At 69.4% G+C, this 57,671-nt stretch carries 45 protein-coding genes; 23 read left to right on the forward strand and 22 right to left on the reverse strand.

Going from position 1 to position 57,671, the window contains the following annotated elements:
* Nucleotides 1–254: 254 nt before the first annotated feature.
* A complete protein-coding gene (gene pstS, locus AC07O8_RS08595) occupies nt 255–1,343 on the reverse strand; it encodes a phosphate ABC transporter substrate-binding protein PstS (protein WP_495047625.1) in 1,089 nt (362 codons plus the stop codon).
* 251 nt (nt 1,344–1,594) lie between these two features.
* Here pstS and AC07O8_RS08600 point away from each other — a divergent pair, with 251 nt between their 5' ends.
* Nucleotides 1,595–3,913, forward strand: a complete 2,319-nt coding sequence (locus AC07O8_RS08600) for an NADP-dependent malic enzyme (protein WP_495047626.1) — start codon at nt 1,595–1,597, stop codon at nt 3,911–3,913.
* Nucleotides 3,914–4,041: 128 nt separating this feature from the next.
* Here the strand turns inward: AC07O8_RS08600 and AC07O8_RS08605 are convergent, their stop codons facing one another.
* Nucleotides 4,042–5,049 carry a PEP-CTERM sorting domain-containing protein gene (locus tag AC07O8_RS08605; protein WP_495047627.1) on the reverse strand — a complete coding sequence of 336 codons (1,008 nt, stop codon included), beginning with the start codon at nt 5,047–5,049 and terminating at the stop codon, nt 4,042–4,044.
* 365 nt (nt 5,050–5,414) lie between these two features.
* On the opposite strand from AC07O8_RS08605, the gene pyk reads away from it, so the two are divergent.
* Entirely contained in the window at nt 5,415–6,845 is a 1,431-nt protein-coding gene (gene pyk, locus AC07O8_RS08610; RefSeq protein ID WP_495047628.1) for a pyruvate kinase, read from the forward strand.
* A gap of 28 nt (nt 6,846–6,873) precedes the next feature.
* Entirely contained in the window at nt 6,874–7,650 is a 777-nt protein-coding gene (locus AC07O8_RS08615; RefSeq protein WP_495047629.1) for a substrate-binding periplasmic protein, read from the forward strand.
* A gap of 15 nt (nt 7,651–7,665) precedes the next feature.
* On the opposite strand, the gene AC07O8_RS08620 is transcribed toward AC07O8_RS08615, so the two are convergent.
* Nucleotides 7,666–8,685, reverse strand: coding sequence for an ATP-binding protein (locus AC07O8_RS08620; protein ID WP_495047630.1), 1,020 nt, complete (start codon nt 8,683–8,685; stop codon nt 7,666–7,668).
* A gap of 418 nt (nt 8,686–9,103) precedes the next feature.
* Here AC07O8_RS08620 and fba point away from each other — a divergent pair, with 418 nt between their 5' ends.
* The 4 genes from fba (at nt 9,104) to AC07O8_RS08640 (ending at nt 12,859) form a co-directional block, all read left to right on the forward strand.
* Nucleotides 9,104–10,168, forward strand: coding sequence for a class II fructose-bisphosphate aldolase (fba, locus tag AC07O8_RS08625; RefSeq protein WP_431049875.1), 1,065 nt, complete (start codon nt 9,104–9,106; stop codon nt 10,166–10,168).
* 99 nt (nt 10,169–10,267) lie between these two features.
* On the forward strand, nt 10,268–10,693 hold the full coding sequence (locus AC07O8_RS08630; RefSeq protein ID WP_495047631.1) for a gamma-glutamylcyclotransferase family protein: 426 nt from the start codon (nt 10,268–10,270) through the stop codon (nt 10,691–10,693).
* A 97-nt stretch (nt 10,694–10,790) separates the two neighbouring features.
* Nucleotides 10,791–11,687, forward strand: a complete 897-nt coding sequence (locus AC07O8_RS08635) for a phosphoribosylaminoimidazolesuccinocarboxamide synthase (RefSeq protein ID WP_495047632.1) — start codon at nt 10,791–10,793, stop codon at nt 11,685–11,687.
* Between the two features lie 68 nt (nt 11,688–11,755).
* Nucleotides 11,756–12,859: a hypothetical protein gene (locus AC07O8_RS08640; RefSeq protein ID WP_495047633.1), complete on the forward strand. Its 1,104-nt coding sequence runs from the start codon at nt 11,756–11,758 to the stop codon at nt 12,857–12,859.
* A gap of 197 nt (nt 12,860–13,056) precedes the next feature.
* Here the strand turns inward: AC07O8_RS08640 and AC07O8_RS08645 are convergent, their stop codons facing one another.
* Complete coding sequence (locus AC07O8_RS08645) at nt 13,057–14,070, reverse strand: extracellular catalytic domain type 1 short-chain-length polyhydroxyalkanoate depolymerase (protein WP_495047634.1); 1,014 nt, start codon at nt 14,068–14,070, stop codon at nt 13,057–13,059.
* Here AC07O8_RS08645 and AC07O8_RS08650 point away from each other — a divergent pair.
* Both AC07O8_RS08650 and AC07O8_RS08655 read left to right on the forward strand, forming a co-directional pair.
* Complete coding sequence (locus tag AC07O8_RS08650; protein ID WP_495047635.1) at nt 14,063–15,136, forward strand: hypothetical protein; 1,074 nt, start codon at nt 14,063–14,065, stop codon at nt 15,134–15,136. The two genes, AC07O8_RS08645 and AC07O8_RS08650, sit on opposite strands and share 8 nt — an antisense overlap.
* Before the next feature lie 110 nt (nt 15,137–15,246).
* Nucleotides 15,247–16,074, forward strand: a complete 828-nt coding sequence (locus tag AC07O8_RS08655; protein WP_495047636.1) for a ferritin-like domain-containing protein — start codon at nt 15,247–15,249, stop codon at nt 16,072–16,074.
* Nucleotides 16,075–16,188: 114 nt separating this feature from the next.
* On the opposite strand, the gene AC07O8_RS08660 is transcribed toward AC07O8_RS08655, so the two are convergent.
* On the reverse strand, nt 16,189–17,085 hold the full coding sequence (locus AC07O8_RS08660) for a LysR family transcriptional regulator (RefSeq protein ID WP_495047637.1): 897 nt from the start codon (nt 17,083–17,085) through the stop codon (nt 16,189–16,191).
* Between the two features lie 102 nt (nt 17,086–17,187).
* On the opposite strand from AC07O8_RS08660, the gene AC07O8_RS08665 reads away from it, so the two are divergent.
* The 3 genes from AC07O8_RS08665 to tehA all read left to right on the forward strand — a co-directional run bounded on the left by AC07O8_RS08665 (nt 17,188) and on the right by tehA (nt 20,484).
* Nucleotides 17,188–17,739 carry a carboxymuconolactone decarboxylase family protein gene (locus AC07O8_RS08665; protein ID WP_495047638.1) on the forward strand — a complete coding sequence of 184 codons (552 nt, stop codon included), beginning with the start codon at nt 17,188–17,190 and terminating at the stop codon, nt 17,737–17,739.
* A 34-nt stretch (nt 17,740–17,773) separates the two neighbouring features.
* Nucleotides 17,774–19,426, forward strand: coding sequence for a 2Fe-2S iron-sulfur cluster-binding protein (locus AC07O8_RS08670; protein WP_495047639.1), 1,653 nt, complete (start codon nt 17,774–17,776; stop codon nt 19,424–19,426).
* A 68-nt stretch (nt 19,427–19,494) separates the two neighbouring features.
* A complete protein-coding gene (gene tehA / locus AC07O8_RS08675; RefSeq protein ID WP_495047640.1) occupies nt 19,495–20,484 on the forward strand; it encodes a dicarboxylate transporter/tellurite-resistance protein TehA in 990 nt (329 codons plus the stop codon).
* A 1-nt stretch (nt 20,485) separates the two neighbouring features.
* Here the strand turns inward: tehA and AC07O8_RS08680 are convergent, their stop codons facing one another.
* Nucleotides 20,486–21,430, reverse strand: a complete 945-nt coding sequence (locus AC07O8_RS08680; protein WP_495047641.1) for a LysR substrate-binding domain-containing protein — start codon at nt 21,428–21,430, stop codon at nt 20,486–20,488.
* Nucleotides 21,431–21,588: 158 nt separating this feature from the next.
* On the opposite strand from AC07O8_RS08680, the gene AC07O8_RS08685 reads away from it, so the two are divergent.
* A complete protein-coding gene (locus AC07O8_RS08685) occupies nt 21,589–22,353 on the forward strand; it encodes an SDR family NAD(P)-dependent oxidoreductase (RefSeq protein WP_495047642.1) in 765 nt (254 codons plus the stop codon).
* A 66-nt stretch (nt 22,354–22,419) separates the two neighbouring features.
* On the opposite strand, the gene AC07O8_RS08690 is transcribed toward AC07O8_RS08685, so the two are convergent.
* From AC07O8_RS08690 to AC07O8_RS08715, 6 genes are all read right to left on the reverse strand, one after another.
* Nucleotides 22,420–24,213: a glycoside hydrolase family 15 protein gene (locus AC07O8_RS08690; protein ID WP_495047643.1), complete on the reverse strand. Its 1,794-nt coding sequence runs from the start codon at nt 24,211–24,213 to the stop codon at nt 22,420–22,422.
* Between the two features lie 135 nt (nt 24,214–24,348).
* The gene (locus AC07O8_RS08695; protein ID WP_495047644.1) at nt 24,349–25,899 is read right to left on the reverse strand and encodes a methyl-accepting chemotaxis protein; all 1,551 of its coding nucleotides are present in this window, start codon (nt 25,897–25,899) and stop codon (nt 24,349–24,351) included.
* 97 nt (nt 25,900–25,996) lie between these two features.
* On the reverse strand, nt 25,997–27,541 hold the full coding sequence (locus AC07O8_RS08700) for a methyl-accepting chemotaxis protein (protein WP_495047645.1): 1,545 nt from the start codon (nt 27,539–27,541) through the stop codon (nt 25,997–25,999).
* Between the two features lie 116 nt (nt 27,542–27,657).
* Nucleotides 27,658–29,049 (reverse strand): hypothetical protein, encoded by a 1,392-nt coding sequence (locus tag AC07O8_RS08705; protein WP_495047646.1) that lies wholly within the window; start codon nt 29,047–29,049, stop codon nt 27,658–27,660.
* A gap of 71 nt (nt 29,050–29,120) precedes the next feature.
* Nucleotides 29,121–32,432 (reverse strand): fused isobutyryl-CoA mutase/GTPase IcmF, encoded by a 3,312-nt coding sequence (gene icmF, locus AC07O8_RS08710; protein WP_495047647.1) that lies wholly within the window; start codon nt 32,430–32,432, stop codon nt 29,121–29,123.
* A 201-nt stretch (nt 32,433–32,633) separates the two neighbouring features.
* The gene (locus tag AC07O8_RS08715) at nt 32,634–35,732 is read right to left on the reverse strand and encodes a PEP-CTERM sorting domain-containing protein (RefSeq protein ID WP_495047648.1); all 3,099 of its coding nucleotides are present in this window, start codon (nt 35,730–35,732) and stop codon (nt 32,634–32,636) included.
* Between the two features lie 159 nt (nt 35,733–35,891).
* Between AC07O8_RS08715 and AC07O8_RS08720 the strand changes: the two genes are divergently transcribed.
* The 8 genes from AC07O8_RS08720 (at nt 35,892) to cobA (ending at nt 46,930) form a co-directional block, all read left to right on the forward strand.
* Entirely contained in the window at nt 35,892–36,560 is a 669-nt protein-coding gene (locus tag AC07O8_RS08720; RefSeq protein WP_495047649.1) for an ANTAR domain-containing response regulator, read from the forward strand.
* A gap of 278 nt (nt 36,561–36,838) precedes the next feature.
* Nucleotides 36,839–38,062, forward strand: coding sequence for a CmpA/NrtA family ABC transporter substrate-binding protein (locus AC07O8_RS08725; protein ID WP_495047650.1), 1,224 nt, complete (start codon nt 36,839–36,841; stop codon nt 38,060–38,062).
* A 72-nt stretch (nt 38,063–38,134) separates the two neighbouring features.
* Entirely contained in the window at nt 38,135–39,055 is a 921-nt protein-coding gene (gene ntrB / locus AC07O8_RS08730) for a nitrate ABC transporter permease (protein WP_495047651.1), read from the forward strand.
* A 127-nt stretch (nt 39,056–39,182) separates the two neighbouring features.
* Nucleotides 39,183–39,986, forward strand: coding sequence for an ABC transporter ATP-binding protein (locus AC07O8_RS08735; protein ID WP_495047652.1), 804 nt, complete (start codon nt 39,183–39,185; stop codon nt 39,984–39,986).
* A gap of 171 nt (nt 39,987–40,157) precedes the next feature.
* A complete protein-coding gene (gene nirB / locus AC07O8_RS08740; RefSeq protein ID WP_495047653.1) occupies nt 40,158–42,731 on the forward strand; it encodes a nitrite reductase large subunit NirB in 2,574 nt (857 codons plus the stop codon).
* A gap of 10 nt (nt 42,732–42,741) precedes the next feature.
* Nucleotides 42,742–43,122, forward strand: a complete 381-nt coding sequence (gene nirD / locus AC07O8_RS08745; protein WP_495047654.1) for a nitrite reductase small subunit NirD — start codon at nt 42,742–42,744, stop codon at nt 43,120–43,122.
* A gap of 47 nt (nt 43,123–43,169) precedes the next feature.
* Nucleotides 43,170–46,043, forward strand: coding sequence for a nitrate reductase (locus tag AC07O8_RS08750; protein WP_495048118.1), 2,874 nt, complete (start codon nt 43,170–43,172; stop codon nt 46,041–46,043).
* Entirely contained in the window at nt 46,040–46,930 is an 891-nt protein-coding gene (gene cobA / locus AC07O8_RS08755) for a uroporphyrinogen-III C-methyltransferase (protein ID WP_495048119.1), read from the forward strand. The genes AC07O8_RS08750 and cobA overlap by 4 nt, the downstream gene beginning before the upstream one ends.
* Here the strand turns inward: cobA and AC07O8_RS08760 are convergent.
* From AC07O8_RS08760 to AC07O8_RS08775, 4 genes are all read right to left on the reverse strand, one after another.
* Nucleotides 46,898–48,070: a YbfB/YjiJ family MFS transporter gene (locus AC07O8_RS08760; protein WP_495047655.1), complete on the reverse strand. Its 1,173-nt coding sequence runs from the start codon at nt 48,068–48,070 to the stop codon at nt 46,898–46,900. The genes cobA and AC07O8_RS08760 overlap by 33 nt on opposite strands.
* A gap of 7 nt (nt 48,071–48,077) precedes the next feature.
* Nucleotides 48,078–48,401, reverse strand: a complete 324-nt coding sequence (locus tag AC07O8_RS08765; protein ID WP_495047656.1) for a type II toxin-antitoxin system RelE/ParE family toxin — start codon at nt 48,399–48,401, stop codon at nt 48,078–48,080.
* Nucleotides 48,391–48,657 carry a hypothetical protein gene (locus tag AC07O8_RS08770; protein WP_495047657.1) on the reverse strand — a complete coding sequence of 89 codons (267 nt, stop codon included), beginning with the start codon at nt 48,655–48,657 and terminating at the stop codon, nt 48,391–48,393. The genes AC07O8_RS08765 and AC07O8_RS08770 overlap by 11 nt, the downstream gene beginning before the upstream one ends.
* 171 nt (nt 48,658–48,828) lie before the next feature.
* Nucleotides 48,829–50,706 (reverse strand): methyl-accepting chemotaxis protein, encoded by a 1,878-nt coding sequence (locus tag AC07O8_RS08775; RefSeq protein ID WP_495047658.1) that lies wholly within the window; start codon nt 50,704–50,706, stop codon nt 48,829–48,831.
* Between the two features lie 182 nt (nt 50,707–50,888).
* Between AC07O8_RS08775 and AC07O8_RS08780 the strand changes: the two genes are divergently transcribed.
* Entirely contained in the window at nt 50,889–51,671 is a 783-nt protein-coding gene (locus tag AC07O8_RS08780; RefSeq protein WP_297525316.1) for a type III pantothenate kinase, read from the forward strand.
* Nucleotides 51,672–51,781: 110 nt separating this feature from the next.
* On the opposite strand, the gene AC07O8_RS08785 is transcribed toward AC07O8_RS08780, so the two are convergent.
* From AC07O8_RS08785 to AC07O8_RS08795, 3 genes are all read right to left on the reverse strand, one after another.
* Nucleotides 51,782–52,201: a YybH family protein gene (locus AC07O8_RS08785; protein WP_495047659.1), complete on the reverse strand. Its 420-nt coding sequence runs from the start codon at nt 52,199–52,201 to the stop codon at nt 51,782–51,784.
* Between the two features lie 80 nt (nt 52,202–52,281).
* Nucleotides 52,282–52,536, reverse strand: coding sequence for a hypothetical protein (locus tag AC07O8_RS08790; protein ID WP_495047660.1), 255 nt, complete (start codon nt 52,534–52,536; stop codon nt 52,282–52,284).
* A 78-nt stretch (nt 52,537–52,614) separates the two neighbouring features.
* Complete coding sequence (locus tag AC07O8_RS08795) at nt 52,615–53,454, reverse strand: oxidoreductase (protein WP_495047661.1); 840 nt, start codon at nt 53,452–53,454, stop codon at nt 52,615–52,617.
* 176 nt (nt 53,455–53,630) lie between these two features.
* Here AC07O8_RS08795 and AC07O8_RS08800 point away from each other — a divergent pair, with 176 nt between their 5' ends.
* Nucleotides 53,631–54,635: a LysR family transcriptional regulator gene (locus AC07O8_RS08800; protein WP_495047662.1), complete on the forward strand. Its 1,005-nt coding sequence runs from the start codon at nt 53,631–53,633 to the stop codon at nt 54,633–54,635.
* Nucleotides 54,636–54,684: 49 nt separating this feature from the next.
* Here AC07O8_RS08800 and AC07O8_RS08805 read toward each other — a convergent pair whose 3' ends face one another.
* The 3 genes from AC07O8_RS08805 to hslV all read right to left on the reverse strand — a co-directional run bounded on the left by AC07O8_RS08805 (nt 54,685) and on the right by hslV (nt 57,527).
* The gene (locus tag AC07O8_RS08805; protein ID WP_495047663.1) at nt 54,685–55,509 is read right to left on the reverse strand and encodes a nucleotidyltransferase domain-containing protein; all 825 of its coding nucleotides are present in this window, start codon (nt 55,507–55,509) and stop codon (nt 54,685–54,687) included.
* 22 nt (nt 55,510–55,531) lie between these two features.
* Nucleotides 55,532–56,869 (reverse strand): ATP-dependent protease ATPase subunit HslU, encoded by a 1,338-nt coding sequence (hslU, locus tag AC07O8_RS08810; RefSeq protein ID WP_495047664.1) that lies wholly within the window; start codon nt 56,867–56,869, stop codon nt 55,532–55,534.
* A gap of 97 nt (nt 56,870–56,966) precedes the next feature.
* Complete coding sequence (gene hslV, locus AC07O8_RS08815; protein ID WP_495047665.1) at nt 56,967–57,527, reverse strand: ATP-dependent protease subunit HslV; 561 nt, start codon at nt 57,525–57,527, stop codon at nt 56,967–56,969.
* Nucleotides 57,528–57,671 lie beyond the last annotated feature (144 nt).

Below are 57,671 nucleotides of genomic sequence, written 5' to 3' on the forward strand. Positions count from 1 at the left end.
GTCATCCTCAACGCCATCTTCAAAACCGGCCAACCCTGGAGAAGTGCCGAGGGCGCTTGACACGGTTGCTCTCCCGCGGTGCGGGAGAGGGAGTCCGACCGGCTCACTTCTTACCGTTCTTCCGTTGCCTGGCGGCACCCTTCTTACTCCCTCTCCCGCTTGCGGGAGAGGGCAGGGGTGAGGGCCAGCGGCGGTGGAAGTACTGAAGCTTTCCTGCGTCCTCTCCTGCGCTGCCGGAGAGGGCTGGAACGACTTCAGATCCCCAGATAAGCCGGCAGCTTCCCATCCGCCGGCTTGACCGCAGCGAAGCGCGCGGCCAGCTTCGATTGCAGCGCGACGGGCAGCGGCGCGAACCCGGTGCCGCGCGTCAGGTCGTCGCCGTGCATGAAGCACCAGTACAGGAAGCTCATCACCGGCGCCGCGCCGACGCTGGTCGCGGGGGCCGCGTCGATCAGGATGAAGCTGGTCATCGTGATGGGCCAGCTCTCCGCGCCGTCGCGGTCCATCAGCGAGGCCAGGTCGTCGCCCTTGCGCGAGAGGTCGCTGTTGGCGATCGCGGACTTGAAGCCGGTCTCGCCGGCTGCCACCCACTGGCCGGCGGCGTTGCGCAGGCGCACGCCGTTGAGCCTGTCGCGCTGCACGCGGTCGTAGCTCACGTACGCGATCGTGCCGGGCGCCGCTTTCAACGCCTTGGCCATGCCGTCGTTGCCTTCGGCCGCCTCGACCTCGCCGGGCCACTTCGGCTGCGCGTTCACGCCGATGTCCTTGGCGAAGGCCGGCGACACCGCAGCCAGATAACGCGTGTAGCCCTCGGTGGTGCCGGACTTGTCGGCCCGCACGATGCGCTTGACCGGCAGCGCCGGCAGCGCGACGCCGGGATTCAACGCCGCGATGCGGCCGTCGTTCCACTTCGCGACGCGTCCCATCATCAGCTCGGCCAGCAGGTCGCCGGTGAGCTGCAGGCGGCCCTCCGGCACCCCCGGCAGGTTGACCACCGGCACGATCCCGCCGACCAGCATCGGGATCTGCACGAGCTTGCGCTTGGCCAGCTCGTCGGCCGCCAGCGGCGAGTCGCTGCCGCCGAAGGCCACGCCGCGCGCGGTGATCTGCTTGACGCCGTCGCCGGAGCCGGTCGGCTTGTAGCTCACGACCTGACCCTTGGTCTTCTCATAGGCCGAGGCCCAACGGCTGTAGACGAGCGAGGGGAACGAGGCCCCGGCCCCAGCCAGCGCGGCGGTCTGTGCGAACAGGGCGCGCGGGGCGCCGAAGGCGAGGGTGACGGGCAGGGCGGCGGTCAGGCGAAGCAGCGCACGACGCTGCGAAGCAGGGGAGGAGGCAGGCACGGCGGAACTCGGAAGAGGTAGTCGACAGCGGGGCGCATTCTAGTGAGCACGTTCTTCGCACGTCGTGATGGGCGCACGGCTGCCGGCACTTGCGCGCGGATCTAGGGAGCTTGCTCCAACTTGCGGGCAATTCCCGATGCGGGTGCCACCGCGTGCATCGGCCATTGCCATCTTTGCATGGGAGTTAAAGCTGAATTCATCGCGCCGCCGGAGCCGGAGGATTAAGCTTTGCGCCCCCGACGGAGATTTGCATGACCGACAAGAACGACGGCCTCGACCTCAGCCCGGCCGAGGCCGCATTGCGCGAAGCGGCGCGGGAGTACCACCGCTTCCCGACGCGCGGCAAGATCGCCGTCACGCCGACCAAGCCCCTGGCCAACCAGCGCGACCTGTCGCTGGCCTATTCGCCGGGCGTCGCCTATCCCTGCCTCGACATCGAGCAGGACCCGTCCCTGGCCGCCGAATACACCTCGCGCGGCAACCTGGTCGGCGTCATCACCAACGGCACCGCGGTGCTGGGCCTGGGCGACATCGGCCCGCTGGCCGCCAAGCCGGTGATGGAAGGCAAGGGCTGCCTGTTCAAGAAATTCGCCGGCATCGACGTCTTCGACATCGAGCTGGCCGAGCGCGATCCCGACAAGCTCGTCGAGATCATCGCGGCGATGGAGCCCACGCTGGGTGGCGTCAACCTCGAGGACATCAAGGCGCCCGAGTGCTTCTACATCGAGAAGCAGCTGAGCGCGCGCATGAACATCCCCGTCTTCCACGACGACCAGCACGGCACGGCGATCATCTCGAGCTCGGCGCTGCTGAACGGCCTGGAGCTCGTCGGCAAGGACATCGGCGCGGTGAAGGTGGCGGTGTCGGGCGCGGGCGCCGCGGCCATCGCCTGCCTGGACGTGATGGTCGGCCTGGGCGTGAAGCGCGAGAACGTCTTCGTCGTCGACTCCAAGGGCGTGATCCAGAGCGAGCGCGCCGACGCCGCCAAGCTCGACGAGTCCAAGCAGCGCTACTGCCAGATCACTCCGGCGCGCACGCTGGCCGACGTCGTCAAGGATGCGGACGTGTTCCTGGGCTGCTCGGCCGCCGGCGTGCTGACCGCCGAGATGGTCAAGACCATGGCGCGCCAGCCGATCATCCTGGCGCTGGCCAATCCGGAGCCGGAGATCCGCCCCGAGCTCGCCAAGGAAGCGCGCCCCGACTGCATCGTCGCGACGGGCCGGTCGGACTATCCGAACCAGGTCAACAACGTCCTGTGCTTCCCGTACATTTTCCGCGGCGCGCTGGACTGCGGCGCGACCAAGATCACCGAGGCGATGAAGCTCGCCTGCGTGCGCGAGATCGCCGAACTGGCCAAGGCCGAGACGCCCCCCGAAGTCGCCGCCGCCTATGCCGGGCAAGACCTGGCCTTCGGTCCCGACTACATCATCCCCAAGCCCTTCGACAGCCGGCTGATCCTGCGCATTGCGCCGGCGGTGGCCAAGGCGGCCGAGGAGTCCGGCGTCGCCACGCGTCCGATCAAGGACATGGCCGCCTACCGCGAGCAGCTCTCGCGCTTCGTCTATCAGACCGGCATGTTCATGCGCCCGGTCTTCGCCGAAGCGAAGGCCCATCCGGCCCGCGTCATCTACGCCGAAGGCGAGGATGAGCGCGTGCTGCGCGCGGTGCAGGTGGCGCTCGACGAAGGCCTGGCCAAGCCGACGCTGATCGGCCGTCCCGAAGTCATCGCGATGCGCCTGAAGCGCGCCGGGCTGCGGATCAAGCTGGGCGAGGACGCCCTTGTCATCGATCCCGAGAACGACCACCGCTTCCGCCAGTACTGGGAGGCCTACCACCAGGTCATGGGCCGCAACGGCTTCACGCCGGAGATGGCCAAGTCGGCGGTGCGCCGCTCCAACACGACGATCGGCGCGCTCGCGATCCAGCTCGGCGACGCCGACGCGATGATCTGCGGCACGGTCGGCCGCTTCGACTCGCACCTGGAACACATCCAGAACCTGATCGGCCTGAAGCCGGAAGTCTCCAACTTCGCGACAATGAACGCGCTGATGCTGGAGCAGCGCACGCTCTTCATCGCGGACACCTTCGTCAACGAAGACCCGACGGCCGAGCAGCTCGCCGACATCGCCTGGCAGGCCGCCGAGGAACTGCAGCGCTTCGGCCTGCCGCCGAAGGTGGCCTTCCTGTCGCACTCGATGTTCGGCAGCAGCAAGCGCGCGTCGGCGGTCAAGATGCGCCGCGCCCGCGACCTGTTCGCCGCCGCTTATCCGACCATCGAATGCGATGGGGAGATGCATGGCGACGCGGCGTTGTCGGAGGACGTGCGGAACAACTTCCTGCCCGAGTCGACGCTGTCCGGTTCCGCGAACCTGCTGGTGCTGCCGACACTGGACGCGGCGAACATCCTGTTCAACGTGCTCAAGGTCGTCGGGGGGCAGGGCGTCACCGTCGGGCCGATCCTGCTGGGCGCGAAGCGGCCGGTGCACATCCTGACGCCGTCGGCGACCGTGCGACGGATCGTCAACATGACGGCGCTGGCGGTCGCGGACGTGAAGGCCGCGAAGGACTGAGCGGGATCGGCCCGACCGGGGTCCCCTTCGCTCCATCTCCCTCCTTCACTTGCCTGCCGGCAAGTGAATTCCCTCCCTAAGTTGCGCGAAGGGGACCCCGGTCGGGCCGATCCGATTCAGCGAGGTCTTCAACGACGACGGCGGCGCCAGGCGACGAGGCCGGCCGCGCCGGCCAGCATCAGTGCCCAGCTGCCGGGCTCGGGAACCGCAGCGGCCAGCAGGCCGTCCGGTCCGTAGGCGGTGCCGGAGACTGAGGCCACGTTGAAGCTCGTGATCGTCTGTCCGCCGGCCGTCGTGTAGATGCCCTTCAGCAGCGCGGTGCCGAGGAAGTCCGACGACAGGCTCGCGTTGATGCAGCACGGCGAGAGCTGCGTGCGCAGCGCTACCTCGACATCGAAAGGCACACCCCACTGGAACGAGAAGTTGCCCGTGCTCGTCACCAGGCCGCTGCCCGAGAAGGCGCCCGGCGACGTGATGAAGCTGCCCGGCGACCAGGTGCCGCCGCCGCGCAGGTAAGGCTCGCCGTCGTTCACGATCGTCGCCATGAACGAGTCCCACGGTCCACCCTTGTTGCCGTTGAAGCGCATGCCCAGCGCCAGGTCGACCTGCTGCGTGGACGGCGCATGCGGACTGCTGCTCATCGCGCCTTCGACGAGGAAGCCCAGGTTCAAGGTGCCCGCCGTGCCAGTCGTGATGCCAGGTGCCGTGATCGTCCAGGTGTCCTGGAATCGCGCGAACGACGCGGCCTGGTGGTAGATGAAGGCAGAGGTCGTCCCCGTCATCGTGCCGCTGGCCGAGACACCCAACCTGCCGTACGAGGCGATCGCATCGGCCTGGCCGGTGAAGGTGCCCCCGCTGCCCACGGTCGCGGTGACGGCTTGCGTGGACACCAGCGTGCCGCCCGCGGCCACCTTGTTGTCGATGCCGCCGGACAGGCTGCAGCCGGCGAAGCCCTCCGTCGGCAGCGCGATGCCGGCAAACCAGCCGTCGCCGATGGTCGGTCCACTGGTGGCGCAGGCGAAGGGACTGCCCGATCCTTGCGCCTGGCCGCCCACGGCGCCGGCGTAGGCTTGGACCTCGGCGGACGCGCCCGTCGGCGCCACCCCGCTGAGCAAGGCGGCAAGGCATGCGGCCAAGCCGCCTGCAATCCGCGCGCGGCGCGGGCTTGGAAGATGAGTCGCCATCGTGATGCTCCAGCTGTCGGAAGGACCGGCGGATGGTGAGCGCGTCAGCCGCCGATCCGTCCCCCTAGGACCCGCGTGTTGGCGCCGGAAGCCGTGAATCAGCGACACGGCGCCGCGCGTTGGGCCCGGGAGTACGCGATGCGAAGTGGGAGGCGTCGGGATGGTGCATGCGGTGCGCTTCAGGTGCGCCATTCGCGCGGGCGATCATGACGTCATGCAGCGTTGGAAACTCAGCGGTAACCTGTCGAAACTGGCCTCGTCGAGGTTTGACGGCCCATAATTGCCCGCTGTAACTAAATTTCAGACAGAGACAAGACATGTCCCGTGCCACCAAGATCGTCGCCACCCTCGGTCCCGCGTCTTCTTCTCCGGAGGTGCTGGAACGGATGATCCAGGCCGGCGTCGATGTGGTGCGGCTGAACTTCTCGCACGGCAAGGCGCAGGACCACATCGACCGCGCCCGCATGGTGCGCGAGGTCGCCGCCCGCGCCGGTCGGCAGGTGGCCATCATGGCCGACCTGCAGGGACCGAAGATCCGCGTCGGCAAGTTCGAGAACGGCAAGATCGAGCTGGTGAACGGCACGCCCTTCGTGCTGGACGCCGACCGCACCGAGCCCGGCAACGAGATGGTCGTGGGCCTGGACTACAAGGAACTGCCGCGCGACGTGAAGCCCGGCGACACGCTGCTGCTCAACGACGGCCTGCTGGTGCTGACGGTGGAGGCGGTGCGCGGCTCGCAGGTGCACACGATCGTCAAGCAGGGCGGCGAGCTGTCCAACAACAAGGGCATCAACAAGCAGGGCGGCGGCCTGACCGCGCCCGCCCTGACCGGCAAGGACATGGAGGACATCAAGACCGCGATGTCCTTCCAGTGCGAGTACCTGGCGGTGAGCTTCCCCAAGAACGCGACCGACATGGAGATGGCCCGCCAGCTGGCCAACGTGGCCGGCGAGCCCTTCCGCCACAAGCCGGGCATGATCGCCAAGATCGAGCGCTACGAGGCGATCCCGCATCTGGAGGCGATCCTGAAGGCCTCCGACGGCATCATGGTCGCCCGCGGCGACCTGGCCGTGGAAGTCGGCAACGCCGCCGTGCCCGCGCTGCAGAAGCGCATGATCAAGATGGCGCTGGAACTCGACAAGGTCTGCATCACCGCGACGCAGATGATGGAGTCGATGATCGTGAACCCGGTGCCGACCCGCGCCGAGGTGTCCGACGTCGCCAACGCCGTGCTCGACGGCACCGACGCCGTGATGCTGAGCGCCGAGACCGCCGCCGGCCGCTTTCCGGTCGAGACCATCCAGCAGATGGCCGCGATCGCGCTGGAGGCGGAGAACGCCGAGTTCGTGACGCTGGACACCGACTTCGCCAACCGCCAGTTCGGCCGCATCGACCAGTCGATCGCGATGGGCGCGCTGTTCACCGCGCACCACCTGGGCTGCAAGGCGATCGTGGCGCTGACCGAGTCCGGCTCCACCGCGCTGTGGATGAGCCGCCACCGCATCCACGTGCCGATCTACGCGCTGACCTCGCAGGTGCTGACGCATCGCAAGATGGCGCTGTACCGCAACGTGACGCCGCTGATGATGCCCAACTTCAACGACCGCGACGAGGCGTTGAAGGCCGCCGAGGACCTGCTGATCGAACGCGGCGTGCTGATGCCGGGCGACACCTACGCGATCACCTGCGGCGAGCCGATGGGCTACCCGGGCGGCACCAACATGCTGAAGGTCTGCCGGGTCGGCTGACGAGTCAGCCGACACCCGGAGCCGCTCCGTGACACCACTGCGCCGCCGCGATCTGCTGATCGGGGGCCTGGGCGCGGGGCTGGCGGCCGGGACCGTGCTCGCACAAGGCGACGCGGGCATCGATGCCGCTCCGGGCGCCGCCGCGGACGGCCGGGAACCGGTCCGGCTCGCGATCGGCGAGCAGACGCACCAGCCCTTCGTCCTGCCGCTTCTGAAGCAGATCGCCGAGGCGGCCGACCTGCAATGGGAATTGCTGCTGCTGCCCTGGCCGCGCGCGCTGCTGGGGGCGGAACTGGGCCGGCATCTGGTCTTCGGGCTGTCGCGCAATCCGGCGCGGGACAAGGTCTTCGCGTACAGCCAGCCGGTCTTCGTGAGCCGCGGCTGGCTGGTCGTGCCGAAGGCGCGGCCCCTGCGCTTCGACAGGCTCGAGGACCTGCGCGGCCACGCGCTGTGCGTGGCGCGCGGCGCGACCTACGGCGCGGCGTTCGAGGAGGCCCGGCAGAAGCAGCTGTTCCACGTCGAGGGCGGCGGCACCGATCTCGGCGGCCGCGCGCGCATGCTGGCGGCGGGACGCTGCGACGCGTTGATCGCGACCCACCGCGGCAGCGCCGCCGCGCTGGAGCGGCGCTTGCGCGCGCTGCGCAACGGGGCGCAGTTCCAGGTGTTGCCCAAGCCGGTGGTGGAAGAGGGCATCGTGTTCGGCGCGGCCAAGGGCAGCGAGCCCGCCGCGCTGCTGCCGCGTCTGGACCAGGCGATCGCCCGCAGTCGCGCCGCGCTCCAGGCCTTGGTCGACAGCGATCTCTGACGCGCGGATCCGTCCTCAGGCGTTGCGCGCGGCCTGCACCAGCGCGGCGATGCGCGGCGTCATGTTCAGGGGCACGAGTTCCACTTCGTGGTGCGCCCGTGCGAAGACGCGGAACAGTTCATCCGCGAAGGCGTGACCGACATCGGTGACACCGTCGAAGTCCACTTCCGCCCGCTTGAACTGCGGCAGCCGCGCCGCCACGCGTCGCGCCTGCGCGCGGGAATCGAGCATCTGCCCCGCGACGACGACCAGGTTCAGCATCACCCGCGTCTGGTCGAAGGCGATGCCGGTGCCGTCGACGCTCCACTGCTCCAGCACCTGCTCCAGCGTGCGCGTGCTCTCCAGCGACATCGCCATGTAGATCGAGCTGCCCTGGCGCGGCAGGCCCTTGCCGTCCTTCCACGCGTTGCCCTCCCAGGCGCGGCGCTGGAACGCCTTGCCGTTGGCGTGGATGTCGAAGACGTCCGCCAGCTGCGAGCTGAAGAACAGCCCGCGCCCGGTGTGCGCCTGCGGCTGCGTCGTGAGCCGGCCCTTGCTCAGCTCCAGCATCGCGTGGCGCGCGTCGGTCAGCTCGTAGGTGTCGCGGATCTTCTCGAAGACGCCGCAGCCGTCGTCGGACACCAGCAGCTGCGCGTGGGTCGGCGTCTGGCGCAGCGACACGGTGACGCTGGTGCCGCCGCTGTGGTCGATGGCGTTGTTCACCAGCTCGGTGAAGCCGTGCTGGATCATCCGCGCGACGTTGCGCGGCAGGGTGAAGTGGGGCGCGTAGTCGCGCTGCCAGACCACGTCCTCCATCAGCCCGTGCAGCGTGTAGCTGCGCGCCACCTGCCGCAGCGCGCCCGGCCCGAAGACCGGCCGGCGAGCCGTGCCCGAGCGCGTCAGCCAGTGGGCGTCGACCAGGCGGCGCAGCGCGTTCAGCGTGGCGCGGTGGCTGGCGCCGGTGCGCTCCTCGACGAAGGCAGGGAGGTCGAGCGAGTGCTCGTTGGCGGCGGCGGTGATCCAGAGCGTGAGCTGATCGATCGCGAGGCGGGTCATGGAATTCCTGGAAGCGGCGGTCGCGTGGGCGGTCCTCGCCGCCGGCGGCGGGGCAAGGCACGGCGCTTGCTCCGACGGGCCGGGACGCCCGGGCGACAGCCTACCGGCCGCTTCCGCCGCCGCGCAAGCGCACAGACCCCTGTCCGGGGGGAGCGCGCTTGCGCGGATGCGGTCCTCGCCCGTCTTCGCCCGTGCACGTGCGCTGGCCCGGCGGCCGGCCAGGGGGCGCGGCCCTGACGGGTGGGCCATGCAGGCGACTGGTATGGCACCAGTTCAGGGGGAGCCCCAGGTTGGTTACAGGGCCGTCATGGGGGCTCGCTAGAATCCCGAACAGTTACGGCGCGGTTACGGCGAGGTCGACGACACGGTGCGTCGCCTGCCCGCGGCCCAGGATTTTTCACTATCTCGGAGAACTCTCATGGCACTCGTCTCGATGCGCCAGTTGCTGGACCACGCAGCTGAACAGGGCTACGGCATTCCGGCATTCAACGTCAACAACCTGGAGCAGGTGCAGGCCGTGATGGCCGCCGCCGACGAGGTCGGCGCCCCGGTGATCCTGCAGGCCAGCGCCGGCGCCCGCAAGTACGCCGGCGAGGCCTTCATCAAGCACCTGATCCAGGCCGCGGTCGAGGCCTACCCGCACATCCCGCTGGTGATGCACCAGGACCACGGCACCAGCCCGAAGGTCTGCGAGGGCGCGATCAACCTGGGCTTCGGCTCGGTGATGATGGACGGCTCGCTGATGGACGACGGCAAGACCCCGTCCAGCTTCGACTACAACGTGGACGTGACCCGCCGCGTCGTGCAGATGGCGCACAAGGTCGGCGTCACCGTCGAGGGCGAGCTGGGCTGCCTGGGCAACCTGGAGACCGGCGACGCGGGCGAGGAAGACGGCATCGGCGCCGACGTCAAGCTGGACCACAGCCAGATGCTGACCGATCCGGAAGAGGCGGCGACCTTCGTCAAGGCGACGCAGCTGGACGCGCTGGCCATCGCCATCGGCACCAGCCACGGCGCCTACAAGTTCTCCCGCAAGCCCACGGGCGACATCCTGGCGATCTCGCGGGTCAAGGAGATCCACAAGCGCATCCCCAATACCCACCTGGTGATGCACGGCTCGTCGAGCGTGCCGCAGGAGCTGCTGGCGATCATCAACCAGTACGGCGGCAAGATGAAGGAGACCTTCGGCGTGCCCGTCGAGGAGATCCAGGAAGCGATCAAGCACGGCGTGCGCAAGATCAACATCGACACCGACATCCGCCTGGCGATGACCGGCGCGGTGCGCAAGTTCCTGTTCGAGAACCCGGACAAGTTCGACGCCCGCGAATGGCTGAAGCCGGCCCGCGAAGCCGCCAAGCTGGTCTGCAAGGCGCGCTACCTGGAGTTCGGCTGCGAAGGCCAGGCCCCCAAGATCAAGCCGCGCAGCCTGGTCGACGTGGCCGCCGCCTATGAGCGCGGCGAGCTGGCGCAAGTCGTCCAGTAAGCTCCGGACGCGTCAGAACGTCCCCGAACGGACCGGCCTCGCGCCGGTCTTTTCATTTCTGCCCGCCTCATCTCCGTACTCGTCTTTGGGAATCCGCTCATGGCACATGCGTTCACCTACGGCACGCTGATGTGGCCGGACATCATGGCCCGCGTCTGCGGTACCGACGCCGAGCCCGCCGCGCCGCCAGTGGCGGCGACGCTGGCCGACCACGCGCGCCATCCGGTGCGGGGCCACGACTACCCGGGGATGGTCCCGGCGACCGGCCATCAGGTCGTCGGCCGGCTCTACCTCGACGTGCCCGACGCGGCGTGGGCGCGACTGGACCGCTTCGAGGGCGAGGACTACGAGCGCCACGAGGTGCTGGTGACGCTGGCCGACGGCAGCTGGCAGCGGGCCTGGACCTATCTCTTCAAGCCGGGCGCCGTGTCCCGGCTCGATGAGGGCGACTGGGACGAGGCGCGCTTCGAGCGGGAAGGCAAGACGCGCTTCGTCTCGCGATACGTCGGCTTCACGTCGATCTGAGGCGTCCTGAAGCGGATCGACGGGTCGCCCCGCGTCGGCGGGCAGTCTTGAGCCGCCTCTAGAATCCCGGCTTTGCCGTTCCGCCCGACCGCACACCATGACCGCCGCCCTGCACACCTCGTCGATCACCTCCCTTCCCCTCATCGCACGCGGCAAGGTGCGCGAGAACTACGCGGTCGGCGAGGACCGCATCCTCATGATCGCGTCGGACCGCATCTCGGCCTTCGACGTCATCATGAACGAGCCCATCCCGGGCAAGGGCGCGCTGCTGACGAAGATGGCGCTGTTCTGGTTCGACAAGCTCGACGGCATCGTGCCCAACCACCTGACCGGCGACGATCCGCTGTCGGTGGTGACCGAGGCGGAGAAGGCCCAGGTCCGCGACCGCGCGATGCTGGTCAAGCGCCTGAAGCCGTTGCCGATCGAGGCGGTCGTGCGCGGTTACCTGGCCGGCAGCGGCTGGTCCGAATACAAGGCCAGCGGCAAGGTCTGCGGCGTCGAGCTGCCCGCCGGCCTGCAGAACGCCAGCAAGCTGCCGCAGCCGATCTTCACCCCCGCGACCAAGGCGGAGATGGGCGACCACGACGAGAACATCGATTTCGAGCGCTGCGCGGCCATCATCGGCCGCGAGCTGGCCGAGCGCGTGCGCGACATCGCGATCCAGCTCTACCAGCGCGCCGCCGACATCGCGCTGACCAAGGGCATCATCATCGCGGACACCAAGTTCGAGTTCGGCCTGGACGCCGACGGCACGCTGACGCTGATGGACGAGGTGCTGACGCCCGATTCCTCGCGCTACTGGCCGGCGGAGAGCTATGCGGTCGGCAGCAACCCGCCGAGCTACGACAAGCAGTTCCTGCGCGACTGGCTGGAGCAGGCGACGGTGGACGGCCAGCCCTGGGGCAAGGTCGCGCCGCCGCCGGCCCTGCCCGAGGACGTGATCGTCAACACGTCCGCCAAGTACCAGGAAGCGCTCGACCGGCTCACCCGCTGAGGCCCGGCATGCCTGACGCCCCAGCCCCGCCCCCGGCCGCTTCCGCCGCTTCCGCTGCCCCGGGCCCCGTGGTCATCAAGTCCCGGCTCCTGAAGCAGCTGGACAAGGACATCGCCGCCGCGACCTCGCCGATGGCCGCGGCCGCGGCGCGGGCCAAGCGCGCAATGCTGCTGGCGCGTCACGGCGCGGTGGGCGAGGCGCGCGAGGCGCTGACGGCGCTGCACCAGCTCTCCTTCCAGCATCCGCATCCGGAGATCGGCGCCTGGCTGCACATGGCCGAAGGCCTGATGAGCTACTACAACGGCTTCGTCGCGCAGCAGGCCTGGGACCGCATCCAGCGCGCGCATGCGATCGCGGGCAGCTCGCCCGCGCTGATCGAGGTGCGCGTGCTCGCGTCGGCCTGGCTGTCGCAACTGGCCTTCATCCGCCACGATCCGGTGGCGCTGGTCGATTACGCCCAGCGATGCCTGGGCGAGGCGCTGCCCGAGCACAACGTGGCGCAGGCCCGCCTGGCGATCACGATGGGCCTGGCCTGGCACTACGCCGGCGACCTGGCGTCCGCGCAGCGCTGGTACATCCGCGCGCGCCGCCACGCGTCGGTGGAGGGCGACGATGCGTCGCTGTCGGCGCTGATGTTCAACATGGCCGGCATGCGGGCGTCGCAGCTGCGGCGCGAGAGCCTGTCGAGCCAGTCGTGGCGCGGGTCCGGGGTGATGCTGTCGGTGGACTCGGTGCACCACTTCGACGAGGCCGTCGGCGCGCAGATGATGACCGAGCTGACACCGGTGCTGCGCGCGCAGGTGCTGACGATGCAGGGCGGCTTCGACGAGGCCAGACGCCTCTACGAGGAGCATCTGCCGCAGGCCATGTCGCTGGGGCTGGAACGCCTGGGCAGCAGCCTGCTGTCGGACCTGGCGTGGTGCCGGGCCAACCTCGGCCAGCGCGAGCACGCGCTGCATCAGGCGCGCGAGGCCGAGATCGAGCTCGATCCCGAGTGCGAGCTCGACGATCGGGCGATCACGCACAGTCGGCTGGCGCAGACCTTCCGCATGCTCGACGAGACGGCCGACGCGGATCGCCACCAGGCGCTGGCCGACGAGGCCTGGCGGCAGTTCTTCGAACAGCAGCAGCAATGGCGCGACCTGCTCGCGGGCAGCGCGCTCGAAGCCTGAAGCCACCCCTTGGCGAAAGGGCATGAAGGCTTCAGCACTTCCACCGCCGCTGGCCCTCACCCCCACCCTCTCCCGCAAGCGGGAGAGGGAGCCACCCCAGTGCTCCTGCTCCGAATGGCTCGGTGCATTCTCACTCCCTCTCCCGCTTGCGGGAGAGGGCGGGGGTGAGGGCCAGCAGCCTGGGCAGTCAGAGGACGTCAGCCCTTCGGTGCGAAGCGCTTCGCGACGAAGCGCCAGATCATCGCCGTCGCATCCGGCCCGGTCGGATCGCTGAACGGCTCCTTCGCGGCACCGCCGCTCCACGCATGGCCGAGGCCGTCGATCTCGACGAGCGTCGCCGCGATCGTGCCGCCGCGCTTGAAGTCGACGATCTGCATCGGCAGCCGCTTGCCGCGCTGCACGCGACGATCGTGCACCGTGGCGGCGCCCGCGGCGAGCGCCCATTGCCGCGCCGCCTCGAACGCATTCGCGGCGGCAACGACGCGGTCCTGATTGCCTTGGATGACGAGGAGCGGAGGCCACGCCGTACCGCCTTCCACGCCCGCTGCTTGCGCTCGCCCGCGCATCGCGCGCAAGGCGTTCGTCGCGGAGCTCGCCAGACCCGGCGGCACGCCCGAATGCATCGCGACGGCCTGGAAGCGTTCCGGATGCAGCGTCGCCAGCAGCGCGGCCATGCCCGCGCCGGCGGACAGTCCCACGAGCGCCACCCGCTCGCGATCGGCCCCGTGGAGCAGGCAGACCTGATCGATGGCGGCGAGGATCAGCGCGGCTTCGCCCTGCGCGCGACCGGACTCCGTGTCGAACCAGTTCCAGCAGCGTTGCGGATTGGCGAGGCGGCTCTGCTCGGGATAGAGCACCAGGAAGCGCTCGCGCGCCGCGAGCCGGTTCATCCGCGTGCTGCGCGCGAAGCCGGCCGGATCCTGTCCGCAGCCGTGCAGCATCACGATCAGCGGCGGGCGGTCGCCCGCGCTCATCCCCGTAGGCCGGAAGAGCCGGAAGCGCCGCATGCCCGCGCGGCCGCTCGCCAGCCCGGAGAGCCAGTCGCCGAGCCCCGGCGACGGATGCGGCGGCGTCTTCTCCAATCCGGGCACGGCGTCCTTGGTGGCGTCACGGGCGACCTTCGTCGCCGCGCGCATGACCTGACCCGTGACGGCGCGCAGGCCCTTGTTCCAGGCCTTGCGCAGGGCGGCAGTGGAGGAGCGTTTGGGCATCGGCGATCCATCAAGGGGCTGCGCTATTCTCCGGCCGCGGCGAATCGACCGTGAACTCAAAAATCAACACGTGAGCGCGACGACTCTCGACTTCCTCACCGCGCTGGGCATCGACGCGCAGGCCACCGACCGTGACGTGCGCCGGGCTTACGCGCGGCGGCTGAAGGCGATAGATCACGAGACCGAGGTCGATGCCTTCCACGCGTTGCGCGAGCACTACCAATCCGCGTTGCAATGGGTCGCCGAACGCGATCGGCAAGGCGTGCGGCAAGGCCCGGCACCGGAAGCGGCACCGGCGCAGGAAGCGGACTTCGGCCCGAGCAGCGAACAGGACGTCTCGGTCGGCCACATCGCGAACACAGTCGCGGTGCCCGCGCACCTCGATGCAATCGAGGCAAGCGACGATCCGGACCTTGCCGTGTTCGACGAATTCAACGCGAAGCTGTCCGCCGAGGTCGACAGCGAGGCCTCCGCCGAAGCGGCGTTGACCGCCGCGCTGGGGGATCCGCGGCTGGCGAGCCTCGATGCGCCGGCGCGCTTCGAGGCGCGGGTGGCGATCCTGCTCGCCAACGGCTGGCAGCCCGGACACCAGTTCCTGTTGCTGCCCGCCATCAAGGTCTTCGGCTGGCAGCAGGACTTCCGTCGGCTGGAGACGCTGGGACAGGTCGGCGAGTTCCTGCACGCGGCGATCATGCAGCGGGACTACTTCTTCGCGCTGTCGCGCGACGTCTTCGAGGTCTACGCGGAAATCGTCCGGCGGCTGCGCGACGGCAAGGATCCGAGCCGTCGCCTGCTGATGGAGGACATGTCCAAACTGCGGATCCTCACGGCGCAGTTTCCCGAATGGTTGCATGTCGTCACATCGATGGAGAACGTGCGACGCTGGTACGCGCTGTTCGACGCGTCGCCGGAAGCGAAGCGCTGGGAGAAGGAGGGGCGGCCGGTTGGCGTGCTTTACGCGGCCCCTGCGGAGGTCCCTCGACGCCGGTTCGCCGCGGGCGGCTGGTTGATCGCGCTGCTCGTGCTGGCGCTGCCGTCGCTGAAGAGCTGCATCGACGGGCTCTGACGCGTCCACTGAGGCTTCATCGCGTTCATCGGCGCTTTCATCGGAGCGAGCTCTGCCGCGTTAACGGGGTCCGCACACCGATTGCCGCATCCGCTGGCATGATCGCCCCCATGTCTTCGACACGCTGGTCCCTGGCGGACCTCCCGTTGTCCCGCATCGAGCCGGAGCGCGTGCGCGAGCACGACGCGCTCTTCCTGCTGGTCTGCAGCGCCTCGTTCATCGAGAGCGGCAGCGACATGTACACCCGCAACCTGATCGAACATTTCGCCGACGATGCCGAGGTCGGCGCGTGGCTGCGCGACCACTGGGAGCCGGAGGAGTTGCAGCACGGCGCCGCGCTGAAGGCCTATGTGCGGCATGTGTGGCCGGGCTTCGACTGGGAGTCGGCCTACGCGGGTTTCTTCGACGAGTACGCGCGGCTGTGCACCATGGACGAACTGGAGCCGACGCGGGGCCAGGAGATGGTGGCGCGCTGCATCGTCGAGATGGGCACGACGACGTACTACCAGGCCCTGCACGAGGCCACGGACGAGCCGGTGCTGCGCGACCTGTTCTGGCGCATCCGCTGCGACGAGGTGCAGCACTACAAGAACTTCTTCGCCTTCTTCCGCAAGTACCGCGAGATCGAGGGTCTCCATCGCGGACAGGTGCTCGCAGCGCTGGTGCGTCGCGCGTTGGAACTGCGCAAGGAAGACGCATCGATCGCGTTGAGGCACGCGGTCAACGGGCGCCTGCGCACCGGCGGCAGGGACGGCGGGCCCGCGCCCATCGCCAACGCGGAGCAACTGACGAAGGAGGCGATCCAACTTGTCCGATCGAATCTGCCGATGGGTCTGGCGGTGCGCATGACGCTGAAGCCGCTGCTGCTGCGCCCTGGCGTGCAGCGTGTCGTCGAACGTCCGCTCGCCGCGATCGGCCGGCGTGTACTGCTCACCTGATCAACGCAAACCAAGGCCCGCGGGCCTGAGCCTCACTGGGGCCGGAATGGGGCTTGGGGTTCGCGGACGCGAGGCCCCATGCCCCGTGGAGAGCCCGCGCCTGGCGTCCCGCAGTCAGCGCCGCAGGCGCTCCACCGCCAGATCGATGAACGCCCGCACCTTGCGCGACGCGCGTGGCCCTTGATGCTGCAGCGCCTGCACCGGCACGGGCGGCGGCGCGTGTTTCGCGAGCACCTCCACCAACTCTCCCGACGCGAACTGCGTCTCGACCATGTACGACAGCACCCGCGTGATCCCGAGCCCTTCGCTCGCGGCGGCGATCGCATGGTCGTTGCTGTTGGTGGCGAGCCGCGCGCGCACCGGCACGGCGACCGTCGCGGCATCAACCCCTGACCCCTCGCGGAACTTCCATTCGGCCCCGAATTCCACCCCCAGCGCCGCGATCAACGTGTGTTTCTCCAGATCTTTCAGCTGCTTCGGCGTCCCGTTCCGCTTGAGGTAAGTGGGCGACGCGACCGCCACGCGCCGCACCGTGGCCAGCGGCGTCGCGTGGAAGGACGCATCGGGCAGATCCCCGATGCGGACGGCCACGTCGACGTCCTCGTTGAGCAGATTGACGTTGCGATCGAGGAAGCGGCATTCGACCTCGGTCTCCGGATAGCGCTCGAGGTAGGCCAGCACGACCTGGTTGAGCTGCAGCCGCCCGTACATCACCGACGCGCTGACGACCAGCTTCCCGCGCACGGCGCCGTGCGAGCCGCTCGCCGCCTGTTCGATGTCCTGCAGCTCGCCGAGCACCCGCCGGCAGTCCTGCGCATAGCGCTCGCCGACCTCGGTGACCTTGACCACGCGGGTCGTGCGCACCAGCAGCCGCACGTTCATCGCGGCCTCGAGCTCGCTCACCGCGCGCGTCACGACCGGCGCCGACACGCCCAGCCGACGCGCCGCCGCGGAGAACCCGCCCTCCTGGACGACGGCCACGAAGATGGCCATGGCATCGAGCTTGTCCATATCTTTCCTGATTCCGGAAGAGTCATTTTCCCGGCGCGCCGATTCTCTCCGCGGGGCGTCCAGACCACCATCCGTTCACCTTCCACCCACCGGAGAACTTCCATGAGCCGCATCCACGTCGTCGAGCCGTCCACCGCCACGCCCGAGCAGAAGGTCCTGCTGGACGCGATCCAGGGCCAGCTCGGCATGGTCCCGAACTTCCTCAAGGTCTTCGCCAACTCGACCACGGCGCTGCAGGCCTTCCTCGGCCTGTACGGCGTCGCCAACGGCGGCAGCCTCGATCCGCTGGACCGCGAGCGCATCGCCCTGGCGCTGGCCCAGCAGAACGGCTGCCAGTACTGCGTCTCGGCGCACACGGCGATCGGCCGCAAGACGGGGCTCTCCACCGAGGAGATCGCCGCCGCCCGCGCCGGCACCAGCGAGGACGACACCTCGGCCGCGATCCTGAAGTTCGCGCAGAGCCTGATGGACAAGCGCGGCGAGATCTCCGCGCTGGAACTGACCCAGCTCCGCGCCGCCGGCGTCGACGAGGCGCAGATCGTCGAAATCATCACCCACGTCGGCATGAACTTCCTGACCAACATCCTGGGCAAGGCCAGCCTGGTCGAGATCGACTTCCCGAGCGTGAAGCTCGAACTGCCGGCGACGGCGTAAGCCGCGCCATCGTCATCACCTTCGGGAGTTCATCATGGGACGCGCCTATTCCGACATCACGTTCACGCCGACGGTCCGCGATGTCCAGTCGGAGATGGGAAGCCGCGAGCAGTACGCCTTCCTCGACACGATGAGCGACCGGGGCGAGGTGCTGACGGCCCGCGAGGCGCAATTCATCGCCGAGGCCGATCACTTCTTCCAGGCCACCGTCAGCGAGACCGGCTGGCCCTACGTGCAGCATCGCGGCGGTCCGAAGGGCTTCCTCAAGGTGCTGGATGCGAAGACCATCGGCTTCGCCGACTTCCGTGGCAACGTGCAGTACCTGAGCGTCGGCAACCTGCGCCGCGACGATCGCATCTCGATGATCGTCGTCGACTATCCGAATCGCCGGCGGCTGAAGCTGCTCGGCCGCGTGGAACTCGTCGAGGCGGGCGCGAGCGCGCAAGGCGACGCGGCGATCGCCGCGGTGAGCGATCCGGCCTACGGCGCGACGGTCGAACGCGCCTTCCTCATCCGCATCGAGGGCTGGGACTGGAACTGCCCGCAGCACATCACGCCGCGCTTCACGGAGGCCGAGGTCGCGACGCTGATGGCGCCGATGCGCGCACAGGTGCAGAAGCTGAAGGCGCAGCTGAGCGAGGCCAAGGCGAGCATCGCCGCCACGGCCTCGCGCGATTCGGTGGCCGCGGGGGCGGAGACGATCGTCGCGAGACCGACGGTGCTCGGCGACGGTCCGCTGGCGCTGACGATCAGCGGCGTGCGTCAGCTCACGCCCTCGGTCCGCGCGTATGAGTTGCGATCCGCCGACGGTTCCCCGCTGCCCATGGCCGCCGCGGGTGCTCACCTCGACGTGCCGGTGCGGCTGGCCGACGGCACGAACTCGACGCGCAGCTATTCGATCGCGTCGAGCCCGCAGCGCACCGACGCCTACGAGATCGCCGTGCGGCACGAGCCCGAAGGCAAGGGCGGCTCGGCGGCGGTGCATCAGGATTTCGTCCTCGGCATGCGCCTGAACTGCGGGCTGCCGAGCAACGCGTTCGCGCTGGTGGAGGCGCCGCACAAGGCCGTGCTGATCGCCGGCGGCATCGGCATCACGCCGATCAAGGCGATGGCTCACGCGCTCGCGGCGCGGGGCGACCGCTTCGAGCTGCACTACGCGGTCCGCTCGCGCGCGCAGGCCCCCTTCCTCGGCGCGCTGATCGAGGCCTTCGGCGACCGCGTGAAGGTCCATGCGAAGGACGCGGGCGAACGCCTCGACGTCGCGACCTTGATGCGCGGCCTTGGCGAAGCCGATCACGTCTATGTCTGCGGGCCGGGCCGGTTGATCGATGCCGTCGCCGCCGACGCCGCGGCGGCGGGCATCCCGTCCGGTCGCGTGCACGTCGAGAAATTCAGCGTCGACACCGCCCGGTCCGGCGACCGCTCGTTCGTGGTCCATCTCGTGCGCAGCGGCAAGGACATCGTCGTGCCCGCCGACCGGTCGATCCTGGAGGCCGCGGAGGCGCAGGGCGTGCGCGTGCCCGCGTCATGCCGCATCGGCCACTGCGGCACCTGCGCGACGCGCGTCGTCGACGGCACGCCCGAGCATCGGGACGAGGTGCTCACCGACGCGCAGAAGACGGAACAGCAGCTGATGTGCGTCTGCGTCTCGCGGACGACAGGCGAGGCATTGACGCTCGACCTCTGACCCGACCGCCCCTACAGTCCGCTCGTCCGACCGCTTCCCCCGGTCGATGCGCGTGCAGGAGCAGCTCGATGAACCTTTCCCGATGGGCGGTCCCCGCCTCCTACTTCAGCATGGTGCTGGGCCTGACCGGCCTGGGCAACGGCTGGCGCGTCGCGTCGCGGCTGTGGGGCTTCCCGACCTGGATCGGCGAGGCCGTCATGGCGGTCGCCGTGGCCGTCTGGGCAGTGCTGCTGCTCCGGTTCGCGATCAAGTGGATCGCGGTCCGCGAGGCCGCCCGGGCGGAAGCCGCGCATCCGATCCAGTGCTGCTTCATCGCCCTGGTGCCGGTGGCGACGATGCTCGCCGGCATCGGCGTGCTGCCGCATGCGCACGGCGCGGGGACGGTGATCATCCTGGTCGGCGCGGCGGCGTCGCTGCTCTTCGGGCTGTGGCGCCACGGCGGTCAATGGCGCGGCGGCCGCGACGAGAAGGCCACGACCACGGTGCTCTACCTGCCCACCGTCGGTGCCAACCTCGTGTCGGCGATCGCGATGTCGGCGCTCGGCTGGCCGAGCTGGGGCCAGCTGTTCTTCGGTGCCGGCGTGCTGGCCTGGATCGTCCAGGAATCCATCATCCTGGGCCGCTTCCTGACCGTCGAGCCACTCCCGCTGGCGCTGCGGCCGACGGTCGGCATCCAGATGGCGCCGCCGGCGGTCTCGCTGCTGGCCTACGCCGCGGTGACCGTCGGTCCGCCGGACCTCATCGCCCGCATGCTGCTGGGCTACGCGATCGTGCAGGCGCTGATGGTGCTGCGGCTGATGCCGTGGATCCGGCAGCCGTTCACGCTGTCGTACTGGGCTTTCACCTTCGGCGCGACCGCAATCTCCACCGGCACGATGCGCTTCGCCGAGCGCGGCGACGATCCGGTCTTCACGACGCTCGCGCCGGTGCTCTTCGCGATGAGCAACGTCGTCATCGCCGGGCTGTCGATCGCGTCCGTGGTGGCGGTGCTGCGGGCGAAGGCGGCGCCTGGGACCCCGTCAGCGCCCGCGCCCGCGCCGACCGCTTCGGGCAGCTGATTCAGCGTCTGTCGTCGAAGGGCGCAAACACCTCGGCGACCCAGTCGACGAACAGCCGCAGCTTCGCGCTCAGGTGCCGCGACGCCGGATAGACCACGTGCAGGGGATGACGCGGCCGTGTCCAGTCGTCGAGCACCGAGCGCAGCGCACCGGACCGCAGGTGCGGCGTCGCCGCGAAGCGGAAGGTCTGCCCCAGGCCCGCGCCGGCCAGCAGCACGCTCAGGTGCGCGGTGCTTTCGTTGACCGCCATCACGGCTTCGCCGGCGATCTGCAGATGCTCGTCGCCGCGATGGAACTGCAGTGGAAACGCGCGACCCGTGAGCGAAGAGAAGTAGCCCGCGATCGCATGACCCGGCACGCGGGCGCGGTCCTCGGGTTCATGGATGCGGGCGATCAGCTCGGACGGATGCTTCGGGATGCCGCGCGCCTTCAGGTAGACCGGGCTCGCGCAGGTGACCCAGTCGAGGTCGGCGATGCGGCGGGCGACCAGGGTGTTGTCCGCCAGCTCGCCGCCGCGGATCACGCAGTCGATGCCTTCGCCGATCAGGTCCACGGGACGGTCGCTGACGCCGAGGTCCACGTGCAGCCCGGGATGCCGCGCGCGGAAGTCGGGCAGGGCGGGGATCAGGATCATGTTCGCGAGCACCGAGCCGATATCCACGCGCAGCCGGCCCCGCGCCTGGGCGCGTGACCGGGCGGCGAGCTCGTCCATCTCCGCGAGGTCGTCGATCAGGCGCCGCGCGCGCTCGTAGTACGCCGCGCCCTCGGGCGTGACGCTCACGCGCCGGGTCGTGCGCTGCAGGAGCCGCGTGCCGAGGTGGCGCTCCAGGTCCTGCACCAGCTTCGTCACGGTCGGGCGCGGAATGTTCATCGCGTCGGCGGCCTTCGAGAACGCGCCCGATTCGGCGATGCGCACGAAGACGCGCAGGGCTTGCAACTGGTCCATCGATGGCTCTCCTCTCCCGAAGTCCCGATTATTCAGGATGGGGAAAAAAGAAGTCGAGTTCGACGGCTTTATTCGACCGGTCGTAATTCTTAAGCTTCGCTCACCTCTTCACCTCTTCACCACTTCACCTCTTCACCACTTCCTGAACGGAGCGAATCATGAGCAAGCAACTTGAAGGCAAGGTCGCCGTCGTCACCGGCGGCACCACGGGCATCGGCCTGGCGGCCGCGAAGGCCTTCGCGTCGGAAGGCGCGATCGTCTACATCACTGGCCGTCGCAAGCCGGAGCTCGATGCCGCCGTGGCCGCGATCGGCCCGAACGCGGTGGGCGTGCAGGCGGACTCGACGAAGCTGGCCGATCTCGACCGGCTGTACGCCGAGGTCGGCGAGCGCCACGGCCGCCTGGACGTGCTCTACGCCAACGCCGGCGGCGGCATGATGGCCGCGCTGGGCGAGCTGACCGAGCAGCACGTCGACGAAACCTTCGATCGCAACGTCAAGGGCGTGATCTTCACCGTGCAGAAGGCGCTGCCGCTGCTGGACAAGGCGGTCTCTGGCGCGTCGGTGATCCTCGCCGGATCGACGACGAGCTCGATGGGCACGGCGAACTTCAGCGTCTACAGCGCGACCAAGGCGGCGGTGCGCAACCTGGCGCGCAGCTGGATCCTCGACCTGAAGGGCCGCGCGATCCGCATCAACACGCTGTCCCCCGGCCCGATCCACACGCCGGGACTGGTGGAGCTGGCCGGCCCCGATCCGGCCAACCAGCAGGGCCTGCTGGACTACCTGACCTCGCAGCTGCCGATCGGCCGCATCGGCCAGCCGGAGGACATCGCGAAGGCGGCGGTCTACCTGGCCTCGGACGCCTCGTCCTTCGTCACCGGCATCGAGCTGTTCGTCGACGGCGGCATGGTGCAGGCCTGAGCCGAAGCCCGATCCGAGGCTCGGGCTTGAACGGGTCGTGCGGCGCGAGGCTGAGCGACCGGTCGCTCAGATCTCCGAGTCCCACGGCTTCGACAGCCGCATCGCGCAGTTGATGATGCCCACCATCGAGTAGGTCTGCGGGAAGTTGCCCCAGAGCTCACCGGTGACCGGGTGGGTGTCCTCGGACAGCAGACCCACGTGGTTGCGCGAGGCGAGCAGCGATTCGAACAGCTCCCGCGCCTGCTCGACGCGGCCGATGCGCGCGAGCGCGTCGATGCGCCAGAACGCGCAGATGTTGAACGAAGTCTCGGGCTTGCCGAAGTCGTCGGGCGCCTCGTAGCGGCGCATGTAGGGGCCATCGCAGAGCGAGGCCTCCAGCGCGTCGACGGTCTTGATGAAGCGCGGGTCCATCGGGTCGATGAAGCCGACCTCCGTCATCAGCAGTACGCTGGCGTCCAGGTCCTTGCCGCCGAAGCTCTCGACGAAGGCCTGGCGCTGCTCGCTCCAGGCGTTGTCGAGGATCTTCCGCTTGATCAGCGCGGCCCGCTCCTCCCACAGCGCGGCGCGCTCCGGCAGCTTGAGCTCGCGCGCGATCTTGGCCAGGCGGTCGCAGGCGGCCCAGTTCATCAGCACCGACGAGGTGTGCACGCGCGCCCGCGTGCGCAGCTCCCACATGCTGGCGTCGGGCTTGTCGTGGATGGCGAAGGCCTGCTCGCCGGCGCGCTCCAGCAGCGCGAACTCGTCGATGCCGGCGCGCTGGTGCAGGCGGTGGTCGAAGAAGGACTGGGCCGAGCCCAGCACGATGTTGCCGTAGACGTCGTGCTGGAAATGCTCGTAGGCCTGGTTGCCCGCGCGCACCGGGCCCATGCCGCGGTAGCCGCGCAGGTGCGGGACCATGTACTCGGTGAGCTTGGCCTCCAGCCCGATGCCGTAGAGCGGCTGCACGTGACCGTCCTTGGACTGGCCGATGATGTTGCGCAGCCAGCGCAGGTAGTCCTCCATCGTGCCGGTCTCGGACAGGCTGTTGAGCGCGCGCACGACGAAGAAGGCGTCGCGCAGCCAGCAGTAGCGGTAGTCCCAGTTGCGCTGCGTGTGCGGGGCTTCGGGCACGCTGGTCGTCATCGCGGCGACGATCGCGCCGGTCTCCTCGAACAGGCACATCTTCAGCGTGATGGCGGCGCGGATCACCGCCTCCTGCCACTCCAGCGGGATGGCGAGCCGGCGCGTCCAGTCGCGCCAGTAGCTGATGGTCTTCTCCTCGAGCACCCGGGCGGTGTCCTCGACGGCGCGGTCCAGCGTCTCGTCGGGGCCGAATATGAAGCTCATCGGCATGTCGAGCGCGAAGGGCGTCTCCTCCTGCACGTAGGTGAGCGGCGCGTTGGTGGTCAGGCGGATGGTGCCTTCCGGGCCGACGAAGCGCAGGTGGTTGCTGCCCCGGGTGCGGGCCGGATGCGCGGAGCCCCACTGGATCACGGGCCGCAGGATCACGCGGATGCGCGGATGCCCCTGGATCGGACGCATGCGGCGCACCAGCATCATCGGGCGGTAGGGGCGGTCGTTGAGGAAGAAGCGCGGCATGAAGTCGGTGACCTCGATCGCGTTGCCGTGCGTGTCGTAGAGGCGGGTGCGCAGCACGGCGGTGCCGTGGTCGTAGGACTGCTCGCTGCGGGAGAAATCTTCCAGCTCGACCTGGAAGGTGCCGTCGGGACCGATGCCGTCCGGCGAGTCGATCAGCGCATGGAAGACGGGATCGCCGTCGAAGCGCGGGGCGCAGCACCAGACGACGCGGGCGCGGTCGTCGATCAATGCGCTGACGGCGCAGTTGCCGACCAGGCCGAGTTTCAGAGACGCCGCTTCCATCGTTCCTCCTTGTGTTCGTCGTTCTTGCGATGTGCACGGACGGAAGCTGGGCAGCGGGCAAGGAACGTTCCCGTGGAGCGGGATCCGCCCGGGGAAAGGGCGGTGTGCGATGGCAACAGAGTGTGGCAGCGCCCGCTACGCCGCCAGCCGGAAGGTGCTCACCAGCGCCGTGAGCTGCTCCGCCTGCGAGCGCAGGCTGCCCGCCGCCGCGGCCGATTCCTCGACCAGCGCGGCGTTCTGCTGCGTCATCTCGTCCAGGCGCTGCACCGCGACGTTGACCTGCCCGATGCCGTCCTTCTGCTCGGCGGCCGCCGTCGCGATCTCGCCGACGATGTCGGCCACGCGCCGCACGCCCTGGACGATCTCGCCCATGGCCGCGCCCGCGTTCTGTGCCAGCCGCGTGCCGGTGTCCACACGCAGCACGCTCTCGCCGATCAGCGCCTTGATCTCCTTGGCCGCGCCGGCCGAACGCTGCGCCAGCGCCCGCACCTCGCCGGCCACGACCGCGAAGCCCCGGCCCTGTTCGCCGGCGCGCGCCGCTTCGACCGCCGCGTTCAGCGCCAGGATGTTGGTCTGGAAGGCAATGCCGTCGATGGTGCCGATGATGTCGTTGATGCGGCGCGAGCTCGATTCGATCTGCTGCATCACCGCGACCACCTCGCCCACCACGTCGCCGCCCTTGGAGGCCGACACCCGCGTCGCGCTCACCAGGTCGTTGGCCTGCTGCGCCGAGCTCGCCGTGTTGGCGACCGTCCCGGTCAGTTCCTCCATCGAGGAGGCCGTCTCCTGCAGGTTGGAGGCCGTGGCCTCGGTGCGCGCCGACAGGTCCTCGTTGCCGGTCGCGATCTCGCGCGTCGCGACGTTGATCGTCTCCGTGCCGTCCCGCACCTGGCGCACCATGCGCCGCAGCGAGTCCTGCATCGCGCTCAGCTCGCGCAGCAGCACGCCGATCTCGTCGCTGCGGTCGACGACGATGTCCTGGCTCAGGTCGCCGCTGGCGATCGTCTGCGCCACCGCGCCGGCCCGCACCATCGGGGCCCGCACCGACTGCGTGATGCGCCACGCGATGACGATGCCCAGCACCACGGCCAGCGCCGTCAGCGACAGCATCAGCGTCGCCGCCTGCGCGGCCTGCTCGCGCTGCAGCGCGGAGAAGGTGTCGGCGTCCTCCGAGATCAGCGCCACGAGCTTCTCGACCGAGGCCAGGTAGCTGGCCGCCGCCGGGACCAGCGTCTGGTCGACCTGCCGGCCGCCTGCCTCCGGATCGGCCTTGATCGCGGCCATCACGCCTTTGCGGATGTCGACGTAGCGTTGCCGCTCGGCCGCGATGACCGGCAACTGCGCCTTCTGTTCGGGGTCGTCGATCGCCTTGTCGAGCATGGCCTGCAACTCGTTGATGCGATCCGTGGTCTTCGTCATCTCGCCGGACAGGAAGCTGCCGAGGCCCTCGTGTCCGCCGGACTTGGCCATCGCCATCACGCGGTTGAGATTGAGCTCGGTGGCGGCGCGCCAGTTCGTGGCCATGAGCCGGCGCTGCTCGAGCGTGTGCAGCTGATCGCTGAGCCGCACCATCTCGCGCAGCTTCATCACGCCGACGCCGGTCATCAGGGCCGCCATCGCGAGGACCGCCGCGAAACCGACCTGCAACAAGGTCGTGATCTTCATCCGGCTCAGTGCTTGCAGCATGGCGTGCTCCCACATCGATGGTGCGATCGATTATGGGAGGGCCCCCGCGGGGCGGCAACACGAGGGTGAACCCGCCCCCGGTCCCGGGGGCGCGCCCTCACGCGAGCCGGAACACCCGCACCAGCTCCGCGAGCTCCTTGGCCTGCTGCTGCAGGCTGTCCGCGGCCGCGCTGCTTTCCTCGACCAGCGCGGCGTTCTGCTGCGTGACCTGGTCCAGCTGCGTGACCGCGTCGCCGATCTGCAGGATGCCGCGCGACTGCTCGTTGCTCGCGGAGGCGATCTCGGCGATGAGCACGCTGACCTGCCGCACCTGCTCGACGATGCCCTGCATCGCCGCGCCGGCGTCGTCGGCGAGTCCGGAGCCGGACTGCACCTGATCCACGCTGCGACCGATCAGCGCCTTGATCTCGCGCGCGGCCTGCGCCGAGCGCTGCGCCAGCGCGCGCACCTCCGACGCGACCACGGCGAAGCCCTTGCCCTGCTCGCCGGCGCGGGCCGCTTCGACGGCGGCGTTCAACGCGAGGATGTTGGTCTGGAACGCGATGCTGTCGATGACGCCGATGATGTCGGCGATCTGCTTGGACGAGGTGCTGATGTCCTGCATGGTCCGCACGACCTGCTGCACGACGCCGCCGCCCTGGCCGGCCGCCTCGGCGGCGCGCGCCGCCAGCGCGTCCGCCTGGCCCGCGGTCGAGGCGTTGTTCTTCACCGTGCTCGACAGCTCCTCCATCGACGCGGCGGTCTGCTGCAGGTTGGCCGCCTGCTCTTCGGTGCGCTGGCTCAGGTCGAGGCTGCCGGTGGCGATCTCGCTGGAGCCGGTCGCGATGCTCTCGCTGCTGTGGCGCACGCGGCTGACGATGTCGCGCAGCGAGCCGGCCATGGCGCCCAGCGCCGCGATGAGCCGCGCGGCCTCGTCCTGGCCGGGCGCGGCGTCGCGGCTGCGCAGGTCGCCCTGCGCGACCGCCTCGGCGAAGTGGACCGCCTCCTGCATCGGCGCGGTGATCGAGCGCGTCGTGAAGACGCCCGCGCCCAGCGCGATGACCACCGCCGCCAGCGCGGCGGTCAGGCTCCAGGCGCGCACCGACGCGGCGGTCGATTCGGCGGCGTGGAAGGATTCGGCGCCCACGCGCACCTGCAGCGCCAGCAGGGCGTCGATCGCGACCTTCGCCTGCGCGCCCAGCGTCACGATGCGGTCGCCGTAGATCGTCTGCGCCTTGGCCACGTCGCCGGCCTTCACCGCGTCGCGCGCCGCCAGCAGCCCCTGCCGCACGTAGTTGCCGCGGACCTCGGCGAATGCGTCCGCCAGCCGCTTCTCCTCGTCGGTGAGGTAGGTGGCCATGTAGTCCTTCCACAGGCCGGTGATGGTCACGATGTTGGCCTGCAGCTGCGTGTCCAGCGTCGACAGCTGGGCAGGGTCGCGGATCATCTCGGTGACCAGGATGCGGTTGCGCAGCATCAGGCTGTCGATGTCGCCGATCTGCTTGAGCGGAAGGGTCCGGTCCTCGTAGATCGTCTTGAGGTCGGCGAAGACCCGGCCGCTGCCGCGGATGCCCAGCGCCGAGACCCCGAGGATCAGCAGCAGCATCAGGCCGAAGGCCAGCGACAGGCGCTTGCCGGTGGTGAAACGGCGCAGGAAGGTCATGACGGTCTCCAAGGCATCTTGTGGTTGACGGTGTGGGAACCGATTGCACGATATATGCCAGCGACAGGGAAGCCCCGCACGCCGGTGACGACGAACCGCCTCCGCCGTGATGCGCGTCACGACGCGGGATCCGCGCCGTCCGGCTTCGGAGGAAGGTTCTTGCGCGCGACCGGATCGACGAAGGAGACGTGCCGGGCCCGTGGCCGCGCCGCCAGCGCTTCTGCTTTCAGTACGCCCAGGCGGTAGAGAAGTTCGGCCTCCGGCAGCGGCACGCCCAGTTCGGCGAAGACCTTGAGCGCCCGGTCGAATCCCCGGCGCGATTCCCAGTCCATGCGCAGGAGCCGGGCCGCCTGCTGGCGCGCCTTGCGCTCGTCGTCGACGTGTTCGGACTTCGCGTGGGCGGAGTCCGGCCAGGCCCAGCGCTGCAGCCGCGCGACGGTGACGAGATCGCGCGGCAGCCGCGACGGGCGGAGGCTGCCGCGGACCGGACAGGCGATCTCCCACTGGTCGGCGAGGAGCCTGGTGACGCGGGTCAGGTCGCCGGCGTCCAGCCCGGTGGCGTCGCCCTCGGCCGGCAGGCGGCCCAGCAGGCCCTGCACGACGATCGAGGCAGGCGCCGTCAGCAGCTCCCTGGGGGCCATGCGCAGCGCGGCGAGGAGGGTGTGCTTCTCGGCGGCGGTCGGCGTGACGGTGGGAGGACTCGTCGCGCTGGTCGACGCGCTGGTAGAGGCGGCGGTCGAGGCGGCGGTCGACGCGCCCCGGAGCGCGGCGCTCGCGGCGCCCTTCGTGACGACCCGCCTGGCGATGCTTTCGATGGCGCCCGCGAGGGATCGTCCGCTCGCACCCGGTGCGGCGGCGGGCAGTCGCGCCCGCAGGGCGGCGATGGTGTCCGCGAGCCGCAAGGTCATTTCGTGGAAGGCGGCGGTCGGCGGCAGCTCCAGGCAACAGTCGTCGTCGCACAGGGCGTCGCGCAGGCTCGCCACCATGGCGAGCCGCACATCGGATGCCAGCAGGTCCGGCGCGCCGTCCGGGGGCGCTTCCGGCACGATACTGCAGGCCTGCGCGGTCTTGCGAAACAGCACGGGGATGGGGACGTCGGCCGCGTTGCGCAGGAACGGACGCGGCAGCGTGGTCTCGAACAATCGAAGGGCCGTGTCCGTCGGGAGGTCGACCGGCCCGCCCTGGGCGACGATGCCGGCCGCGCTGAGGCATTCGGTGCCGGGCAGTTCCCGCAGGAATCGATTGACCGTCGCCGCGGCGCAGCCTTCGGGCAAGGCGACCATCGGCGGGTAGTGACGCGGATGCGGAAACGTCAGTTTTCCGAGTTCGCGCAGGAAGCCGTCCGGCAGTTCGTCGAGCGCCGCCGCGCGCAGGTCGCGCAGGTCCGCGACGACCGTTTCCGCACTGGTCAGCCGCTGGAGCAGCGGATCGAGGACGGCGCTGTCGCCGCGGCGCGACACGGTGGAGAGCGCCTTGGCGAATGCGAAGGAGGTGGGCGACGGCAGCATGCGGGGAGACTTCGGCGACGATCCCCTTCAGTGCGTCGCGGCCGGCGTCGCGGCACGCTGCCGCGCACGGCTCACATGCTGCGCCGGTACTGTCCACCCACCTCGAAGAGTGCCGCGGTGATCTGTCCGAGCGAGCACACCCGCACCGCGTCCATCAGCACGTCGAAGACGTTGCCGTTGGCGATGACGGCCTGCTGCAGCCGCTTGAGCATCGCCGGCGCCTCGCCCGCATGGCGCGCGTGGAAATCGGCCAGACGCGTCAGCTGGCCCTGCTTCTCGTCCTCGGTGGAACGCGCCAGCTCGATGTGCTCCGGCACCGGGTCGCCGTGCGGGTTGCGGAAGGTGTTCACACCGATGATGGGGTACTCGCCGGTGTGCTTCAGCATCTCGTAGTGCATCGACTCTTCCTGGATCTTGCTGCGCTGGTAACCCGTCTCCATCGCACCCAGGACCCCGCCGCGCTCGGCGATGCGCTCGAACTCGGTCAGCACCGCCTCCTCGACCAGCTCGGTGAGCTCGTCGATGATGAACGCGCCCTGGCTGGGGTTCTCGTTCTTCGCCAGGCCCCACTCGCGGTTGATCACCAGCTGGATCGCCATCGCGCGGCGCACCGATTCCTCGGTCGGCGTGGTGATCGCCTCGTCGTAGGCGTTGGTGTGCAGCGAGTTGCAGTTGTCGTAGATCGCGATCAGCGCCTGCAGCGTGGTGCGGATGTCGTTGAAGGCGATCTCCTGCGCGTGCAGCGAGCGGCCCGAGGTCTGGATGTGGTACTTCAGCTTCTGGCTGCGCTCGTTGGCGCCGTACTTGTCGCGCATCGCCACGGCCCAGATGCGGCGCGCGACGCGGCCCAGCACGGTGTACTCCGGGTCCATGCCGTTGCTGAAGAAGAAGCTCAGGTTGGGCGCGAAGTCGTCGATGTGCATGCCGCGCGCCAGGTAGGCCTCCACGAAGGTGAAGCCGTTGGACAGCGTGAAGGCCAGCTGCGAGATCGGGTTCGCGCCCGCCTCGGCGATGTGATAGCCGCTGATCGAGACCGAGTAGAAGTTGCGCACGTCGTGGTTGACGAAGTACTGCGCGATGTCGCCCATCACCTTGAGCGAGAACTCGGTCGAGAAGATGCAGGTGTTCTGGCCCTGGTCCTCCTTGAGGATGTCGGCCTGCACCGTGCCGCGCACGTTGGCCAGCACCCAGGCGCGGATCTTGGCGGCCTCGTCGGCGGTCGGGTCGCGGCCGTTGTCGGCCTTGAACTTCGTCAGCTGCTGGTCGATCGCGGTGTTCATGAACATCGCCAGGATGGACGGCGCCGGGCCGTTGATCGTCATCGACACCGAGGTCGTCGGGTGGCACAGGTCGAAGCCGTCGTACAGGACCTTCATGTCGTCCAGCGTCGCGATGCTGACGCCGGAGTTGCCGACCTTGCCGTAGATGTCGGGTCGCGGCGCGGGATCGGCGCCATAGAGCGTGACCGAGTCGAAGGCCGTCGACAGCCGCTTGGCCGGCAGGCCCTCGGAGACCAGCTTGAAGCGCCGGTTGGTGCGGAAGGCGTCGCCCTCGCCGGCGAACATGCGGGTGGGGTCCTCGCCCTCGCGCTTGAACGCGAACACGCCGGCCGTGTACGGGAAGCTGCCGGGCACGTTCTCCAGCATCAGCCACTTCAGCAGCTCGCCCTGGTCCTCGTACGGCGGCAGCACGACCTTGCGGATCCTGGTGCCCGACAGCGAGGTCGACACCAGCGCGGTGCGGATCTCCTTGTCGCGGATCTTCACGACGTACTCGTCGCCCGCGTAGGCCTGCTGCATGTCGGGCCACTGGGCGAGCAGCTGGCGCGCGTCGGCGTCGAGCCTGGCTTGACGCGAGGTAGCCAGCGCTTCGAGCGAGGCCAGCGACGCGGCGCGTGTCTGCGCATCTCCGCCTGCTTCGGTGCCGCCCAGCATGGCCGCGCTGGCAGTCAGCTGCTGGATCTCGCGGGCCAGGCGCGCCTGCGCGCGGGCCCGCTTCTTGTACGAGCGCACCGTGTCGCCGATCTCGGCGAGGTAGCGCGAGCGCGCCGGCGGCACGATGGGCGTCTGGTGGGTGCTGAAGCGCGTGGCGGCGACCGGCAGGCGGCCCACGCCGTCCCGCAGGGACAGGCCGAGCTCGGCCAGACGCGGCTTCAGCGCCTGGTAGAGCGCGGTGACGCCGTCGTCGTTGAAGCGGCTGGCCATGGTGCCGAAGACCGGCAGTTCCTCCGCCTTCTTGCCCCAGGCCTCCTTGTTGCGCTGGACCTGCTTGGCGACGTCGCGCCAGGCGTCCGCCGCACCCTTGCGGTCGAACTTGTTGATGGCGACGAACTCGGCGAAGTCCAGCATGTCGATCTTCTCGAGCTGGCTGGCCGCGCCGAACTCCGGCGTCATCACGTACATCGGCACGTCGACGTGCGGCACGATGGCCGCGTCGCCCTGGCCGATGCCGGAGGTCTCAACGATGACGAGATCGAAGCCCGCGACCTTGGCCGCGGCGATCACGTCCGGCAGCGCCTGCGAGATCTCCGAGCCGAAGTCGCGCGTCGCCAGCGAGCGCATGTAGACGCGCTGGCCGGCCGCCCACGGCGCGATCGCGTTCATGCGGATACGGTCGCCGAGCAGCGCGCCGCCGCTCTTGCGGCGCGACGGATCGATGGAGATCACGGCGATGCGCAGCGCGTCGTCCTGGTCGAGGCGCAGGCGGCGGATCAGTTCGTCGGTCAGCGAGGACTTGCCCGCGCCGCCGGTACCGGTGATGCCCAGCACGGGGGTGCGCAGGCCCTGGGCGGCGTCGCGCAGCGCCTGCGTGAAGGCCGCATCGGCGCGGCCGTTCTCCAGCGCCGTGATCGCCTGCGCGAGCGCGCGCCAGGCGCTTTCCGAATGGCCCTGCAGCGCGGCGACGGCCTTCGGCGCGGCGGCGCTGAGGTCCTGGTCGCAGCGCATGACCATCTCGCCGATCATGCCCATCAGGCCCATGCGCTGGCCGTCCTCGGGGCTGAAGATGCGCACGCCCTGGTCGGCCAGGTCGCGGATCTCGGCCGGCACGATCACGCCGCCGCCGCCGCCGAAGACCTGGATCTTCTCGCCGCCGCGCTGGCGCAGCAGCTCGACCATGTACTTGAAGTATTCGACGTGGCCGCCCTGGTAGGAACTGACCGCGATGCCCTGCGCGTCTTCCTGGAGGGCAGCGGTGACGACCTCGTCCACCGAGCGGTTGTGGCCCAGGTGGATGACCTCCGCGCCCATGCTCTGCAGGATGCGCCGCATGATGTTGATCGCCGCGTCGTGCCCGTCGAACAGGCTGGCGGCGGTCACGAAGCGGACCTTCTGGGTGGGGCGGTACTCGGCCAGGGCCTTGTACTCGGCGGACATCTCGGTCATGCGTGTGTCTCCGGCTGGGGGCGCGGTCGCCTGCGAGGGATGAGGATGGTCCCGCCGCGGCGCCTGTCGTGGGCGATCCCTTTTGAGGATCGATGGTGCCCGCCAATTCTAGGTTCCGGTTGACGTTTACGTAAACGAGAGGAGCCTGGGGTATTCAGCCGCGTGGGGCGGGGAAACCCTGGTTCAACGGCGTTGGAGCGCCTAACGATGCCTGCGCTTGCCGATCCCGAGCAATACCACCAGGCCCACCGTCATGAGGGCCCACGCGCCCGGCTCGGGCACGGTCGCGGCCAGCGAGCCGGCATAGTCCACGCCGGCCGAGTTCAGCGCGCTGAAGGCGGTGATCGCGCGTCCGCTGGCGTCGCTCAGCCCGGTGATGCCTTCCCAGGTCAGCGAGTGGCTGAAGTCCGTGCCGACGGCCGACCAGCCCGTCGCGCCGGAGCCGTCGTCGGTGCTCAGGAAGTGATACGCCTGCACGCCCAGGCCGAGGTCCAGCGCGATCGGCTGGCCGAAGACGAAGGACACGGTCAGCGTGTGCCAGCCGAGCGGATCGCCGACGTCCTCCGAGAAGGGGGGGCGGCCGGTGGTCAGCGACACGGAGCGCGTGCCCGAGACGCGGTCGACGCCGACGGCCGCATCCACGCCTTGCGCGGTCAGCGCGGCGTTGAAGTTCCAACTGGCGCCCTGCGTCATCGTGGACGTCGGACTGGGGGCGGTGAACGCGCCGGCGATGCTGATCGTGCCGTCCACGTGCACGCGCGCCGTGAACGTGCCCGTTGCGCCGTCCGCGCATCCGGCGCAGGCGATGACGAACTCGTCGTGGATGGAGCCGCCGGCGAACAGGTTCGCGATGGTCTGACGGCCGCCATCGTTGACCGTGTCGAGCGACCCTGACACGGCCGCCCGGGTCCGCAGCTGGCCGTAGTCGACCTGGGAGACACCCTCGGCATCGAGGCGGGTGCGGGTCAACGCGGTCGAATACCCGGTGTGGAACGTGAACGAGGACGTGCCGCCGATGCGGTCGTCGCCAGCGAAGTGGTCGCGCTCATTGAGCGAGGGGTCGTAGGCGGTCAGCGTCTCGCCGTAGCCGGCCCAGGCCGGCGCAGGAGCGGTGGCCGCCAACGCGGGCGAAGCCGCCAGGGCCGGCAGGAGCGCCGCGGCCAGGAGCGCCGGTGCCACGGCGCGGGCCGACGCGACCACGGTGCCCACTGTTTCCGCCGTGGCCGTGCGCAGCGCGCGGACGCGGCGGCGGGCGAGGGCGCCCAACGCCGCGAGTCCGGCCAGCATCAGCGCCCAGCTACCGGGTTCGGGCACGACCGCCAGCGAGCGCGCGTAGTCGATGCCGACGGCGTTGAGCGCCGTGAACGCGCTGACGAGCTGGCCGTCGGCGTCCCGGACAGCGGTGATGCCGTCCCAGTACATGCTGTGCGTGGCGTCGGTCGTCATGGCGCCGCTACCGCTGAACGAGCCCGTGTTGTCGCCGGTGTAGACGCCGCCCAGGACCGCCGCGCGCAGGCTCATGTCGAGGTGGATCGCCTCGCCGAAGACGAAGTCGATCGACAGTTCCTGCAGACCCGCGGACACGCGCGGGCTCTCCTCGACGCCCGGGATGCCGTTGTGCAGGGTGTCCAGGCGGTAGTACTCGAACGAGCGCTGACCGGGATTCGGCGGTCCGGGAACGTCGGGCGGCGTCGGATCCGGCACGCCGTCGGCGCGGATCTGGAAGCTCGTCGACCAGTTGGTGTCGGCGAGGTTGCCGCCGGTGTCCGTCACCGGCTGGCCGAGCGCACTGTCGCGCGCGGTGGCGGCGTCGAAGTAGACGCGGAAGCTCATCGAGCCGATCGTCCCCGCGGCGCAACCGCCACACTGGATGACGAAGCTGTCGGTCAGCGAGGACGTCATCTCCGCGCGGACATAGGTGCTCTGGTTCGCGCCCTGCGCCGACAGCGACGTCGATCCCCGGACGTAGGACTGCAGGGAGCCGTAGCGCGCCGCGCCCCAGCCGTCGATGCGGGCCGTGGACGACAGCGCCGCGTCGCTGAAGCCGATCGCATCGCTGAAGCCGCGCACCGCGCCCGGCGGCACGAAGCCGCCCTCTTGAGCGCTGCGATCCGGCGCGCCTGCTGCGCTGAGTTCGTAGCTGTAGCGGGTGGCGAAGGTCTGCGCCTGGGCGCCGCCCGTCAGCGCCGCGAGCATCGAACCTGCGAGCATCGACGCGCGCAGGCGTCGATGTCGCGCCGGCCGCCCTTGCCCTTGCCGAGGCCCTTGCCGGTGTTCTTGCTGGTGTTCTTGCCGTGATGCGGGCCCGCGGCGGGTGAGCAACCCCAGCAGGGCCAGGCCGGTCGCCACCAGCGCCCAGGTGCCGGGCTCGGGCACCGGCGCGAGCGAAGCCGCGAAGTCGACGCCGTTCGCGTTGAGCGCCCTGAACGCGGCGACCTGCTGCCCGTTCGCGTCCCACACCGCGGAGATGCCGTCCCAGTACATCGAGTGGGTCAGGTCGACGGTGGTGGTGCTGTCGCCGCTGAAGGTGCCGCGGCCCTCGCCGCTGTTGACGGCGTTCAGCACCCCCGCGGTCAGGCTCATCTCGAGACGGATCGCCTCGCCGAAGACGAACTGGATCGAGAGGTCCTGCCAGCCCGGCGAGACATGCGGCGATTCGATCACCCCGGTGCTGCCATTGCGCAGGAGGTCGGTGCGGGAGTACTGCAGGGTGGAGACGCCCGGATTGGGCGGAGACGGATCGCCGCCAGGATCCGGAACGGGATTGGGCACGCCGTCGGCGCGGATCGAGAACGTCGCGCCCCAATGGGTGTCGGCGACGTAGATGCTGCTCTCGGTGAGTGGATCGACATGACCGTCGCGCAGCGTCGTGCCGCCGAAGTAGATCCGGAAGTTCATCGTGCCGATCGAACCGGCGGCGCAGCCGCCGCAGCCGATGACGAAGCTGTCGGTCAGGGCGGCCGTCAGGTCACCGCTGGCGTAAGTGCTGAACATTGGTGCCTGCGACTGGACCGAACTCGTCGCGTGCGTGTACGCCTGGAGATGGCCGTCACCGGCGCGGCCCCAGCCATCGAAGGCGGCCTGCGACGTCCCGCCGGCGTTCTGCGCGCCGTTGGTGACGTCCACGCTCAGGGGCACGCCGGGTGTTGCCGCGGTGTGGGAGGTCTGGCCGACCTTGTCCGGCGCGCCGCTCGCCCGGACGGCGTAACTGACGCCGGTGGTGAACTCGGCGGCGGACGTCGCGCCGGCGGACAGCGACAGCAACGCGGCGAGCAGGATCTGCAGATGGGTCAGGCGCATGACGGTCTTCCCGACGATGACGAAAGCATCGTCCGCGCCACGGTACGTGGAAGCGACGTTTCCCGCGGCCCCCGCAAAGCAGGACCACGGGCACGTGGGTTGCGCCGATGCGGGCGCGTTGCTTGCTCGCGCGAAGCCCTGTGCCGGCGGCGGCGCGGCATGGAACTTGCGCTGGACCCGGGCGTGAAGCCGCCGCCCGCCCCCGTCGCCAGCCCGCCGCCCGTGCATGCCACGCACGCGGCGCATGCCGGCTTGCGGGTGCTGCTCATCGACGACGGCGCGCACCGCGTGGACCTGCTGCGCGACGAACTGGTGCGTCAGGGCTGCGAGGTCGTCGGCGTCATCGAGCAGGCCACGCTGATCCACGACTGCGTGCTGCGGCTGCAGCCGGACGTGGTCATCGTCGACGCCGAGTCGCCCACGCGCGACACGCTGGAGAACCTCGCCACGCTGTCGACCAGCATGCCCCGCCCCGTGGTGATCTTCGCGGAGGACGAGGACCGCGCGCCGATGCGCCGCGCGATCCAGGCCGGCGTCAGCGCCTACGTCGTGGCGGGCTTGCAGACGCAGCGTCTCGCACCGGTGCTGCATGTCGCGATCGCCCGTTTCGAGCAAGACCTGGCGCTGCGCGAGGAACTCAGCAAGGCGCAGGCGCAGCTGGCCTCGCGCAAGCTCGTCGACAAGGCCAAGGGCATCCTGATGCGGGAGCAGGGCCTCGACGAGGACCAGGCCTACCAGCGCCTGCGCAAGCTCGCGATGGATCGCGGCGAGGCGCTCGCGCAGGTGGCGCGGCGCGTGATCGACGCGCACGATCTGTTGCGAGGCTGAACGCACCGCAACGGCGCATCCGTGCCGCGAGACAGTGCATGGCGACGGGCCTCGAGCCCCCCGGCCCGCCTGCTGCCCTCCGTGCCGCAGGGCATCGACCGGGTGGCACGCTTCCTGCGAGGTTCTGGTCGTGCCCTCGCAACGGCGTGAGGGTCACATCGAAAGATTTGGGCAAAGGCGTCCGATCGGTTCCGCTTCGACGAAGCGGGACGGTCGCGACGCCTTTTTTGTTTTTCCCCCGGAGGTCTTGAATGCAACACGGTTCCCAGGAGGGTCTGATGAGCGCTGAACGTCGCAAGCTGCTCGCCACCGGCGCGGCGCTGGGCGGTCTGTCCGCGCTGCCGGGCGGCGGCGCCTTCGCCGCCGGCTCCGACAAGCCGGAGAAGGAGGAGGTCCGCATCGGCTTCATCCCGCTGACCGACTGCGCGTCGGTGGTGATGGCGGCCGCGCTGGGCTTCGACAGGAAGTACGGCATCAAGATCGTCCCGACCAAGGAAGCCTCCTGGGCCGGCGTGCGCGACAAGCTGGTCAACGGCGAGCTCGACATGGCGCACGTGCTCTACGGCCTGATCTACGGCGTGCACCTCGGCGTGGCCGGTCCGAAGAAGGACATGGCCGTGCTGATGACCCTGAACAACAACGGCCAGGCGATCACGCTGTCGAAGAAGCTGGCGGATGCGGGCGCGGTGGACGCGGCCTCGCTGGCCAAGGTCATGGCCAAGGACAGGCGCGACTACACCTTCGCGCAGACCTTCCCGACCGGCACGCACGCGATGTGGCTCTACTACTGGCTGGCCGCGGCGGGCGTGAACCCGCTGAAGGACGCCAAGGTCATCACCGTGCCGCCGCCCCAGATGGTGGCCAACATGCGCGTGGGCAACATGGACGGCTTCTGCGTCGGCGAGCCCTGGAACCACCGCGCCATCATCGACGGCATCGGCATCACGGCCGCCACCACGCAGGACATCTGGAAGGACCATCCGGAGAAGGTGCTGGGCACCACCGGCGACTTCGTCAAGAAGTATCCCAACACCGCGCGCGCCGTGATCATGGCGGTGCTCGAGGCCGGCCGCTGGATCGACGCCAGCCTGTCCAACAAGCAGAAGATGGCCGAGACGATCGCCGACAAGGCCTACGTCAACACCAGCGTCGACGCGATCAACCAGCGCATCCTGGGCCGATACCAGAACGGCCTGGGCAAGACCTGGGACGACCCCAACTACATGAAGTTCTTCAACGACGGCCAGGTCAATTTCCCGTGGCTGTCCGACGGCATGTGGTTCCTGACGCAGCACAGGCGCTGGGGGTTGATCAAGGAGCATCCGGACTACCTCGGCGTCGCGCGCCAGGTGAACCAGATCGAGCTCTACAAGCAGGCCGCGTCGGCGCTCGGCGTGTCCGTGCCCAAGGAGGCCATGCGCTCGGCGAAGTTCTTCGACGGCGTCGTCTGGGATGGCAAGGATCCCGCGAAGTACGCGGACAGCTTCAAGGTCCGCGCCTGAAGACCTCTCCCACCTCTCCCCGCCTCTACTCCCTCTACGCCCTCTCTTTTCTGATCGATGCAGGAGTCCGTCATGGTCAGTGCCGTCTTTCATTCCCCGGGTGACGCGAGCGGCGAGCCGGTCACCGTCTCGGTCGCCACGCCCTTGCCGCTGGCGCGCGACGCGGCCAACGAGCCGGTCGCCCGACCGGCGCCGGCCGCGCGACCGCCGCGCGCCGGCATCGACTGGCGCGCCGTCTGGATGCGCGTGCTGCCGCCGGTGTGCGGGCTGGGCCTGCTCTGGCTGGTCTGGACCGTCGCGACGATGAAGGGCGGCGAATTCCCGACGCCGGGCGCCACCTGGGACGCCGCGGTCAAGCTGTTCGCCGATCCGTTCTATCGCAACGGGCCCAACGACCAGGGCATCGGCTGGAACATCCTGAATTCGCTGCAGCGCGTGGCGCTGGGCTTCGGCCTCGCGGCGGCGGTGGGCATCCCGCTGGGCTTCATCATCGGCCGCTTCGAATTCGCGAGCCGCATGCTGTCGCCGCTGATCAGCCTGCTCAAGCCGGTGTCGCCGCTGGCCTGGCTGCCGATCGGGCTGCTGGTGTTCAAGAGCGCCAACCCGGCGGCGATCTGGACCATCTTCATCTGCTCGATCTGGCCGATGGTCGTCAACACCGCGGTCGGCGTGCAGCGCGTGCCGCAGGACTACCTGAACGTCGCGCGCGTGCTGCGCCTGTCCGAGTGGAAGCTGGTGACGCGCATCCTCTTCCCCGCCGTGCTGCCCTACATGCTGACCGGCGTGCGGCTGTCTGTGGGCACCGCGTGGCTGGTGATCGTCGCGGCGGAGATGCTGACCGGCGGCGTCGGCATCGGCTTCTGGGTCTGGGACGAGTGGAACAACCTCAACGTGCAGCACATCCTCATCGCGATCTTCGTGATCGGGATCGTGGGCCTGCTGCTGGAGTGGTTCCTGATGGCCGTCGCCAAGCGCTTCTCCTTCGATGACTAAGCCCACCCGCTACCGGCTACGCCGGCCCCCTCCAGGGGGCGAGCCCAGCGGCCTGGCAAAGCCAGTTCCACGGGCTCCGCTTGATATGTCGGCCCGTTTCCGGGCCTCCTGATTCACGGAGACTTCGATGAGCACTCCCTTCATCCGCGTGCAGCAGGCCGAGATGGTCTTCACCAGCCGCAAGGGCCGGTTCCATGCGCTGCGCGAGATCGACCTCGACATCGCCAAGGGCGAGTTCGTGACTTTGATCGGCCATTCGGGCTGCGGCAAGTCGACGCTGCTGAACCTGATCGCCGGCCTGCTGCGACCCACCGACGGCGGGCTGCTGTGCGACGGTCGCGAGATCGCCGGCCCGGGCCCGGAGCGCGCGGTGGTGTTCCAGAACCACTCGCTGCTGCCGTGGCTGACCTGCTTCGACAACGTGCTGCTGGCGGTGGAGTCGGTCTTCGGCGGCCGCGAGCTTCGATCGCGCCTGATGGCGCGCACCGAGGAGGCGCTGCACCTCGTCGGCATGGACCACGCGATGTTCAAGCGGCCGCATGAGATCTCCGGCGGCATGAAGCAGCGCGTCGGCATCGCGCGGGCGCTGGCGATGGAACCCAAAGTGCTGCTGATGGACGAGCCCTTCGGCGCGCTGGACGCGCTGACGCGCGCGCACCTGCAGGACGAGCTGCTGAAGATCGTCGCCGCGACGCACAGCACCGTGGTCATGGTCACGCACGACGTGGACGAGGCGGTGCTGCTGTCCGACCGCATCGTCATGATGACCAACGGTCCCGCCGCCACGATCGGCGAGATCCTGCCCGTCACGCTGCCTCGCCCGCGCGACCGCGTCGCGCTGGCCGAGGATCCGGCCTACGTGCATGCGCGCAAGGCGGTGATCGACTTCCTCTACACGCGGCACCGGCACGTGGAGTCGCGGGCCGCCTGACTGCGTGAGTCGGCTGGCCCTCACCCCCGCCCTCTCCCGCAAGCGGGAGAGGGAGTCCGACCGCTGCCCTTCTTACCCCCTCTCCCGCTTGCGGGAGAGGGCAGGGGTGAGGGCCAGCGGCGGTGGAAGTACCGAGGCCCGCGCCTCTCCCCTATCTCCAGGAGCGTCCCCATGAACGCCACCCCCGACCTTCCGCCTCTGTCCCCGCCTGCCGGGGCCTCCGCGGCGAAGAAGATGAAGCTCGTGATGATCGGCAACGGCATGGCCGGCATCCGGACGATCGAAGAGCTGCTGAAGATCGCGCCCGATCTCTACGACATCACCGTCTTCGGCGCCGAGCCGCATCCCAACTACAACCGCATCCTGCTGAGCCCGGTGCTCGCCGGCGAGCAGACGCTGGACGAGATCGTCCTGAATCCGCTGTCCTGGTACGAGGAGCACGGCATCACGCTGCACCTCGGCAAGACGGTGACGAGCATCGACCGCATCAGGCGCAAGGTCGTCGCCGACGACGGCACCGAGGCCGAGTACGACCGGCTGCTGATCGCCACCGGATCGACGCCCTTCATCCTGCCGGTGCCGGGCAAGGAACTGGAAGGCGTGATCGCGTACCGCGACATCGCCGACACCAACACGATGATCGAGGCGGCGACGAAGTACCGCCACGCCGTCGTCATCGGTGGCGGCCTGCTGGGCCTGGAGGCGGCGAATGGGCTGATGCTGCGCGGCATGCAGGTCACGGTGATCCACATCGCCGGCTGGCTGATGGAACGCCAGCTCGACGACCAGGCCGGCGACCTGCTGCGCAAGTCGCTGCAGGAACGCGGCCTGCGCTTCCGCATGGGCGCGCAGACGGAGGCGCTGATCGGCGACAAGGACGGCCTGCCGGAGGGGGAGGCCGCGGCTGGCAGCCGGGTCCGCGCCGTCCGCTTCAAGGACGGCGAGGAGATCCCCGCCGACCTCGTCGTGATGGCCGCCGGCATCCGCCCCAACACCGCGCTGGCGGAGCGCGCCGGACTGCACTGCCAGCGCGGCATCGTCGTCACCGACACGCTGCAGACGGTGACCGATCCGCGCGTCTATGCGGTCGGCGAATGCGCCGCGCACCGCGGCATCGCGTACGGTCTGGTCGCGCCGCTGTTCGAGCAGGGCAAGGTCTGCGCGAACCACCTGGCGCAGTTCGGCATCGGCCGCTACCTCGGCAGCCAGACCAGCACCAAGCTGAAGGTCACCGGCATCGACCTGTTCTCGGCCGGCGACTTCATGGGCGGCGAGGGCACCGAGGAGATCGTGATGAGCGACCCCTTCGCCGGCGTCTACAAGAAGCTCGTGATCAAGGAGGACCAGCTCGTCGGTGCCTGCCTGTACGGCGACACCGTCGACGGCAGCTGGTACTTCAAGCTGCTGCGCGAGGGCCGCAAGATCGGCGACATCCGCGACAAGCTGATGTTCGGCGAGAGCAACATCGGCGACGTCGGCCACCAGGGCCACAACAAGGCGGCCGCGATGGCCGACAGCGACGAGGTCTGCGGCTGCAACGGCGTCACCAAGGGCGCCATCTGCAAGGCGATCAAGGAGAAGGGCCTGTTCACGCTGGAGGAGGTGCGCAAGCACACCAAGGCGAGCGCGAGCTGCGGCTCCTGCACCGGCCTGGTCGAGCAGCTGCTGATGTTCACGGCGGGCGGCGACTATTCGTCGGCGCCGAGGAAGAAGGCCGTCTGCGGCTGCACCGAGCTGAGCCACCAGGAGGTGCGCGACGCCATCTTCGACGAGCACCTGATCAGGCTCGGCGACGTGTACGCGCGCCTGGGCTGGAAGACCCCCAACGGTTGCGCGACCTGCCGGCCGGCGCTCAACTACTACCTGCTCTCGTCGTGGCCCAAGGAGGCCGTCGACGATCCGCAGTCGCGTTTCATCAACGAGCGCAGCCACGCGAACATCCAGAAGGACGGGACCTACTCGGTGATCCCGCGGATGTGGGGCGGAGAGACGAGCGCCGATGAGCTGCGCCGGATCGCCGACGCCGTCGACAAGTACAAGATCCCCACCGTCAAGGTGACCGGCGGCCAGCGCATCGACCTGCTGGGCGTCCGCAAGGAGGATCTGGTCGACGTCTGGCGCGACATCGGGATGCCCAGCGGCCATGCCTATGCGAAGGCGCTGCGCACGGTGAAGACCTGCGTGGGGTCCGAATGGTGCCGCATGGGCACGCAGGACAGCACGCAGATGGGCAAGGACCTGGAGCGCGCGATGTGGCGGATGTATGCGCCGCACAAGGTGAAGTTCGCCGTCAGCGGCTGCCCGCGCAACTGCGCGGAGGCCGGCATCAAGGACGTCGGCATCATCGGCGTGGACTCGGGCTGGGAGATGTACGTCGCGGGCAACGGCGGCATCAAGACCGAGGTGGCGCACTTCCTGGTCAAGCTCAAGACGGCCGGGGAGGTCATGGAATACACCGGCGCCTTCATGCAGCTCTACCGCAAGGAGGGCTGGTACCTCGAACGCACCGTGCACTACGTCAGCCGCGTGGGCCTGGACCATGTGAAGCGCCGCATCCTCGACGACGCCGAGGGGCGCAAGGCGCTGTGGGCGGAGCTGCAGTTCGCGCTCGACGGCGAGCCGGACCCGTGGTTCGAATTCGCCAAGGCGCAGGTGGACGTGCGGCAGTTCGAGCCCGTCGCCACGGTGCAAACCAACGTTCAGCCCGCCGTTCAAGCCACCATTCAAGCCACCGTTCAGGCGTGAGGAGCACCCGATGACGAACTGGATCTCCGTCTGCACCGTGGCCGACATCCCGGTGCTGGGCTCGCGACGCGTCGCCCGTGCGCAGGGCCCGCAGGTCGCGCTGTTCCGCACCGCGGACGACCGCGTGCATGCGCTGCTCGACCGCTGCCCCCACAAGGCGGGGCCGCTCAGCCAGGGCATCGTGTTCGGCAACGCGGTCGCGTGCCCGCTGCACAACTGGACCATCGCGCTGGAGAACGGCTGTGCGCGCGAGCCGGACGAGGGCCGCACGCCAGTGTTCCAGGTGAAGGTCGAGGACGGCGCCGTCCTGCTCGATCGCGACGAGCTCGACACCGTCGGGATCGATCTGCCGGCGGTGACGGCCGGGCCCTGCACGCGCGCGGCCTGCTGAGCGGTGATGACGTGGTGGCCGAGCCGCTGTCGTCGATGAGCCCGGACGTGCGCAGCACGCGGTCGACCTGCCCGTACTGCGGCGTCGGCTGCGGCGTGCTGATCGATGCCACCGGTGAAGGCGCGCAGGCGCGGATCGTCGGCGTGCGCGGCGATCCGGATCATCCGGCCAACTTCGGCCGGCTCTGCACCAAGGGGTCGACGCTGCATCTGACGGCCACGCCGCTGGTGCGCGCGCAGCAGCGGCTGCTGCAGCCGGCGTGGCGGGCGACGCGCGACTCGCCGCTCCAGCCGCTGGATTGGGACACGACGACGCAGCAGCTCGCCGATCGATTGCTGGCGATCCGCGCCGCGCATGGCCCGGACGCGATCGGCTTCTACATCTCGGGGCAGCTGCTGACCGAGGACTACCACGCGTTCAACAAGCTGGCGCGCGGGCTGATCGGCACCAACAACATCGACAGCAACTCGCGCTTGTGCATGAGCTCGGCGGTCGTGGGCTACAAGCAGTCGCTGGGGGCGGATGCGCCGCCCAGCTGCTACGAGGACCTGGAGCAGACGGACTGCCTGTTCATCGCCGGCGCCAACACGGCGTGGGCGCATCCGATCCTGTTCCGCCGCATCGAGGCGGCGCGCGCCGCGCGGCCGGGGATGAAGATCATCGTGGTCGACCCGCGCCGCACCGAGACGGCGGAGTTCGCCGATCTGCACCTGGCGCTGAAGCCGGGCAGCGATGTCGCGCTCTTCCACGGGATGCTGCACGCGGCGATCTGGGAAGGCTGGATCGATGCCGCGTTCATCGCGCGGCACACGAGCGGCTTCGACGCGCTGAAGGCCCTGGTGCGGACGATGACGCCGGCGGCATCGGCGCGGTTGACCGGGCTGAAGGAAGCGGACATCCTGCAGGCGGCGCAATGGTTCGCGCAGTCGCCGTCCACCTTGTCGCTGTATTGCATGGGTCTGAACCAGAGCAGCAGCGGCGCGGCGAAGAACACGGCGCTGATCAACCTGCATCTCGCGACGGGCCAGATCGGCCGCGCGGGCGCGGGGCCGTTCTCGTTGACGGGTCAGCCCAATGCGATGGGCGGCCGCGAGAGCGGCGGGATGGCGACGCTGTTGCCCGGCCATCGCGACCCGGGCAATGCGGTCCATCGCGCGGAGGTCGCTGCGATGTGGGGTGTGGACGCGCTGCCGGATCGTCCGGGGAAGACAGCGGTCGAGCTGTTCCAGGCGGCGGCGCGGGGCGAGCTCAAGGCGCTCTGGATCGCGTGCACGAACCCGGCGCAGTCGATGCCCGATCAGGCGCTGGTGCGCGCGGCGCTGGCGCGCTGCGAGCTGGTCATCCTCCAGGAGGCCTTCGCGGGCACGGCGACGGCGGCGTTCGCCGACGTGGTGCTGCCCGCGGCGACCTGGGCGGAGAAGGACGGCACGGTCACCAACAGCGAGCGGCGCATCAGCCGCGTGCGTGCGGCGCTGCCCCCGGCCGGCGAGTCCCGTGCCGACTGGCGCATCGTGCGGGACGTGGCGCAGCGCATCGAAGCGGTGCTGCGGCCGGACCTGCCGTCGCGCTTCGCCTGGGAGCGTGAGGAGCAGCTCTGGCTGGAGCATCGCGAGGCGACGCTCGGGCGGGACCTCGACATCGGCGGGTTGAGCTACCCGATGCTGGAAGAGGCGCCGCGACAGTGGCCCTGGCCCGCGGGCGCGAACGCCGCGAAGGCGCGGCTCTACGAGGACGGTGAGTTCGCTCATGCCGATGGCAGGGCGCGCTTCATCACGAAGCCTTTCGTGGCGACCGCGGAGGTGCAGGACGCGAAGTTCCCGTTGGCGCTGAGCACGGGCCGCCTGCGGGATCAGTGGCACGGCATGAGCCGCAGCGGCACCGTCGCCAAACTCTTCGCCGGCGAGCCCGGGCCGGCGCTGACGATGCATCCGCAGGACATCGATCGTCGCGCGCTGAAGGCGGGCGCGCTGGTCCGCGTGCGCTCCCGGCGCGGTGAGGCGATCGTGCCGCTGCGCGCGGACGACTGCGTCGGCGCGCAGCAGGCCTGGCTGCCGATGCATTGGGGCAGCGAGTTCCTCGGCGGGCGCGGCCTGTCGGGCATCAACGCGCTGACACAGCCCGCGTACTGCCCGGACTCGCGCCAGCCGGAACTGAAGTTCACCGCCGTGGCTGTCGAGGCGGTCGACCTGCCGTGGCGGGTCTTCGGCGCCGCGTGGATCAGGCTCGGCGAAGGCGCTGCATTGCGCAGTCAGCTGCGCGCGTTGATGGCGGAGGCCGACTACGCCTGCTGCCTCCCGGGTCCGGCGCAGGAGGCATTGGAAGGGTGGAGTCTGGAACTGGCCTTTGCAGCGCCGCCACCGGGGCATGTCGTGCAGGCGCTGGCAGCGGTGCTCCAACTGAATGGCGTCGGCGTGATGCGTTATGCCGACGGGCGTCGCGGACGCAGTCGCTCGTTGCGACTTGACGGCGAAGGCGCGGACGCGAAGCTGCAAGCGTTGATGCGCGTCGGCGAGGGCAGCGAGGCCGCGTGGCTCGATGCCCTCTGGCGCGAGCGCGCACCGGTCGCCCCGTTCGGACGGCGCCTGCTGGCGCCCGACGCGGAGCAGCCCGCTGCGGCGGTCAGTCCGCAGATCTGCAACTGCTTCAACGTGCGCGAGGACGCGATCGCTGCCTGTCTCCGACGCCAGCCGGATGGCGCGCCTGAGGCCCGGCTCGCGGCGCTGCAGGGCGAGCTGCGCTGCGGCACGCAGTGCGGTTCGTGCCTGCCGGCGCTGAGGCGCCTGGTGCACAGCGTGGCATCGACGCGGACCCCGACCTCGACCTCGACCTCGACCTCGACCTCGACCTCGACCTCGACCTCGACCTCTTCGCCGGCGATCCCGGTGATGCCTGTCTCGAATCAAGTGAAGGAACCGACATGACCCCGCTCGATGCCGATCAGACTGCCAGCCCGTCGGCCCGCCCGCCGTGCGTGTCCCTCGTGGGCGCGGGGCCGGGCGATCCTGAGCTGCTCACCGTCAAGGCGCTGAAGCGGTTGCAGCAGGCGGAGGTCGTGCTGACGGACGACCTCGTCGACACACGCGTGCTGGCGTGCCTGCCGGCTTCCGCACGCGTGCTGCGCGTGGGCAAGCGCGGCGGTTGCGTGTCGACGGAGCAGCGTTTCATTCACGAACTGATGATTCGAGAAGCGAGATCCGGCGCACGCGTCGTTCGACTGAAGGGGGGCGATCCGTTCGTGTTCGGACGCGGCGGCGAGGAGGTCGACGCGCTGCGCGAAGCGGGGATCGAGGTCGAGGTGGTCAACGGCTTGTCCGCGGGTCTCGCGGCGCCGGCATCGGTCGGCGTCCCGGTCACGGACCGGCGCTGCACGCCGGGCGTGGCCTTCGTGACGGGGCACAGCGGAGAACACGGCGTCGCGCCGGATTGGGCGGCGCTGGCGCGCAGCCGGCTCACGCTCGTGGTCTACATGGGGCTGACGCGCGCCGCGGTGATCGCACAGTCATTGCAAGACGGTGGCCTGGCCGCGGAGACGCCAGCAGTCATCGTGAGCGCGGCCCACACGCCGCGTCAGCGCGAGTGCTTCACGACGCTCGCCGACCTGCCCGCCGCGATCGAGCGCGAGGGACTGCCGAGCCCGGCGCTGCTGGTCATCGGCGACGTCGTGGCGTTGTCGCCGCAGTGGCGAACGGACGTCGGCCTCGACGGGTCGAAGAGATTCAAGGATCTGGAGGCCGACCGGCCCGGCGCAGCCGTCAAGGCCGAAGGCATCGAGGACTCACGCGTCGCCGCGCGCTTCCAGGCGGCGTAGTCTCAGCATGATCAACATGCCGACGGTGAGCACCGCGGCGGTCAGCCAGAGCGAGGCGCGGTAGCTGCCGCTGGCTTGCGCCATGGCGCCGGCGAGCGCGGGCGCCGTGACCTGCGCGACGCCGTAGCTCAGCGTGAGGCGCGCCATCGCCTTGCCCGGGTTGCCGGGCGAGCGCCGGCCCACGAGCGCGAGGGTGAGGCTCACGAGGCCGATGAAGGTTGCGCCGTAGAGCAGCGCACCGATGAGCGCCGCGGCGAGGCTGCCGGACAGCATGGGCAGGACGACGGAGACGATCTGCAGCGCGAAGGCGACGAGCAGCGCATTGAGATCGCCGAAGCGGCGGGCCACGCGGTCCCACAGGAACACGGCCGGCGTGGCGGCGAGACCGACGAGCAGCCAGGCCCACGGACCCTGGCCGTGCAGCAGCGGTTGGCGTTCGACGATGGCGACGGTGAAGGTCGCGCTGATGACGAAGCCCCAGCCGGCGCAGAAGTAGCCGGCGATCATCCATCGCATCCAGCGTGCGCTGGGTGCGCCTGTGCCGAGCGTGGCGGTGGCGGGTGGTGGGACGGGCGGACGCCACCACCAGGTGATGGCGAGCAGCGGCACGCCGATGACCACGAAGCCCCACCAATGACCGGCCCAGTCGAGCGCGAGCCGGTCCATCGCCATCGCGCCGATCGCGGAGACGACGATGCCCAGGCCGAGACCCATGAAGTGGACGCCGAGCTCCGGGCGTCTGCCGGCGCGCATCAGGAAGCCCAGCACGAGGCCGGAGCCCAGCAGCATGCCGGCGGCGCCGCTGAGGCCGCCGAGGTAGCGGGAGACGGCCCACAGCGCGAGGTTGGGCGCGAGCGGCATCAGCGCCGTGGCGACGAGGCCGAGCAGCATGCCCCAGAAGTACAGCCGCGAACGCCAGCGCGGATCGTCGATGAGCGCGGCGAGGACGGCGCCGCTCATGTAGCCCGCGTAGTTGACGGCGGCGAGCGTGCCGCCCATCGCATCGCCCAGCCCGGCTTGATGCTGCATCAGCGGCAGCACCGGTGTGTAGGCGAAGCGCGCCAGGCCGATGCTCAGGATCAGGCCGGCGATGCCGCCGGCGGAAACTTTCCAGGCAAGAAGCGAGTCGACGCTGCGCATGGGTCTCTCAGTCCCGTCCCAGACAGTGCGTCATGTCCCGACGCTCATGAATCACGTCGAGGACACGCACGTGGTCGGCGGTCTCGATGTAGAAGATTTCCTGCGGAAACTTGTGTCCGACGCGCCAGTGACGAAGGCGCGCCATGTTCAGTGCCTCCGCCCAACGCCGCGACCCGATGGTCGGCGCCGAGCCGATCTGGCTGATCGCCCGACGCAACGCCTTTTGGAACTGCATCGCGGGAGCAAGACCTCCCTCGCGCACATAGAACGACATGATCTGGCTGACGGACTTGGTGGCATCCACCTGGAGGATGATGGGTTTAGCGTTCATCGCGCTCTCCCTTCCGAAGCATTGCGGCCTCTGCTTCGGCCTGCTCGACCAGTTCGTCGAAGTACCGGTCATCTGCGAATCCAGCCGGACCTGATTGGATGCTGTCGATCAGTCGGCGCTTCAGCGTCTGATTTTGGCGATGCTGGTGGAGAACCGCGGCGACGTAGTCGGCGCTGTTGTCGTGACCGTGCACGAAGGCCTGTTCGTCGAGATAGGCCAGCAGATCGTCGGGCAATCCAAGATTCAGAGTGGCCATCGTGGCGATGTGACGGTCAGGGACGGGAGAGGGGGCATCGTCGGGATGCGGGATGAAGTGCATGCTACGTCCGCAAGAGTTGGAGAGGGCAGTCAGCCTAATCCGGACGCGGACGTCCAAAACCCATTCCCAAAGCAAAACGACCTCTATTCAAGAGGTCGTTGCGCCAGATCAAAAAGTTTCCCAATCGCCGTCGGGAGCCGCTGTTGCGCTGGGTCCCGATGGGGCTGGCGCCGCCGGTTTTGGTGTATGCGACGCGGTGGGCGCTTTCGATGCGGGCGCCTTGGTGACAGGCCTTGCCACGGGCTTAGGCGTGGCCGTCTTGACCGCGGGCCTGGCGACCGGCGTCTTGGTCGCGGAGGCAGTCGACGGCTTCGGGGCCTGCGGCTTCTTCGCGACGGACGTCGCCGCCGGACGCGGCGCGGCGGCAGGCCTTGCAACCGGTGCCGGCGAGCGAGCGATCGGCGCGGGCGCCGCGACGGCGTCCGTCGCATCCCCCGGCTTCGGCTTGGGATCGCTGACCTTGAAGTGCCCCACCAGCGCGGTGAGCTTGCGCGCCTGCTCGCTGAGCGATTCGGCGGCGGCGGCCGATTCCTCGACCAGCGCGGCGTTCTGCTGCGTCATCTGGTCCAGCTGCGCCACCGAGCCATTGACGCTGCCGATGCCCTGGCTCTGTTCCACCGTGCTCGCACTGATCTCGCCGATGATGTCCGACACGCGCTGCACGCTGGCGACGATCTCGTTCATCGTCGCGCCAGCGTCGCGCACCTGCTGCGAGCCGACCTCCACCTTGGTCACGCTGTCGCCGATCAGCGCCTTGATCTCGCGCGCCGCGCCCGCGCTGCGCTGGGCCAGCGCCCGCACCTCGGACGCCACCACCGCGAAGCCCTTGCCGTGCTCGCCCGCGCGGGCCGCCTCGACCGCGGCGTTCAGCGCCAGGATATTGGTCTGGAACGCGATGCCGTCGATGGTCCCGATGATGTCGTTGATCTTCTTGGCCGACGCGTCGATCTGCGCCATCGTGCCCACCACGTCGCCCACCGCCGTGCCGCCGCGCTGCGCCACCTCGGCCGCGCTGCCCGCCAGCTGGTTGGCGGTGCGCGCGCTCTCGGCGCTCTGCTGCACGGTGCCGGTCAGCTGCGACAGCGACGACGCCGCCTGCTGCAGGTTGGACGCGGTCTGCTCGGTGCGCTGGCTCAGGTCCTGGTTGCCGCTGGCGATCTCCTGGCTGGCGGTCTGCATGCCGTCGGCGCTCGCGCGCACTTCGCGGATGACCTTGCGCAGCGAGCTCTTCATCGCGGCCAGCGCGCGCTGCACGTCGCCGATCTCGTCCTCGCGGTAGTCGCGCTCGACGTGGAACAGGTCGCCCTCGCCGATGCGCTCGGCCTCGGACATCAGCGACTTCAACGGCGCCGAGATCGTCCGCACGAAATAGGCCGTGGCCAACGCCAGCAGGCCCACGATGAGCGACATCAGCGCCGCCACGCCCCACACCGTGCGCATGCGCTCGGCGCCCGCGGCCTCGCGCAGCGCCGCCGACCGCTTCTGCTGCAGCACGACGAACTCCTGCTGCGCGGCCAGGTACTGCTCGATCGCGGGCACGACCTTCTGCTTGAGCGCCTGGTGCGAGCCGTCGTTGTCGCCGCCGGCCTTCAGCTTGTTGGCGTCGTTGCGCGCGGCGATGTAGGCCTTGCGCTGCTCGGCGATCTTCGCCATCGCGGCCTTGTCGTCGTCGTCTTCGGCCAGCGCCTCGAGCTGCTTCTGGACCTCGTTGATCGTCTCGGTGGTGCGCGCGATGTCGGCCTTCATCGAGTCGGCGACGGCGTTGTCGTTCGCGGCCAGCCCGGCCTGCACGCGGCTCGCGTTGGCCTCCGTGAGGCCGCGCCAGCGCAGCGCGAGTTCGAAACGCTGCTGCTGCCGCTCCTGTGTCACCTGGGCGACTTCCAGCAGGCTGCGTGTCCGGGACGCGGCTCCCAGCGACATGACGACCGTCATGACGGACATGACGGCGACGGGGATCCACAGTCGCGTGGCGATGGAGAACTTCATCGGTCCGGAGCCTTGTTGTTGTGTCGACGGCGTCGCCCCGGGGTGGTGCGACGAGCCTCGATTCAATCCTAAATCGGCTGTCCGGTGCACCGGCTTGAGGACAAACACTGCTAACCTGCCGCCCAGTCCCTCATGTCACCGACATTTCCCCCAAGTACTCCACACTTGCTGGCATCTCCCCCATGAGCTTCCTGGCCATCGACATCGGCAACACCCGCCTCAAGTGGGCGCTCTATGCCGGCCCCCAACCGGGCAGTCCGATGCTGGCGCACGGCGCGCAGTTCCTGGAGAACATCGAGACGCTCGCCGAGAACGACTGGGCCAAGCTGCCGGCGGCGCCGGGCAGCATGCTCGGCAGCAACGTCGCCGGCGACGCGATGCGGCATCGCGTCGAGGAGCAGATGGAGGAGATCTGGGACATCGAGCCGCGCTGGGTGGCCTCGTCCGCCCAGGCCGGCGGCGTAACCAACGGGTACGACCATCCGGGACGTCTGGGCGCGGACCGCTTCGTCGCGCTGATCGGCGCGCGGCACCATGTGCTGGCGCGCGGACGCGGGCAGGCGCCCAAGCCGGCGCTGGTGGTGATGGTGGGCACCGCGGTGACGGTCGACGCGCTCGACGCGGACGGACGTTTCCTCGGCGGCTTGATCCTGCCGGGCCACGGGATCATGCTGCGCTCGCTGGAAGGCGGCACGGCCGGCCTGCGGGTGCCGACCGGCGAGGTGCGCGAGTTCCCGACGAACACGTCGGACGCGCTCACCAGCGGCGGCAACTACGCGATCACCGGCGCGATCGAGCGCATGCATCGCCACATCCTGAAGCGCTGCGGCCAGGCGCCGGTCACGCTGATGACCGGCGGCGCGGGCTGGAAGGTCTCGCCCGCGCTGGACATCCCGCACGAGCTGATCGACTCGCTGATCTTCGATGGGCTGCTGGCGCTGCAGGCGCATCGACTGGCGCTCTGACTTCGCGCCGTCGCCTGTCCCCTCGCTCCCGATGTCGCAGGTCGAGAAGGACAACTGAGGCTCACACGTCGACCTTGAACCCGAGGTCGATCTCCGATGCCCGCGGACCTTCAGCGACTCACGGCCTGCTTGCTCTGGAAGTCCACGGGCACGGAGGTGTGCTGATGAACGACGCGCCACGTGCCGCCGTCGTTGCGCAGGAGCACCGTGAGGCGGTTTTCGGTGGCGCGCAGCGGCTGGCCATCGGCATCGAGCGCCGCGAATGCCAGCGTCGCCGAGCCGCCGGCCACCTGCGCGTCGTGCCAGGACTTGACGTCCTTCGCCGTGACGCGGACGCGCACATCCTGGATGCCGCCGAACCAGGCGGCGATCATGCCGGCCCAGTCCTCACGGCCGGCGTACTCCCACCGGTTCCAGCTGTCGAAGACTTGCATGTCCTCGGCATACAGGTCGACGAAGCGCTGCAGGTCGCGGTCGAAGACGGCGGCGGCGTAGTCGCGCAGGAAGGTGTGAACGGGATCGTCGGTCATGCGGGCTCCTGGAGTTCGTCGAGGGTAGATGACACACGACGAATGACGCCGGCGGTTCTCGACAAGGCCACGCGATGGTCTCAGCGTTGCCGCTGATGACGTTGATGCCGCGCCCATTCGCGCTTCCACCATGCGATGTTGTAGAGCAGCACCGAGGCCGAGGTCGCCCAGAACATGCCGAACCAGATGCCGACGACCTTGAGCGTGAAGGCCATGTCCCCGTCGCAGCGACCGGCGGCGTTGCAGGGCGAGGGGACGTAGACGTCGATGAGCAGGGCGGTCGAGAGGTTCCACACCAGCAGCCCGATGAGCACGGAAGCGAGAAAGCGGTTCATGGGGGACGGGTCCTTTTCTGAAGGTGAAGGACCCAGTCTCGCCATGCGTGTCGAGCTCAGCATGAGCCCGGTGTGAACTCAGGGTGAAGTCGGGAAGTCCGTCGACACCGCCAGCGCGCGCCACTGGGCGAGTTCCCCGGCGACGAACGCGTTCTTCTTCTCGATCGCCGCGACGGTGTCCGAGCCGAACGGCATGCGCAGCGGCGGGACTTCCGCGTCGACGACCTTCAGCAGCGCCTTCGCCAGGCGCGCCGGATCGCCCGGCTGCTGATGATTCAGATCGGCCGCGATGCGGCGCACGGCGCCGACCGGCGTGTCGGCGTAATCGGGGATCGTGGACGGGGTCGTCGTCAGCGAGCCGCCATCGAGGAAGTCCGTGCGGAAGTAGCCCGGCTCCACGATCGTCACGTGGATGCCCAGCGGCTTCACTTCGTCGGCGAGCGCCTCGCTGATGCCTTCGACGGCGAACTTGGTGGAGGCATACACGCCGAAGCCCGCCGCGCTGCGGTAGCCGCCGATCGACGAGATGTTGATCACGTGGCCCGCGCGCTGCCGGCGCAGTTGCGGCAGCACCGCGCGCGTCACGGCCAGCAGGCCGAAGACGTTGGTGCGGTACACCGCTTCGACGTCCGCGGCGCTGGTCTCCTCGATCGCGCCGAGGACACCGAAGCCGGCGTTGTTGACCACCACGTCGATGCGGCCGAAGCGCTGGACCGCCTCCTCGACGGCGGCGCGGGCCTGCGCCTCGTCGGTGACGTCGAGGTTGGCCGCGAGCAGGCGAGGGTGGTCGCCGAACTTGTCGACGATGGCGCGGGCGTTGCGGGCGGTGGCGACGACGTTGTCGCCGCGCTCGAGCGCTTCCTTGACGAACAGGGCGCCGAAGCCGCGCGAGGCGCCGGTGATGAACCAGGTCTTCATGGGGAACTCCTTGTGGGGATTGAGGGGGGGAGGGCAGGTGGGAATGCCGCGGACGCCTGGTTGAATTGCGGCGCGGTGTGGAACGAACTCTAGGAACTGGCGATTGATGCGTCTATGCTCAGGAATTGAAACGAGCTACTGGGGAATATTCATGAATCAGCGCGCAGACGGGCGCCATGGCTGAGCGCCCGAGCCTGTCGGAGCTGACCGCGTTCCTGGCGATCGTGCGGCATCAATCCTTCCGCGCGGCGGCGGATGAGCTGGGGATGTCGCCGTCCAGCCTCAGCCATCTGGTGCGGGGGATGGAAGAGCGGCTGGGCGTGCGGCTCTTCAACCGCACGACGCGCAGCGTGGCGCCGACGGACGCCGGCCAGCAACTGGCGCGCAACGTCGGGCCGATCCTGGCGGAGCTGGACAACGCGCTGGGCGATCTGGGATCGCTGAGCGGGCGCACGTCGGGCCGGCTGAGGATCAACGTGTCGGAGATCGCCGCCGGCGAGCTGATGCGGGGCATCGTTCCCGCGTTCGTCGAACGCCATCCGGACGTGCAACTGGACCTGGTCACCGAGGGCAAGCTGGTGGACATCGTCGCCGAGGGCTTCGACGCCGGGGTGCGGCTCGGCGAGGCGCTGCCGCAGGACATGGTCGCGGTGCCCTTCGGCGGCGACGTGCGCTTCATCGTGGTGGCGTCGCCGGACTACCTCGCGCGACACGGCACGCCGCGCACGCCGGATGCGCTCGCCGAGCACCGCTGCATCCGCTTCCGCCTACCGAGCGGCAAGATGTACCGCTGGGAGTTCGAGCGCCAGCGGCAATCGCTGAAGGTCGACGTCCCGGGGTCGTTGACGCTCGATCACATCGGGCTGATGGTCGAGGCGGCGGCCAAGGGGATGGGGCTCGCCTATGTCTGGTCCACGAAGGCCGAGGCGGAGATCGCTTCAGGGCGTCTGGTGACGGTGCTCGACGACTGGACGCCGCCCATCCCCGGCCACCACCTGTACTACCCGAGCAGCCGTCTGATGCCCGCTGCGTTGCGCGCGTTCATCGAGGTGATCCGCGAGGTGGAGTCGCAACGCGCGCCGGCGAAGGCGCGGGTGACGGCGACGTCGGTATTGGGGAAGGTGAAGGCGGGGGTGAAGGGCCCGGCGACGACCGCCAAGGCGCCCCCGACGCGGGGCTAGCGCGCGCCGAGGGCAGCGGTGACGGCGCTGTCGCCGTTGGTGCCGCGGCTCAAGCAGGTTCCTCGCATTCGCGCAGCACCTGACGGAAGAACTCGGACAGCAGCGGCTCGACTTCCGGTCGATCGTTGATCGGCAGCTCCAAGGCCTCGATCCGGTCCAGTTCGCCCTCGATGAACCGCTGGATGGGCACGATCTGCGCCGACACGCCGACCTCCGAGGTGTGGCGTTTGAGCTCGAGGAGCTCGTGGATGGCGGCCAGCACGTCCGAGTCGTCGTCGACCGTCTGCAGCAGGCGGTGGAACTCGATGGGGGCGGGCTGCCGCTCGCGCTCCAGCCAGCGGACCGCGAGGAGCGGCCGCAGCACGTAGAAATACTTCTTGAGCTTGACCTCGTCCGCTTGCAGGTGCGTACGGAAGGTCGTCTTCGCCATGCTGCGGTAGTGATGGATGCCGCGCACGATCGAATACACGATCGGCAGCAGCTCACGGGCACGCGCGTGGAAGTTGGTGCTGCTCTCGTAGACGATGGGCGACTGGATCCATTCGACGAAACCCGGATTGGATCCCCAGAACAGCCGCAGCGCCTTGCGCAGGTCCCAGCCGTTGATGTCCATCTCGTCGACGATCGGGTACTCGATGACGTCGCGCTGCTCTTCCAGCCCGACCGACAGGTACCAGTCCGTCCGGTTCGCGTAGATGAAGCGCGCATCGAAGTCGCTGTCGGGCGACGCAAAACCCCAGGCGCGGCTGCCGGACTCGACGGCCAGCAGCACGCGCACCCGGTGTTCCGATTCGGCGGTCCGGAGCCGCGCGTGGATCTCGGCCCGCGCGGGCCCGGGGATGCTGGAGAGGTCGGTGGGGGGAAGGGCGCTCATGGCGCCATTCTGATCTCTCGGCTCAAAGAATGAACCGGCTCAGATCCTCGTCCTGCGCCAGCGCGCCCAGCTTCTCGTCGACCTGCGCGCCGTCGATCGTCACCGTCTTGCCGGCGTGCTTGTGCGCGTCGAAGCTGATGTCGTCCAGCAGCCGCTCCAGGACCGTCGACAGCCGGCGCGCGCCGATGTTCTCGGTGCGCTCGTTGACCTCGTAGGCGATCTGCGCCAGCCGGCGGATGCCGTCGGCGCTGAGCTCCAGCGTCAGGCCTTCCGTCGCCAGCAAGGCCTGGTACTGCTTCACCAGGCTCGCGTGCGTGCTCGACAGGATGGCCTCGAAGTCGCCCACCGACAGCGACTTCAGCTCCACCCGGATCGGGAAGCGGCCCTGCAGCTCGGGGATCAGGTCGCTGGGCTTGCTCAGGTGGAACGCGCCCGAGGCGATGAACAGGATGTGGTCGGTCTTCACCATCCCGTACTTCGTGTTCACCGTCGTGCCTTCGACCAGCGGCAGCAGGTCGCGCTGCACGCCCTGGCGCGACACGTCCGCGCCGCCGCTGTGCTCGTTGCGCGTCGCCACCTTGTCGATCTCGTCGATGAAGACGATGCCGTTCTCCTGCGCCATCGCCAGCGCCGCGGTCTTGATCTCGTCCTCGTTGACGAGCTTGCCGGCCTCTTCCTCGACCAGCAGCTTGCGGGCCTCGGCGATCTTCAGCTTGCGCGTGATCTTCTTTTCCTGGCCCATCTGCGAGAACAGGCCCTTGAGCTGCTCGGCCATCTCCTCCATGCCCTGCGGCCCGAGGATCTCCATCGAGGGCTTGCCCTCGCTCAGCTGGATCTCGATCTCCTTGTCGTCCATCGCGCCTTCACGCAGGCGCTTGCGCATGACCTGGCGCGCCGTGTTGTCGGCGGTGCCGCCTTCGGTCGTCGCCGGCGCGAAACCGGTCGACGAGCGCGGCGGGGGCACCAGCGCGTCGAGGATGCGCTCCTCGGTCGCGTCCTCGGCCCGCGCGCGCTGGAAGCGCATCTGGCGCTCGCGCTCCTGCTTGACCGCGATGTCGACCAGGTCGCGCACGATGCTGTCGACGTCCTTGCCGACGTAACCGACCTCGGTGAACTTCGTCGCCTCGACCTTGATGAAGGGCGCATCGGCCAGCTTCGCCAGCCGGCGTGCGATCTCGGTCTTGCCGACGCCGGTCGGGCCGATCATGAGGATGTTCTTCGGCGTGATCTCGCCGCGCAGCTTCTCGTCGACCTGCTGGCGCCGCCAGCGGTTGCGCAACGCGATCGCGACGGCGCGTTTCGCGTCGGCCTGGCCGACGATGTGCCGGTCGAGTTCGGAGACGATTTCCTGCGGGGTCATGCTGCTGCTCATTGGAGCCCCTCGTTCGATGGAACCATCGACCGATCCCCCGAGGGGGCGGTCACTTGCCTGGGGCGGCCCGGCGCCGCGTGACTGTTCATTCGAGGACCTCGATCGTGTGGTTGCCGTTGGTGTAGATGCAGATCTCGCCGGCAATGACCAGCGACTGCTTGACGATGTCCACCGCGCTCAGCGCGCTGTGATTGAGCAGCGCCTTCGCCGCCGCCTGCGCATAGGCGCCGCCGCTGCCGATGGCGACGATGCCCTGCTCGGGCTCCAGCACGTCGCCGTTGCCGGTGATGATGAGCGAGGCCGTGCGGTCGGCCACCGCCAGCATCGCCTCCAGCCGCCGCAGCACGCGGTCGGTGCGCCAGTCCCGCGTCAGCTCCACGGCCGCGCGCACGAGGTTGCCCTCGTACTTCTCCAGCTTCGCCTCGAAGCGCTCGAACAGCGTGAACGCGTCCGCCGTCGCGCCGGCGAAACCCGCCAGCACCTGGTTCTTGTGGAGCTTGCGCACCTTGCGCGCCGTGGACTTCACGACGATGGTGCCCAGCGTCACCTGGCCGTCGCCGCCGATCGCGACCTGGTTGCCGCGGCGCACGCTGACGATGGTGGTGCCGTGGTACGGCGGAAGCGGGGTGGAGTGGTCTTGCGACATGGTGGATCCGACCTCTGGAACGCGTTGGACGTCTGGAACGTCATGACCGTCTCACGTGGGTTCCCTCGCGGGAATCACAAGGTGGGGAGACGCTGAGGAAAAGCCTGCGGCACCACGTGTGCGAATGCCGGTTGACGGCTTCGA

The sequence above is a fragment of the Roseateles sp. GW821-FHT09G09 genome (assembly GCF_059415965.1).

What these genes read in the sequence shown, in the direction of transcription:
- AC07O8_RS08600 (WP_495047626.1), top strand. Translation starts at nt 1,595, where the DNA reads ATGACCGACAAGAACGACGGCCTCGACCTCAGCCCGGCCGAGGCCGCA.
- pyk (WP_495047628.1), top strand. Translation starts at nt 5,415, where the DNA reads ATGTCCCGTGCCACCAAGATCGTCGCCACCCTCGGTCCCGCGTCTTCT.
- AC07O8_RS08620 (WP_495047630.1), bottom strand. Translation starts at nt 8,685, where the DNA reads ATGACCCGCCTCGCGATCGATCAGCTCACGCTCTGGATCACCGCCGCC.
- fba (WP_431049875.1), top strand. Translation starts at nt 9,104, where the DNA reads ATGGCACTCGTCTCGATGCGCCAGTTGCTGGACCACGCAGCTGAACAG.
- AC07O8_RS08630 (WP_495047631.1), top strand. Translation starts at nt 10,268, where the DNA reads ATGGCACATGCGTTCACCTACGGCACGCTGATGTGGCCGGACATCATG.
- AC07O8_RS08635 (WP_495047632.1), top strand. Translation starts at nt 10,791, where the DNA reads ATGACCGCCGCCCTGCACACCTCGTCGATCACCTCCCTTCCCCTCATC.
- AC07O8_RS08645 (WP_495047634.1), bottom strand. Translation starts at nt 14,070, where the DNA reads ATGCCCAAACGCTCCTCCACTGCCGCCCTGCGCAAGGCCTGGAACAAG.
- AC07O8_RS08655 (WP_495047636.1), top strand. Translation starts at nt 15,247, where the DNA reads ATGTCTTCGACACGCTGGTCCCTGGCGGACCTCCCGTTGTCCCGCATC.
- AC07O8_RS08660 (WP_495047637.1), bottom strand. Translation starts at nt 17,085, where the DNA reads ATGGACAAGCTCGATGCCATGGCCATCTTCGTGGCCGTCGTCCAGGAG.
- AC07O8_RS08665 (WP_495047638.1), top strand. Translation starts at nt 17,188, where the DNA reads ATGAGCCGCATCCACGTCGTCGAGCCGTCCACCGCCACGCCCGAGCAG.
- AC07O8_RS08670 (WP_495047639.1), top strand. Translation starts at nt 17,774, where the DNA reads ATGGGACGCGCCTATTCCGACATCACGTTCACGCCGACGGTCCGCGAT.
- tehA (WP_495047640.1), top strand. Translation starts at nt 19,495, where the DNA reads ATGAACCTTTCCCGATGGGCGGTCCCCGCCTCCTACTTCAGCATGGTG.
- AC07O8_RS08680 (WP_495047641.1), bottom strand. Translation starts at nt 21,430, where the DNA reads ATGGACCAGTTGCAAGCCCTGCGCGTCTTCGTGCGCATCGCCGAATCG.
- AC07O8_RS08685 (WP_495047642.1), top strand. Translation starts at nt 21,589, where the DNA reads ATGAGCAAGCAACTTGAAGGCAAGGTCGCCGTCGTCACCGGCGGCACC.
- AC07O8_RS08690 (WP_495047643.1), bottom strand. Translation starts at nt 24,213, where the DNA reads ATGGAAGCGGCGTCTCTGAAACTCGGCCTGGTCGGCAACTGCGCCGTC.
- AC07O8_RS08695 (WP_495047644.1), bottom strand. Translation starts at nt 25,899, where the DNA reads ATGCTGCAAGCACTGAGCCGGATGAAGATCACGACCTTGTTGCAGGTC.
- AC07O8_RS08700 (WP_495047645.1), bottom strand. Translation starts at nt 27,541, where the DNA reads ATGACCTTCCTGCGCCGTTTCACCACCGGCAAGCGCCTGTCGCTGGCC.
- AC07O8_RS08705 (WP_495047646.1), bottom strand. Translation starts at nt 29,049, where the DNA reads ATGCTGCCGTCGCCCACCTCCTTCGCATTCGCCAAGGCGCTCTCCACC.
- icmF (WP_495047647.1), bottom strand. Translation starts at nt 32,432, where the DNA reads ATGACCGAGATGTCCGCCGAGTACAAGGCCCTGGCCGAGTACCGCCCC.
- AC07O8_RS08715 (WP_495047648.1), bottom strand. Translation starts at nt 35,732, where the DNA reads ATGCGCCTGACCCATCTGCAGATCCTGCTCGCCGCGTTGCTGTCGCTG.
- AC07O8_RS08720 (WP_495047649.1), top strand. Translation starts at nt 35,892, where the DNA reads ATGGAACTTGCGCTGGACCCGGGCGTGAAGCCGCCGCCCGCCCCCGTC.
- AC07O8_RS08725 (WP_495047650.1), top strand. Translation starts at nt 36,839, where the DNA reads ATGAGCGCTGAACGTCGCAAGCTGCTCGCCACCGGCGCGGCGCTGGGC.
- ntrB (WP_495047651.1), top strand. Translation starts at nt 38,135, where the DNA reads ATGGTCAGTGCCGTCTTTCATTCCCCGGGTGACGCGAGCGGCGAGCCG.
- AC07O8_RS08735 (WP_495047652.1), top strand. Translation starts at nt 39,183, where the DNA reads ATGAGCACTCCCTTCATCCGCGTGCAGCAGGCCGAGATGGTCTTCACC.
- nirB (WP_495047653.1), top strand. Translation starts at nt 40,158, where the DNA reads ATGAACGCCACCCCCGACCTTCCGCCTCTGTCCCCGCCTGCCGGGGCC.
- nirD (WP_495047654.1), top strand. Translation starts at nt 42,742, where the DNA reads ATGACGAACTGGATCTCCGTCTGCACCGTGGCCGACATCCCGGTGCTG.
- cobA (WP_495048119.1), top strand. Translation starts at nt 46,040, where the DNA reads ATGACCCCGCTCGATGCCGATCAGACTGCCAGCCCGTCGGCCCGCCCG.
- AC07O8_RS08760 (WP_495047655.1), bottom strand. Translation starts at nt 48,070, where the DNA reads ATGCGCAGCGTCGACTCGCTTCTTGCCTGGAAAGTTTCCGCCGGCGGC.
- AC07O8_RS08765 (WP_495047656.1), bottom strand. Translation starts at nt 48,401, where the DNA reads ATGAACGCTAAACCCATCATCCTCCAGGTGGATGCCACCAAGTCCGTC.
- AC07O8_RS08770 (WP_495047657.1), bottom strand. Translation starts at nt 48,657, where the DNA reads ATGGCCACTCTGAATCTTGGATTGCCCGACGATCTGCTGGCCTATCTC.
- AC07O8_RS08775 (WP_495047658.1), bottom strand. Translation starts at nt 50,706, where the DNA reads ATGAAGTTCTCCATCGCCACGCGACTGTGGATCCCCGTCGCCGTCATG.
- AC07O8_RS08780 (WP_297525316.1), top strand. Translation starts at nt 50,889, where the DNA reads ATGAGCTTCCTGGCCATCGACATCGGCAACACCCGCCTCAAGTGGGCG.
- AC07O8_RS08785 (WP_495047659.1), bottom strand. Translation starts at nt 52,201, where the DNA reads ATGACCGACGATCCCGTTCACACCTTCCTGCGCGACTACGCCGCCGCC.
- AC07O8_RS08790 (WP_495047660.1), bottom strand. Translation starts at nt 52,536, where the DNA reads ATGAACCGCTTTCTCGCTTCCGTGCTCATCGGGCTGCTGGTGTGGAAC.
- AC07O8_RS08795 (WP_495047661.1), bottom strand. Translation starts at nt 53,454, where the DNA reads ATGAAGACCTGGTTCATCACCGGCGCCTCGCGCGGCTTCGGCGCCCTG.
- AC07O8_RS08800 (WP_495047662.1), top strand. Translation starts at nt 53,631, where the DNA reads ATGGCTGAGCGCCCGAGCCTGTCGGAGCTGACCGCGTTCCTGGCGATC.
- AC07O8_RS08805 (WP_495047663.1), bottom strand. Translation starts at nt 55,509, where the DNA reads ATGAGCGCCCTTCCCCCCACCGACCTCTCCAGCATCCCCGGGCCCGCG.
- hslU (WP_495047664.1), bottom strand. Translation starts at nt 56,869, where the DNA reads ATGACCCCGCAGGAAATCGTCTCCGAACTCGACCGGCACATCGTCGGC.
- hslV (WP_495047665.1), bottom strand. Translation starts at nt 57,527, where the DNA reads ATGTCGCAAGACCACTCCACCCCGCTTCCGCCGTACCACGGCACCACC.